General features: G+C 68.1%; 43 protein-coding genes. 26 read left to right on the top strand and 17 right to left on the bottom strand.

Annotation, left to right across the window (positions count from 1 at the left end):
• Positions 1-82 precede the first annotated feature (82 nt).
• On the top strand, positions 83-1,060 hold the full coding sequence (locus N8I71_RS16245) for a 2-dehydropantoate 2-reductase (protein WP_262879061.1): 978 nt from the start codon (positions 83-85) through the stop codon (positions 1,058-1,060).
• Positions 1,061-1,064: 4 nt separating this feature from the next.
• Entirely contained in the window at positions 1,065-1,988 is a 924-nt protein-coding gene (locus tag N8I71_RS16240) for an aminotransferase class IV (protein ID WP_262879060.1), read from the top strand.
• 6 nt (positions 1,989-1,994) lie between these two features.
• Here the strand turns inward: N8I71_RS16240 and N8I71_RS16235 are convergent, their stop codons facing one another.
• The gene (locus N8I71_RS16235; protein WP_262879059.1) at positions 1,995-2,849 is read right to left on the bottom strand and encodes an MBL fold metallo-hydrolase; all 855 of its coding nucleotides are present in this window, start codon (positions 2,847-2,849) and stop codon (positions 1,995-1,997) included.
• 606 nt (positions 2,850-3,455) lie between these two features.
• On the opposite strand from N8I71_RS16235, the gene N8I71_RS16230 reads away from it, so the two are divergent.
• The 4 genes from N8I71_RS16230 (at position 3,456) to N8I71_RS16215 (ending at position 7,755) form a co-directional block, all read left to right on the top strand.
• Positions 3,456-4,469 (top strand): glycosyltransferase family 2 protein, encoded by a 1,014-nt coding sequence (locus tag N8I71_RS16230; RefSeq protein ID WP_262879058.1) that lies wholly within the window; start codon positions 3,456-3,458, stop codon positions 4,467-4,469.
• Between the two features lie 13 nt (positions 4,470-4,482).
• Positions 4,483-5,412, top strand: coding sequence for a glycosyltransferase family 2 protein (locus tag N8I71_RS16225; RefSeq protein ID WP_262879057.1), 930 nt, complete (start codon positions 4,483-4,485; stop codon positions 5,410-5,412).
• Positions 5,409-7,421: a Wzz/FepE/Etk N-terminal domain-containing protein gene (locus tag N8I71_RS16220; RefSeq protein WP_262879056.1), complete on the top strand. Its 2,013-nt coding sequence runs from the start codon at positions 5,409-5,411 to the stop codon at positions 7,419-7,421. The genes N8I71_RS16225 and N8I71_RS16220 overlap by 4 nt, the downstream gene beginning before the upstream one ends.
• Before the next feature lie 73 nt (positions 7,422-7,494).
• The gene (locus tag N8I71_RS16215; protein ID WP_262879055.1) at positions 7,495-7,755 is read left to right on the top strand and encodes a hypothetical protein; all 261 of its coding nucleotides are present in this window, start codon (positions 7,495-7,497) and stop codon (positions 7,753-7,755) included.
• Between the two features lie 57 nt (positions 7,756-7,812).
• On the opposite strand, the gene N8I71_RS16210 is transcribed toward N8I71_RS16215, so the two are convergent.
• On the bottom strand, positions 7,813-9,057 hold the full coding sequence (locus N8I71_RS16210; protein WP_262879054.1) for a glycosyltransferase family 2 protein: 1,245 nt from the start codon (positions 9,055-9,057) through the stop codon (positions 7,813-7,815).
• A 244-nt stretch (positions 9,058-9,301) separates the two neighbouring features.
• Here N8I71_RS16210 and N8I71_RS16205 point away from each other — a divergent pair, with 244 nt between their 5' ends.
• Both N8I71_RS16205 and N8I71_RS16200 read left to right on the top strand, forming a co-directional pair.
• Positions 9,302-10,066, top strand: a complete 765-nt coding sequence (locus N8I71_RS16205) for a family 16 glycosylhydrolase (RefSeq protein WP_262879053.1) — start codon at positions 9,302-9,304, stop codon at positions 10,064-10,066.
• Positions 10,063-11,280 carry an O-antigen ligase family protein gene (locus N8I71_RS16200; protein WP_262879052.1) on the top strand — a complete coding sequence of 406 codons (1,218 nt, stop codon included), beginning with the start codon at positions 10,063-10,065 and terminating at the stop codon, positions 11,278-11,280. The genes N8I71_RS16205 and N8I71_RS16200 overlap by 4 nt, the downstream gene beginning before the upstream one ends.
• On the opposite strand, the gene N8I71_RS16195 is transcribed toward N8I71_RS16200, so the two are convergent.
• Positions 11,244-12,215 (bottom strand): glycosyltransferase family 2 protein, encoded by a 972-nt coding sequence (locus tag N8I71_RS16195; protein WP_262879051.1) that lies wholly within the window; start codon positions 12,213-12,215, stop codon positions 11,244-11,246. The genes N8I71_RS16200 and N8I71_RS16195 overlap by 37 nt on opposite strands.
• 313 nt (positions 12,216-12,528) lie before the next feature.
• Here N8I71_RS16195 and N8I71_RS16190 point away from each other — a divergent pair, with 313 nt between their 5' ends.
• Positions 12,529-13,671, top strand: a complete 1,143-nt coding sequence (locus N8I71_RS16190) for a glycosyltransferase (RefSeq protein ID WP_262879050.1) — start codon at positions 12,529-12,531, stop codon at positions 13,669-13,671.
• Positions 13,668-14,699: a glycosyltransferase family 2 protein gene (locus tag N8I71_RS16185; RefSeq protein ID WP_262879049.1), complete on the top strand. Its 1,032-nt coding sequence runs from the start codon at positions 13,668-13,670 to the stop codon at positions 14,697-14,699. The genes N8I71_RS16190 and N8I71_RS16185 overlap by 4 nt, the downstream gene beginning before the upstream one ends.
• On the opposite strand, the gene N8I71_RS16180 is transcribed toward N8I71_RS16185, so the two are convergent.
• Genes N8I71_RS16180 through N8I71_RS16170 form a run of 3 tightly spaced genes read right to left on the bottom strand, consistent with a single transcriptional unit; the run spans position 14,696 to position 17,806 of the window.
• Positions 14,696-15,595, bottom strand: a complete 900-nt coding sequence (locus N8I71_RS16180) for a polysaccharide pyruvyl transferase family protein (protein ID WP_262879048.1) — start codon at positions 15,593-15,595, stop codon at positions 14,696-14,698. The two genes, N8I71_RS16185 and N8I71_RS16180, sit on opposite strands and share 4 nt — an antisense overlap.
• Positions 15,592-17,079 (bottom strand): oligosaccharide flippase family protein, encoded by a 1,488-nt coding sequence (locus tag N8I71_RS16175; RefSeq protein WP_262879047.1) that lies wholly within the window; start codon positions 17,077-17,079, stop codon positions 15,592-15,594. Before N8I71_RS16175 ends, N8I71_RS16180 begins: the two co-directional genes overlap by 4 nt.
• A 10-nt stretch (positions 17,080-17,089) precedes the next feature.
• Entirely contained in the window at positions 17,090-17,806 is a 717-nt protein-coding gene (locus tag N8I71_RS16170) for a sugar transferase (RefSeq protein WP_262879046.1), read from the bottom strand.
• Here N8I71_RS16170 and N8I71_RS16165 point away from each other — a divergent pair.
• The gene (locus N8I71_RS16165; protein WP_262879045.1) at positions 17,805-18,104 is read left to right on the top strand and encodes a hypothetical protein; all 300 of its coding nucleotides are present in this window, start codon (positions 17,805-17,807) and stop codon (positions 18,102-18,104) included. The genes N8I71_RS16170 and N8I71_RS16165 overlap by 2 nt on opposite strands.
• Before the next feature lie 35 nt (positions 18,105-18,139).
• Here N8I71_RS16165 and N8I71_RS16160 read toward each other — a convergent pair whose 3' ends face one another.
• A complete protein-coding gene (locus tag N8I71_RS16160; RefSeq protein ID WP_262879044.1) occupies positions 18,140-19,306 on the bottom strand; it encodes a glycosyltransferase family protein in 1,167 nt (388 codons plus the stop codon).
• Positions 19,307-19,439: 133 nt separating this feature from the next.
• Positions 19,440-20,474 carry a LacI family DNA-binding transcriptional regulator gene (locus tag N8I71_RS16155; RefSeq protein WP_262879043.1) on the bottom strand — a complete coding sequence of 345 codons (1,035 nt, stop codon included), beginning with the start codon at positions 20,472-20,474 and terminating at the stop codon, positions 19,440-19,442.
• An 88-nt stretch (positions 20,475-20,562) separates the two neighbouring features.
• Here N8I71_RS16155 and N8I71_RS16150 point away from each other — a divergent pair, with 88 nt between their 5' ends.
• Complete coding sequence (locus N8I71_RS16150; protein ID WP_262879042.1) at positions 20,563-21,735, top strand: phytanoyl-CoA dioxygenase family protein; 1,173 nt, start codon at positions 20,563-20,565, stop codon at positions 21,733-21,735.
• A gap of 69 nt (positions 21,736-21,804) precedes the next feature.
• On the top strand, positions 21,805-21,999 hold the full coding sequence (locus N8I71_RS16145) for a hypothetical protein (protein ID WP_262879041.1): 195 nt from the start codon (positions 21,805-21,807) through the stop codon (positions 21,997-21,999).
• Here the strand turns inward: N8I71_RS16145 and iolG are convergent.
• From iolG to iolD, 5 genes are read right to left on the bottom strand one after another with little or no spacing between them, the layout of a single operon-like run.
• Positions 21,996-22,991, bottom strand: coding sequence for an inositol 2-dehydrogenase (gene iolG / locus N8I71_RS16140; protein WP_262879040.1), 996 nt, complete (start codon positions 22,989-22,991; stop codon positions 21,996-21,998). The two genes, N8I71_RS16145 and iolG, sit on opposite strands and share 4 nt — an antisense overlap.
• A gap of 1 nt (position 22,992) precedes the next feature.
• Positions 22,993-23,832 carry a class II fructose-bisphosphate aldolase gene (locus N8I71_RS16135; RefSeq protein WP_262879039.1) on the bottom strand — a complete coding sequence of 280 codons (840 nt, stop codon included), beginning with the start codon at positions 23,830-23,832 and terminating at the stop codon, positions 22,993-22,995.
• Positions 23,829-24,668: a 5-deoxy-glucuronate isomerase gene (locus N8I71_RS16130; RefSeq protein ID WP_262879038.1), complete on the bottom strand. Its 840-nt coding sequence runs from the start codon at positions 24,666-24,668 to the stop codon at positions 23,829-23,831. The genes N8I71_RS16135 and N8I71_RS16130 overlap by 4 nt, the downstream gene beginning before the upstream one ends.
• 11 nt (positions 24,669-24,679) lie before the next feature.
• Entirely contained in the window at positions 24,680-25,648 is a 969-nt protein-coding gene (gene iolC / locus N8I71_RS16125; RefSeq protein WP_262879037.1) for a 5-dehydro-2-deoxygluconokinase, read from the bottom strand.
• 1 nt (position 25,649) lies between these two features.
• The gene (gene iolD, locus N8I71_RS16120) at positions 25,650-27,521 is read right to left on the bottom strand and encodes a 3D-(3,5/4)-trihydroxycyclohexane-1,2-dione acylhydrolase (decyclizing) (RefSeq protein WP_262879036.1); all 1,872 of its coding nucleotides are present in this window, start codon (positions 27,519-27,521) and stop codon (positions 25,650-25,652) included.
• 123 nt (positions 27,522-27,644) lie between these two features.
• On the opposite strand from iolD, the gene N8I71_RS16115 reads away from it, so the two are divergent.
• Genes N8I71_RS16115 through N8I71_RS16105 form a run of 3 tightly spaced genes read left to right on the top strand, consistent with a single transcriptional unit; the run spans position 27,645 to position 30,809 of the window.
• Entirely contained in the window at positions 27,645-28,760 is a 1,116-nt protein-coding gene (locus N8I71_RS16115) for a Gfo/Idh/MocA family protein (protein WP_262879035.1), read from the top strand.
• A 15-nt stretch (positions 28,761-28,775) separates the two neighbouring features.
• Positions 28,776-29,666, top strand: a complete 891-nt coding sequence (locus N8I71_RS16110; RefSeq protein WP_262879034.1) for a sugar phosphate isomerase/epimerase — start codon at positions 28,776-28,778, stop codon at positions 29,664-29,666.
• A gap of 12 nt (positions 29,667-29,678) precedes the next feature.
• On the top strand, positions 29,679-30,809 hold the full coding sequence (locus N8I71_RS16105; RefSeq protein ID WP_262879033.1) for a Gfo/Idh/MocA family protein: 1,131 nt from the start codon (positions 29,679-29,681) through the stop codon (positions 30,807-30,809).
• Positions 30,810-30,818: 9 nt separating this feature from the next.
• On the opposite strand, the gene N8I71_RS16100 is transcribed toward N8I71_RS16105, so the two are convergent.
• On the bottom strand, positions 30,819-31,817 hold the full coding sequence (locus tag N8I71_RS16100) for a LacI family DNA-binding transcriptional regulator (protein ID WP_262879032.1): 999 nt from the start codon (positions 31,815-31,817) through the stop codon (positions 30,819-30,821).
• A 176-nt stretch (positions 31,818-31,993) separates the two neighbouring features.
• On the opposite strand from N8I71_RS16100, the gene N8I71_RS16095 reads away from it, so the two are divergent.
• The 4 genes from N8I71_RS16095 to iolB all read left to right on the top strand — a co-directional run bounded on the left by N8I71_RS16095 (position 31,994) and on the right by iolB (position 35,732).
• Positions 31,994-32,941: a sugar ABC transporter substrate-binding protein gene (locus N8I71_RS16095; RefSeq protein ID WP_262879031.1), complete on the top strand. Its 948-nt coding sequence runs from the start codon at positions 31,994-31,996 to the stop codon at positions 32,939-32,941.
• 67 nt (positions 32,942-33,008) lie between these two features.
• On the top strand, positions 33,009-34,142 hold the full coding sequence (locus tag N8I71_RS16090; protein ID WP_262879030.1) for an ABC transporter permease: 1,134 nt from the start codon (positions 33,009-33,011) through the stop codon (positions 34,140-34,142).
• A 1-nt stretch (position 34,143) separates the two neighbouring features.
• On the top strand, positions 34,144-34,935 hold the full coding sequence (locus N8I71_RS16085; RefSeq protein ID WP_262879029.1) for an ATP-binding cassette domain-containing protein: 792 nt from the start codon (positions 34,144-34,146) through the stop codon (positions 34,933-34,935).
• Positions 34,935-35,732: a 5-deoxy-glucuronate isomerase gene (gene iolB / locus N8I71_RS16080; protein WP_262879028.1), complete on the top strand. Its 798-nt coding sequence runs from the start codon at positions 34,935-34,937 to the stop codon at positions 35,730-35,732. The genes N8I71_RS16085 and iolB overlap by 1 nt, the downstream gene beginning before the upstream one ends.
• A gap of 276 nt (positions 35,733-36,008) precedes the next feature.
• Here the strand turns inward: iolB and N8I71_RS16075 are convergent, their stop codons facing one another.
• Entirely contained in the window at positions 36,009-36,230 is a 222-nt protein-coding gene (locus N8I71_RS16075; RefSeq protein WP_262879027.1) for a helix-turn-helix domain-containing protein, read from the bottom strand.
• Positions 36,230-36,775 carry a hypothetical protein gene (locus N8I71_RS16070; RefSeq protein ID WP_262879026.1) on the bottom strand — a complete coding sequence of 182 codons (546 nt, stop codon included), beginning with the start codon at positions 36,773-36,775 and terminating at the stop codon, positions 36,230-36,232. Before N8I71_RS16070 ends, N8I71_RS16075 begins: the two co-directional genes overlap by 1 nt.
• A gap of 204 nt (positions 36,776-36,979) precedes the next feature.
• On the opposite strand from N8I71_RS16070, the gene N8I71_RS16065 reads away from it, so the two are divergent.
• Positions 36,980-38,062, top strand: a complete 1,083-nt coding sequence (locus N8I71_RS16065) for a serine hydrolase domain-containing protein (RefSeq protein ID WP_262879025.1) — start codon at positions 36,980-36,982, stop codon at positions 38,060-38,062.
• A gap of 46 nt (positions 38,063-38,108) precedes the next feature.
• Positions 38,109-38,492, top strand: a complete 384-nt coding sequence (locus tag N8I71_RS16060) for a DUF6326 family protein (protein WP_262879024.1) — start codon at positions 38,109-38,111, stop codon at positions 38,490-38,492.
• 28 nt (positions 38,493-38,520) lie between these two features.
• Here the strand turns inward: N8I71_RS16060 and N8I71_RS16055 are convergent, their stop codons facing one another.
• Positions 38,521-38,733, bottom strand: a complete 213-nt coding sequence (locus N8I71_RS16055) for a helix-turn-helix domain-containing protein (protein ID WP_262879023.1) — start codon at positions 38,731-38,733, stop codon at positions 38,521-38,523.
• Positions 38,734-38,856: 123 nt separating this feature from the next.
• On the opposite strand from N8I71_RS16055, the gene N8I71_RS16050 reads away from it, so the two are divergent.
• The 4 genes from N8I71_RS16050 (at position 38,857) to N8I71_RS16035 (ending at position 41,730) form a co-directional block, all read left to right on the top strand.
• Positions 38,857-39,435, top strand: a complete 579-nt coding sequence (locus tag N8I71_RS16050) for a hypothetical protein (RefSeq protein ID WP_262879022.1) — start codon at positions 38,857-38,859, stop codon at positions 39,433-39,435.
• Between the two features lie 941 nt (positions 39,436-40,376).
• A complete protein-coding gene (locus N8I71_RS16045) occupies positions 40,377-40,739 on the top strand; it encodes a hypothetical protein (RefSeq protein ID WP_262879021.1) in 363 nt (120 codons plus the stop codon).
• Positions 40,740-41,042: 303 nt separating this feature from the next.
• Positions 41,043-41,210: a hypothetical protein gene (locus tag N8I71_RS16040; protein ID WP_262879020.1), complete on the top strand. Its 168-nt coding sequence runs from the start codon at positions 41,043-41,045 to the stop codon at positions 41,208-41,210.
• 70 nt (positions 41,211-41,280) lie between these two features.
• Positions 41,281-41,730, top strand: coding sequence for a hypothetical protein (locus tag N8I71_RS16035; protein ID WP_262879019.1), 450 nt, complete (start codon positions 41,281-41,283; stop codon positions 41,728-41,730).
• Positions 41,731-41,856 lie beyond the last annotated feature (126 nt).

Here is a 41,856-nt window from a genome sequence, read left to right as displayed (position 1 = left end):
GGGGGGCGCCGCCCCCCGCACCCCCCGGGCGTATTTGGGGAAAGATGAAGGGGAGGACGCCCCTGGGGCGTAGGGACGGGACATGAAGATCTGCATTTTCGGCGCGGGCGCCATTGGCGGCTACATGGGCGTGAAGCTGGCGCAGGCGGGGGCCGACGTGAGCCTCGTGGCGCGGGGGCCGCACCTTGCGGCGATGAAGGAGAAGGGCCTGACGCTGATCGAGGAGGAGGGCACGGTGACCGTGCCCGTCACGGCGTCGGAGGATCCCGCGGACCTGGGCGTGCAGGATTATGTCATCGTCACGCTGAAGGCCCATTCGGTGCCGCCCGTGGTCGGGCGGATGCAGCCGCTGATCGGGCCGCAGACGACCATCGTCTCGGGCGTGAACGGCGTTCCCTGGTGGTACTTCCACAAGATCGGTGGCCCGCTGGAGGGCACGCGGCTGGAAAGTGTCGATCCCGGCAATGCGCAATGGGACGGTTTCGGCCCCGAACGCGTGCTCGGCTGCGTGGTCTACCCGGCGGCGGAGGTGATCGAGCCGGGCGTCGTCAAGCATATCGAGGGCAACCGGTTCAGCCTCGGCGAGCCCGACGGCTCGAAGTCGGAGCGCGCGGTGCGGCTGTCGGAGGCGCTGGCGCGCGCGGGGCTGAAGGCGCCGGTGCGCCCGCGGCTGCGCGACGAGATCTGGGTGAAGCTCTGGGGGAACCTGTCGTTCAACCCGATCTCGGCGCTGACGCATGCCACGCTCGACGTGCTGTGCACCGATCCCGGCACGCGGGCGGTTGCACGGGACATGATGTTGGAGGCGCAGGAGATCGCCGAAAAACTCGGCGTGAAGTTCCCCATCGACGTCGACCGCCGCATCGACGGCGGTGCGGCGGTCGGGGCGCACCGGACCTCGATGCTGCAGGACCTCGACGCGGGGCGGCCGATGGAGATCGACGCGCTTCTCGGCTCGGTCCAGGAGCTTGGACGGGTGACCGAGACCAAGACCCCCACCATCGACACTGTCCTCGGCCTTGTGCGGCTTCGTGCCCGCGTCGCGGGGCTTTACGGGTGAGGACATGACGACCACCCACGATGCGCTGGAGGATCCGCGCAACGCCGATATCCTGATCTACGTGAACGGCGAGCTGAAGCCGCGCGACGAGGCCAAGGTCTCGGTCTACGACAGCGGCTTCATGCTGGGCGACGGGATGTGGGAGGGGATGCGCCTCTACGACGGCGTATGGGCGTTCCTCGACGAGCACATGGATCGCTTCTTCGAGGCCTGCAAGGCGGTCTCTCTCGATCCCGGGATGGATCGGCAGGGCATCTTCGATGCGCTCGAAAAGACCAGGCTTGCCAATGGGATGGAGACCGATGTTCACGTGCGGCTGATGCTGACGCGCGGGGTGAAGGTGCGCCCCTTCCAGCATCCCTCGCTCAGCCGTTCGGGGCCGACCCTCGTCATCATCATGGAGCATTCGAAGCCCGTGGACCGGATGGCCGGTCCGGGTATCCGGCTTGCCACCGTTCCGCAGGTGCGCGGGCTGCCGATGAGCCAGGATGCGAAATACAACAGCCATTCCAAGCTCAACTGCGTGATCGCCTGTCTGCAGGCGGAACAGGCGGGCGCGGACGAGGCGCTGATGCTGGATCCGCATGGGTTCGTGAACACGACGAATGCCTGCAATTTCTTCATCGTCCGGAAGGGGGAGCTTTGGACCTCGACCGGCGATTATTGCATGAACGGGGTCACGCGCGCGAAGGTGATCGAACTGGCGCGGGCGGACGGGATACCCGTGTTCGAGAAAAACTATTCTCTTGTAGACACTTATGGCGCGGATGAAGCCTTTCTCACCGGCACGTTCGGGGCGCAGACCCCGGTCGCGTCGATTGATGGCAAGCCGGTCGGAGACGGCTCGAGGCCCGTGACGCGACGTATCCGCGAGCTTTATGCAGCCCATGTGCGGGCCCACGTGGCGCAGGTGAAGTCCGCCAGCTGAGGCGGATCAAAGCTCGATCCGGATACCGTCGCGCCCCAGGACGAGCGGGCCGTGCCACGTCTTCCGCACCGCGGCCTCCCAGTCGGCCTCGGCAAAGCCGGGAAGGCCGTCGGGGACGAAATGGTTGAGGGCAAGGCGCGCCACCCCGGCGTCGCGCGCGATACGGCCAACGTCCTCGGCGGCCGTGTGACTGCGCAGGATATGGGTGCGAAGCCGATCGTCCCCGTTCGGCACCTTCGCGACGAGCGCGTCGACACCATCGGTGAGCAAGGCCTCGTGCACCAGGAGGTCGGCCCCTTTGGCGAAGTGCTCCATTTCTGGCATGTAAGCCGTATCCCCCGAAAGAACCACGCTTTTTCCGCCGGCTTCGAGGCGCAAGGCATAGCTTGGCTCGACCGGAGGATGGACGTTTTCCATGGCGCGGAGGCAGACGCCGCCAATCTCGGCGATGCCCGTCGGGTCGATCGGACGCAGGTCCACCAGCCCGGCGAGGTCGGGGCGCCCTTCGTCGGCGATCCGCAACTCGATGTCGTCCTTCATCGATGCGAGAAAACCCGACCAATAGGACGACAGGCGGGGCGGGCCGTAGACCGGGAGAGGACGGTTCAGCCCCGCGGTCCAGGCGGTATGCAGCAGGGGGCCGAGTTCGAGGTAGTGGTCCGAATGCAGGTGCGTGACGAGGATCGCGTCCAGAGCGGTCAGCGCGATGCCCTGGTCGCAGACACCCTTCGCCGCGCCGAGCCCGGCATCGACAAGGATCGTGCGGCCGCCGAGACTGACGAGGATCGACGTGGGCATGTTCGATCCGGGTCGTATCGCCGGTCCACCCTTGACGCCCAGAAGGGCGACGAAATCGGTCATTGAGGGACCTCCCTGCCACGCGGTTGCGCTGCGTGTGCCTGTCATGCCCCGGTGGCCCCGAACGGGCAAGTCATGGCACGTCCGGCAGCGCCGTGGCGCGCCATCACCGCGTGATTTCCGGTGTCGGTGCGGTGAACACTTAGTTTTGGGTATGAAGGTATGAAATATGAAAATAGTAGAAGCCGAATGAAGGCCAAGGCAAAAATGAGGTTGAATAAAGACATCCTTCTGGTGGATGGATTGATCGGTCGGAGGCCCCGATCAAGGCCGATGGGCGCGAATTCGGCCACCCGAAGCACGGGTCCTTCCGAGTCGTTCAGATCAGTGAACGTTGGTGCCGTTCTTCCGCGGCGGGCCGTCGAACGGTCCGTGGATCAGCGGTGATTCCCCGGCCAAAGCGGTGAGACTTCGCCGGCTGCCCGGTTTTTCGGCATGACGGGGCCTACATCCGGTGCGGCTGGGCAGGTAACCGCCTGTTTCCTTCGCCAGGTATGATGGGATTTGTCGGCGCCGGCACTTCCCGGCAAGGATGCAGTCGGTGGGGGCGATGTCCGCGGCGGGTCGTCAAGCGATCCTGGCCACGGCGTTGCCGAGGATGATGTCGTCGTGACGATCCAAGTCCAGCCCGCGACCCCTGCGTCGCGGCCCGCTCACGTGCCCCTGATCGTGATCCCGAGCCTCAACGAGGCGCGCCATATCGAGCGCGTGGCCCTGCAGATGCTTTCCGTGGCCCGGCGTCTCGGCGGGAATGTCGTGATCGCCGATGGCGGAAGCACGGACGGTTCCCGGGACATCGCCGCCCGTCTGGCATCGCGCCACAACCGCCTGCACCTGCTCGACAATCCCGCGCGGCGGCAGGCCAGCGGCATCAACGCCGCGGTGGCCGCATTCGGGTCGGGGCACACGCACCTGATCCGGGTCGATGCCCACAGCCTCTACTCGGAGGATTTCGTCGATGCGCTTCTTTCGGAGGCGACGGAGACTGGCGCGTCCGCGGTCGTGGTGGGCATGATCGCGGCGGGCGAGGGGTTCCTGCAGCGGCTGAACGCGTCGACGCAGAACGCCCGGATCGGCAATGGCGGCTCCGGCCATCGCGGGCGGGGGCGCGGCGAATGGGTCGATCACGGCCATCACGCGCTGATGGAGATCGCGGCCTTCCGCGCGGTCGGCGGATACGATCCCGACTTCGCCCACAACGAGGACGCCGAACTTGACCACAGGTTGCGGAAGGCGGGCCACCGGATCTGGCTGACGGGGGAAACCGCGATCACCTATTTCCCCAGAAGCGGACTGGCCCCGCTGGCGCGGCAATACTTCAACTTCGGTCGCGGGCGTGCGGCGAACCTGCTCAAGCACCGCGCGCGCCCAAGGCTGCGGCAGGCGGCGGTGATCGCGGTCTGGCCGATGCTGGTTGCGGCCTGGGCGGCACCACTGGCCTTCGCGCTGTCATTGCCGGCCCTTGCCTGGGGGTGCGCGGCGCTTTCGGGCGGACTGGCGCTGGCGCTCGTTCGGCGGTCGGCGCCGCTCGCGCTGTCGGGGCCGGTGGCGATGCTGATGCATCTGTGCTGGTCCATGGGGTTCTGGAGCCGCGTGCTCGCCCCGCCGCGGCCCTGGGCCTGAGGGGGTGGTGGGCATGGTCGGGATCGACATCTGCATCTGTACCTTCCGGCGGCCCGAAGTGGCCGCGGCGCTGGCCTCGGTGCTGGCACAGGATATCCCGGACGGTGTCGCGCCGCGCGTGCTCGTCGTGGACAACGATGATGTCCCCGGCGCGCGCGCGGCCGTCGAAGCCCTGGCAACTCGGGCGGTGGTTCCAGTGGTCTACCGCCACGCGCCGGGGCGCAACATCTCGATCGCTCGGAACGCGGCGCTGGATGAGGCGACCGCGCGGTTCACGGCGTTCATCGACGATGACGAAGTGGCGCGTCCGGGCTGGCTCGCGGCGCTCTGGGCGGCGCGGCAGGCCAGCGGCGCCGAGGTCGTGCTGGGCCCGGTCGAGGCCATCTACCCCGAGGGTGCGCCTGCCTGGATGGCAGCGGCGGCGATCCACTCGACGCAACCGGTGCGCCAGCGGGGCGAGATCCGCTCCGGCTACTCCGCCAACGTGCTCATCGATCGTGCCCGGCCCGAGATCCGGACCCTGCGTTTCGATCCCGGGCTCGGCCGCAGCGGCGGCGAGGACACCGACTATTTCGCGCGCGTTGCGCTGATGGGCGGGCGTTTCGTGCTGGCGCCGGATGCCATCGTGCAGGAGGCCGTCGCGCCGGATCGGCTCGGGTTCCGCTGGCTCGCCGTGCGGCGGTTCCGCATGGGCATGACCCATGCGCGCGTCCTCGTGCGCCGCCACGGCGTCCGACCGTGGCGCGCGCTTCCCCTTGCGATGGCCAAGGCTCTGGCCTGCGGTCTGATGGCGCTGGCCGGGGCGTGGGACGCGGGCCACCGGAACGCGGCGGTTCTGCGGGGGCTCCTGCATGTGGGCGTGGTGGCGGGGCTGGCGGGCCTGAGCGCGCCCGTGGTCTACGGCGGCGGGCCGGCCGCCCCGGAGGAGGGGGCGCAGCCATGAACCGGAGCCTGCATCCAAGGCCGGGGTTCGGTGCGGATTTCCACGCCGCCACACCTGCCTCGCCGCCGGCGGAGGACGCGCTGGCAGAGCTGCTTCTGGCGGTGCGCCGCCAGGTCTGGACGCTGGCGCTTGGGGCCTGTGTCGGGCTTTTCCTTGGGCTGTTCCACTACGCCACAAGCCCCCGGACCTACGAGGCGGGCGCGGCCCTCCTGATCGAGGAGAAGCAGAGCGAGCTCGAACAGGAAATCTCCGCCGTGCTGCCCACGGCGCGCAGCGACACGAGCATGCTCAACGAGATGCAGATCCTGCGCTCGCTCGAGGTGGCGACCGAGGTGGTGGCGGCGCTCGATCTCACGGAAAACAGCGATTTCCTTGCCCCGCCCTCCAGCCTCCTTTCGCAGTGGATACGGGGCACCAAGGACGCGATCCGCGGCTTGATCCCCGTGCCGGAGGCCCCGGTCGTCACGCCGTCCGCGGGCTCGGAGGCTGCCGCGGCCGAGCGAAGGTTGATGGAAGCCGCCGAGCGCCTGAGAAACCGAACCGTCTTTCATCGCGTGGGCCGCAGCTTCGTGGTGGAGATCTGGTTCGCCTCGCACGACCCCCAACTGGCGGCCGATATCGTGAACGCCTACGCCGAAGCCTACATCGCCGATGGTGTGCGTGCGAATATCGAGGCCTCGGACCGTACGGCCGCGTGGATGGAGGCCCGATTGCAGGAGCTTCGCGCCGAGGCGCTCGCGGCGGCGCAGGAGGCCGAGGACTTCCGCCTTCAGACCGGCGCCACCGACCAGCAGGGCCTGCGCGACCGGGAGCAACGGGCCGAGGCGCTGAACGACCTCGTCCTGCGCTTCCAGAGCCGCTACCGCGAGCTTGCGCTCGAAAGCTCATTCCCCGTGGCGGAGGGGCGTATCCTGTCCCGTGCCCTGCCGCCGCGCGACGCATCCGCGCCGCGGGCGTGGCAGGTCCTGGCCGCGGGCCTTTTCCTCGGTCTGATGCTGGGCCTTGGCGCGGCGGTCTGGCGCGAGGCGCGCGAGACCGGGTTCCGCACGGCGGGCGATGTGACGGAGCGGCTTGGGGTGCCGTTTCTCGGCTATGTACCGCGCCTGGGGCGCGCCGGGGCGATGGGGCGAAACGTGCCCGGCATGTCACCGGTGGCCGGCGCCCTGACCCTCGCACGGCGCAAGCGGACCCAGCGGCGCGGATTGCCGCCGCGCCATCTCGCCGAACCCGGAGGCGGCGAAGTCGTGGATCGGGACCTGCCCCCCTTGCCGGGTCTGTCGGGCGGCCTGGCCGCCGATCCCGAGGGGCTGCGCGCGCTCCGCAGCATCTTCGCCGGTCTCGATGCGGGGCAGGCGGGGCCGCTCGGGCGCTTTGTCACCATCGGCGCGCTGACCGGGGCCGAGGACGCGGGCGCGGTTGCCGCCGGTCTCGCCCATGTCGCCGCGCAGGCCGGGCGGCGCGTGCTTCTTCTCGACGCCGATCTCGAGGCCGCCGAACTTTCGCGGAGCCTCGGGCTCGGCGCGGGGCAGGGCGCGCTCGGTGTCCTGACGGGCGAGACCGATCTCGCCGGCGCGGTCGTCTCCCTTCCGGAGGGCGAAATCGACATCCTGCCGGCGGGGATGGTCCCCGGCCCGGGCGCGGTCGAGGCGCCCCTGTCCTTCCTGGGCGAGCTTGGCGAGCTTTCCGCCGATCTCCGGGAAGCCTACGATTTCGTCTTCGCTGTCCTTCCGCCGCTTGCCGAGGCGCCCGAGAGCAAGGCGATGCTGCGCCATTGCGACGGGCTGATCCTTGCCGTCGCCTGGGGGCGCATGCCGCGCAAACTCGTGCAATCCCACCTCGAGCATGAGCCGGAAACCTCGGACCGCGTGCTCGGCGTGGCGCTGACGGGCGTCGTGCTTCAACGCCTGCGCCGCTACGGCGTGGCGCGTCCCGCGCGGATCCGTCCCTGGCGCTTCGCAAGGCGAACGCGGCGCCCCGTATCGGGCAGGGGCGGGGCGCAAACTCCATAAGCTCGGCTTACTTTCGCCCAATCTGCTTGTATCATGTCGGCAACGGGTCCTTGGGACCACGCTCGGGGTCGGCATGCATCTTGCTCTGTTTTTCCTGATCAATCTCGCGGTGGCCGCCGGAATCGGCGCGATGGCCTACCTGCAGGGATTTGGCGGCTGGGGCATCGCGCTTCGGGTTCTGGGCACGCTCGTGATCCTGCAGGCCGTTTACGCACTCTGGGTCCTCGCGGTTTCCGTCCTGTCGCGCCGTCGTGACGATGCCAAGGCCGCGCCGCGCGATGGCTCCGGCCTCGGACGGCCGGTGCAGAAAAAGGCGCCGCACTCGGTCCAATAGCGGCTTCCGGACGTCTCTCGCCCGGCAGCGTTCAGCCCCTCTCCCCGATCGAAACGCCTATCCCGACCGGACCACCGGCCAGGGCAGCGCCGCGATGAGCGCGCTCTCAGGCGCGCTCCAGCCATCGGGCGGCGGGCACAGGTCGGCGCTGAGCCAGCCCGGAACATATCCGAGCGCGGTCAGCGCGGGCCGGCCGATCGCCGTCAGTCGGACGTCGCCTTCGCCGGTCAATGCCGCCAGCCGTGCCGCGCGGGGGGCGTCCCAGCCTTCGGGCGAAGACGGCACCTCGAACACCGCCTCGCGCGGCGTCGAGGCCGCGATGTCCGCCGCTGTCGCCAGAACCAGCCTGTGCGGCCCCGAGCGCGCAGGCGGCCGCGCGATCCGCCGTGCCATCCCCTCGCGCGCTGCGCGGGCAAGCGGGAGCGCGAGGGGGGGACGCGCGAGAAGCCGCCGCGCGGCGCCGAGGGGCCTGCCGGCCTTGATCTCGGTGACGAGCGCGGCGAAGGCGGAGGCGTGGTCCAATCGCCTGCGCCAGGTCCCGAGGGCCGGACCGAGCGCGGCCTCCGCCCCGGGCATCTCCGCCAGAAGGGCCTCCAGACCGCGTTCCATTCCGGCGATCGCGTCAGGCCCGAGCCGGTGCGAGGTCGAGGCGCCGTGGCGGCGGTAGAGGTACCAGGGACGGGGCAGGACCGCGATCCGCACCCCCCTGAGTGCCACCCGCATCAGCAGGTTGAGGTCTTCGCCGATCGGCATGTCCGTGCGGTATCGCAGCCCCCCGAGCGCCTCGCGTCGAAACAGCGGCTTGAGGTAGCCCACGGGCACGGCGGGCCGGCCGGTCTCGGCCGAGAGAAGCGCGCGGGCGTCGGGGCGCCATGGCGCGCTCAGGCGGAGCGGTCCGAGAAGCGTACGACCGCTTTCCCCCCCGAAAAACACGAGATCGTCGGCCACGACGTCGGCATCGAGGCGCCGGGCGGCGTTCAGCATCCCCGCGATGCGGCCGGGATGGACGAGGTCGTCGGCATCGACGACGCCGATCCAGTCGCCGCGCGCGGCCTCCAGCCCGAGGTTGCGCGCCGCGCCCGGCCCGCCGCTTGCCTGCATGTGCAGCACCCGGACCCTGCCGTCGCGCGCCGCGGCGTCGCGGGCGATCGCCGGGCTCTCGTCGGTCGAGGCATCGTCGCAGAGCAGAAGCTCCAGCGCCGCGTGGCTCTGGGCGAGCACCGACGCGATGGCGTCGGGCAGGTGCCGCGCCCCGCCGTGGAACGCCATGATGATGGATACGAGGGGCTGTGCGGGCGGCATCGGCTGTCTGCGTCGCTCCAACGGCACCGGACGCCGGGCGACCGCGCCCCGCGCCGGACTACGCCGCCACCCGGGGGCGAGCCTAGGCCGCCCTGCCATTGCCACGCGAGTCTTTTCTGCGCTGCGGCAGCGCCGGCGGCAAAGTCCCGCCAAGTCGTCCACGCGGGGGCGCCGTGCCTCGCAATTGCCGCATTCGCGCGGGCAGGGTCGGGCGGTGTGCGACCGCAGCAAGAGGTCATAGACCATGCTCCATCCCGGGCTGCGCCTGGCCCTTGCCGCCCTGTTCGCGCTGTCGTGCCCGGCAGCGGCGGGCGAGGCCTTTTTCGAGGATTTCGCACGCCTCGACGAAGGGCGCTGGATGGTCTCGGACGGATGGACCAATGGCGACTGGATGAATTGCGGCTGGTCTCGGGAGGCGGTCGCGGTCGCGGACGGCATCCTGACTTTGCGGATCGAGCAGTCACACGATACGGCGGGAGCGATCCTCTGCGGCGAGATCCAGAGCCTCGGGCAATTCGGCCATGGCACCTACGAGGTGCGCATGCGAAGCCCGGCGGGTTCGGGCCTCAACGCCGCCTTTTTCACCTATATCGGCCCCGTGCACGGGCGCGCCCATCACGAGGTCGACGTCGAGATCCTGCTGCGCGACCCGTCGCGCGCGACCTTCAACACCTTCGTGGAGGGGCGCGAGCTCAATGGTGGCCGCGCCGCGCTGGCGGGACCGGGCGACGAGGGTTTTCACACCTACGCCTTCACCTGGACGCCGGAGGGGATCACCTGGTTCGTGGACGGGGTCGCGGCGCACCGGACGGCGCCGGGAACCGCGCTGCCCGAGGCCCCGCAGAAGATCTACGCAAGCCTCTGGAGCAGCGACAGTTTCCCCGACTGGATGGGGCCCTTCGATGCCTCGGCGCTGCCCGCGGTCCTCGACATCGACTGGATCGCGTTCACGCCGCTCGGTCAGTCTTGCGCCTTCCCGGCCTCGATCCTTTGCGGGGCCGGGCGATGACGGTGCGGACCGAAGCCTTCGGCCGTTTCAGCGGGCGCTTGCCCGATGCCGACCGGTTCCTCGCCAGCGCGGCGCTTGCCGCGATCGTGGCCGAGCCGCTGGTCGGCACGCTTGCGGCGCTGGCTTTCCTCGCGGCGGGCATGGCCATGATGGCGCTGCGCCCGGCGGCCTCGTTGGTCGACCTCGCCGACTACCGGTTGCTTCTGTTGCTGCCTGCCTTCTGCCTTGCCAGCACCATCTGGTCCGAGGTCCCCGGTCTGACGCTTCGGGCGGCGATCCAGCTTGCCGCGACCTTCATCGTCGCGATCCTTCTGGCGCGTCGCCTGCCGCCTGGGCGCTTCCTTGCGGTTCTTGGCTGCGTCCTCGGCGTCATTGTCGCGCTCAGCGTCACCACGGGAAACTATCGGGCCGATACTGGCGCCTTGACGGGCTACTACGCGAGCAAGAACGCGATGGCGGCGGCGGCGGCGCTGTTGGCCGTGGTGGCGGCGGGGTTCGCCGGCCGGGCCGGGGCCTCGATGGCGTTCCGGGCGGGCGCGCTTGGGCTGGCCGTTGCCGGGGCGGGCACGGTCGTGCTGGCCCAGTCGATGGGGGCGCTCTTCGCCATGTTCATTGGCCTTGGTGCTTATCCCGCGCTCTGGGCGCTGCGTCGCGTCGGATTGCGCCTGCAGGTCGCGGCGAGCGTCTTTCTCGCCCTGGCGCTGGCCTATGTCAGTGTCGTGCTCGCGGCGAACATCGATGCGGTCTCGGCCTTCGTGCTCGATCTCACGGGCAAGGACATCACCCTGACCGGTCGCACCGACCTGTGGCGCGTCGCGATGGAGGAAATCGCGGAACGGCCGCTTCTGGGCAGCGGGTTCCAGGCCTTCTGGCATCAGGGGAACCCGGTCGCCATCCAGCTTTGGGCGATGTTCGGCATCGAAAGCCGGTCGGGCTTCCACTTCCACAACACCTATCTCTCGAACGCGGTCGAGATCGGTATCCTGGGCGTGGCGATCCAGTCGGCGATCCTGCTGTCCATCGGCCTTTCCACACTGCGCCTTGCGCTTTCGACGCGCGAGCACCTGTCGGCGATCCTGTTCGCCTGCGCCATCATGATCCTGTCGGTCACCCCGCTCGAGGTGCCGGTCTTCTTCCAGTTCAACCTGCACACGCTGCTGATGGTGGCGGCTCTGGTCTATGCGCGCGACGGGCTCTGGGCCGGCAGGAGGTAGCGCGGCGCGGGCGGCGGAGCGGGGCGACGCAAGGCAAGCTTGTCGCGCAGGACACCGCGCGCGATGGGGCCAAGGTTCGAGGGCGGAGCAATCGCAAGGGCCAGCGCCGCGCCGAGGCCGGCCTCGGCCTTGCGGTCGAGGAACTGCCGCAGCACGAGCCGCGCGCGCACCTGCGCTGCGAGCCGCTCCAGCGCGGGGCGCGCCGCGTGATGGCCGGAGACCAATCCCACGTGCTTCGAGGCGGCGGCGGCCAGCGCCTCGAGATCCGCCGTCGCGTGCCGCCCGCTGAGCGAGCCCTCGCGGACCCGCGCCGCATAGCCCGGCCGGTGGGAGACGAGAAACCTTGCGCCATGAACGAGTGCGCGCACGTAGAGGTCGTAGTCTTCCCCCAGCCGCATCCCCGCGTCGTAATGAAGGCCGTGTTTTTTGAGGAACTCCCGCCGGATCAGGGGTTTGAGAAAACCCAGCTCACCGCGCGCCTGTCCTTTTCCTTGCAGGTTTCCGGCCACGAAACCCGCGAGGTCGAGCGCGCTGAGCCCGTCGAGATCGGCGGATGCCGCATCGGCGGCCAACTCGAAACTGTCTTCGGGCAGAAACAGGATGTTGTCCGCGATGAGGTCCCAGCCATCGCGCGCCATGAGCCGCGACAGCCGCCCCGGCAGGAACACGTCATCGGCATCGAGAACCGCGATCACGGGTGCGCGTGTCGCCCCGAGCGCGAGGTTCCGCGCCGCCGCGGGGCCGAGGTTCCGGTCGGGCCGTAATACCTTCAGCCGCGTATCGCCCCGTGCGGCGAGTTCCGCAGCGGCCCCGGTCTGGTCGTGCGAAGCGTCATCGACCACGATGACCTCCGCTGCCTGGGGCTCGGCCAGGGCCGAGGCGACGGCGTCGCCGATTGTCGTGGCGGCATCCCGCGCGGCGATGAGGACGGCCACGGGGCGTAGTGCGAAGTCTGTTTCTCTTTCGTGACCAATCATGGCGCTTCCACCCTGTTCACCCGGTTTTGGAAACCGGGCGATTCGCGCCCCCGTTGATATTGCGGAATTCCCGCCCTGCCGCGCATATTATTCGCAGGGAGCTCCTTGTAATTCCGAGAAATGACCAACCTTTGCGCACCCGGTGGGCAGCCATCGGCGGTAAATGGCCAATTCCGGAAACCAGCGCCCGTAATTTCCGTTGGCATATGAGAAACCGTTGGCGCGCCGGGCCGGAATCCCGGAGAATGGGACCGGGGGCGGAAAGGACGCCATGAACATCAGCGCGGGTCTTTCGACGCCTGCGCGATCCAGCGATGGGGAGGTCTCCGACCGGCCTCTTCGGATCGCATTCGCCGGTGGAAACGGCTACCCGCCCGAGGATAGCGGCGGGGTTCAGAGCAGCACGGATGACCTTGCCCGGCGTCTCGTGGCGGCGGGGCACACGCCCCTCGTTCTGGTGCCGCTTTACGGCAAGGGCGCCTTCGGGATGCGCGCGCGGATGAAGCTCAGGATGACGGGTGGCCCACTCGTCACCGACATGCGCGCGGGATACCGCGTGTTCCGCGCGTGGTCGCCGGAGGATGCCGTGTCCGCCTTCGCCGCGCGCACCCGCCCGGACATCGCGGTCGTGCAGTGCCACGGCAGCGTACCGCTCGCCCGGACCTTTCGCGCGGCGGGCGTTCCCGTGGTGCTCTACCTGCGCAATGTCGAATTCGACGAGCTTGGCGGCGACCCCGCGACGGCTGGCGCCAGTGCCTTCATCGCGAATTCCCGTTTCACGGCAGGGGTCTACCGGGACCGTTTCGGCATCGAGGCGCAGGTGATCCCGCCGACGATCGACCCCGCCCGCCTTGCCGTGGACCCCGATCACGGCGCCGTGGTGTTCATCAATCCCGTGGCCGACAAGGGGCTCGACCTGGCGCTTGCCATCGCCGCGCTCTGTCCCGAGATCCCGTTTCTCTTCGTCGAAAGCTGGCGGCTGTCGCAGGACGCGCTCGAGGCGCTGTGCGCCCGGATCGCGCTTTTGCCGAACGTGACCTTCGAACGGCGCAAGTCCGATGTGCGCGAGGTGTATGGCCGCGCGCGCGTGGTGCTTGCGCCGAGCCAATGGGCCGAGGCATGGGGGCGCGTCGCCTCGGAGGCACAGGTGAGCGGTCTGCCGGTGCTGGGATCGGATCGCGGCGGCCTGCCCGAGGCGATCGGGCCGGGCGGCGTGGTCCTGCCCGCCGATGCGCCGGCCGAGATCTGGGCCGACGCGCTTCGGCGGATCTGGTCCGATCCTGTCCATCGCGCGACGCTGTCGGCGGCGGCGCGGTCGCATGCCGCCAGTCCCGGCATGGATGCGGGTCGCCAGTTCGCGACCTTTCTCGGCATCCTGCGGACTGCCCTTGCCGGGAAGGATGCCGCTCGATGACCGCGCCCTTGCATCGTGTGGCCGTGGTAATCCCGTATTTCCAGAGGGATAGCGGCATCCTTTGCCGCGCGCTCGACGGCGTGGCCGCGCAGGAATTGCCGCCCGGCGTCACGCTCCGCGTCATCGTCGTGGACGATGCCTCGCCCCGGCCGGCCGCTTCGGAACTGGCGTCGCGGGCCAATGGCGCCCCCCTCGACATCGTGCTGATCGAACAGGAGAACGGCGGACCCGGCGGGGCGCGGAACGCCGCGCTCGACCGGATCGTGGCGGAAGGCGCCGCGGATGTCGTGGCCTTCCTCGATTCCGATGACATCTGGGGTCCACGCCACGTCGCCGATGCGCTCACGGCACTCGAAAAAGGCTATGACTTCTACTGCTGCGACAACACGAGGCCGGGCGACTACCCGCTTTTTTCCGAGCATGTGCAGGTGCTTGCCCGGGGTGGTGCCGGTCTTGCCGCGCGCTCCGTGCTGATCGACCACGAGGGGCCGGTACGTGGATTTCCGCCGCAGGAGCTTTGCGACGACATCGCGGTTAGCTACCTCAGCCATACCTCCACCGTGGTCGTCCGCGCGGCTGCCATCGGTGGGATCCGTTTCGATCCCGACCTCAGGACCGCGGGCGAGGACCGGATGTTCTGGCTTATGCTCGCGCTGTCGGGGGTGCGGATCGCGGTGTCCTGGCGCTGCAATGTGACCTGTGGCGAAGGGGTGAACCTGTTCTTTTCGGCACATGACTGGAATTCCCCCGAGACGGTCGAACGTTTCGGATGTGAATTGCTGTTCGCCGAGAAACTCATTCGTCAACAGGACCTGTCGCAAGCGCGCCGGGAATATGCCCTGGCGCGCGCCACGAGATCCCGCCGCGCCTATGCGTTTCTTTTCCTCAGGATGCTGCTGAAACGGCGCAAGCCACCGCTTGGCATGTTCCGCAGCCTTCTGTCCTTCGACCCGCTTCTGCCGTTGCGGATGCCGCCCCTTTTCCTGCGCGTCCTGCTCGACCGGCGCCCGGCCGGGGACAAGCTCTAGGCGCTCTGGCGCGCGCCGCGCGTCCGGACGAACCGGTCGAGCGCGGCACGGCTGCGTTCGGTCGCCTCGGCGATCGCCGCGTCATCGCTCAGGTGCCTGGGGGCATCCGCCACAAGCTGCCTCAGCCGCCGCGCGGCCCCGGCCCTGAGCGCGCGGTTCACCGGACCGAGAAGCGGGGCCTGCGCCAGCCGGGCCGAGCGCGCGCCTTTCCCGTCGAGGCCGGTGGCAAGCACGTAGGCCTCGCGCAGGTTCGAGGGCGGCAGCGCGCCGCGCCTGAGCGTGATCCCGAGCGACGCGGCCCAGTCCTCCCACTTCATGCGGTGGCTGGCGTGCAATGGCAGGACCGGCACCCAGGGCGTGCGCAGGGTATCGGCGACGATGGCCGCATGCATCGCCTCGGCGATGACGAGATCGGCCCCCCGGATCGCGGCGAGGATGGCGGCAACGGGGCCGCGCGGATCGAGGTAGGTGATCCCGGCCCGCGCACAGACCGCCGCCCAGTCACCGCGAACGGCGCTCTCGAAATGGGGCATGAAGGCGACGCCGATCCCGGTTGCCGGTGGGGGCAGCGGCACCTCGCGCAGGAGGATCGCGGCGTCGCAGATCGCCAGCCGCGCATCGAGCCCCAGTTTCCCGGCGGTCAGCGGCCCGCGCAGCCACAGGACGTTCCACGTTCCGTCCGCCATGTCCGGGGCCGCCGAATAGCCGCCATAGCCCGAGCCCGCGACGTGTTTCATCCCGCTTCCCGGATACCGCCGCAGGATCGAGCCCGCGCCGAGGAAAAGCTCGGTCTCGTCCTCGTCGAGGAACCCCACCGGCAAGAGGTGGTCCCAGAGGATCGCGTTGACCTCGTCGCCGAAATTGGGCGGGTCGTGGCGGAAATACGTAAGCTTCACGGGGCATCCTTCCGGTGGCGGATGAGGGACAGGGCCTCGCGGATCTCCCCGCGGGCGAGCAGCGCGAGGACCGTCCCATAGGCGGCCGCACCCGAGGCGACCTGTAGCGCGAGGCATGCGCCGTCCGGCAGGTCCGCCGTCCCCGCCAGAAGCACGGCGGGCACCATGGCGAGCGTCGCCAGCGCCGGCGCCCGCAGGCTGTGGAAGTAGTCGCCCCATCCCAGCCCGAGCATGGCGCGGGCCTTCGCCGCCGAGAACGGCCACAAGAGATAGGCGCGCACCGCCAGCGCCGCCATGATCCAGTGGAGGCCGAATGGATGAAGCGCCACGATGATGAGCAGCGTCGAAAGCTGCACAACGGCCTGGTACCAGAACCACCAGTCGGGGCGCCCGGCGTTCCGGATCAGCGCCGACTGCACGATGCCGATGCCGGCCAGAAGCCCCATGACGGCGAAGCACTGGAGGGGAAAGACGGCCCCGGCCCATTGCGGCCCGAAGACCAGCGGGACGGCATCCGGCGCGACCAGCGCGAGCCCGGAAAACAGCGGAAAGGCGAGACCCGCCGAGGCGAGGCTCGCCATGTGAAAGGCCTGCCGGCGCTTGGCGGGCTCCGCCTGAAGGCTCGCCATCAGGACGTTGGCCACGGGACCGAAGGCACCGGCGGTCAGATCGGTCAGCATCGCGAAGAGGCGCCGGGCGAAGAAAAACAGGCCGAGGACCGGCGCGCCGAGAAAGAGGCCGAGCGCGAACTGGTCGAGCCGCGCCTGGTTCAGGACCCGGCTGCCCATCGCGTAGAGGCCGAAGAACCGAAGCTCGGCCAGCGCGCCCGTCCGGACCCGCAGCCCCGGACGCCAGCGGGCGGCCCATGCGGTGACGACAAGCGCCACGACGGCATTGACGAGTTGCGACACGACAAGCGCCCAGAGCGCATAGCCTTCGAGCACGAGCCAGATGCACACGACCGCGCCGACGCCGTTGGCCAGCGCCGAGCGAAGGGCGGTATACCGGAACTGCATCCGTCGTGCGACCAGCGCCGTGGGCACGGCGGCGGCGGCATCGAGCGGGATGCGCAGCGCCAGAACGGGCAGGATGTCCGACAGGATCGCCGTGCCGGTCCAGTCCGCGATTGCGGGGGCCGCGAAGGCGAGCGCGGCGAAAAGCGCCACGCCGACCGCCATTACCGTCCAGAAGACGCTGTCGAGGTGGTCTGGCCGCAGCTCCGCGCGCTGTATGACCGCCTCGCCGAAGGCCACGGGCACCAGCATCGAGACCATGGCGACGATCGCGACGGCGAGGGCCACGGCGCCGAAATCGGCCGGCGTCAGCAGGCGCGAGGTCACGAGGAACACGCCGAGCGCAAGCGCCGAGGCGACCGCGACGGTGGCGAGGTTCCACGCCACACCGGTGACCGACGCGCGGGTGCGCTTCGTCGTCAGATGCGCGAGGCCGCCGGCCTCGGGCGCGGGATGAAGGGCGGAGGACATGCGCGCGGGCTCAGCAGGAGCCGCGCGCCCCGAGGACGGCCGGCACCGTGCGCGCAAGGATCGCCGCGTCCCCGGCAAGGCTCCAGTCCGTGACGTAGCGGCTGTCGAGGTCGACGCGCGCCTCGTAGGTCGTGTCGCTGCGCCCGCTGATCTGCCAAAGGCCGGTGATCCCGGGACGGGCCGACAGGTAGAGCGCCGAGGCCGACCCGTAGCGCGCCAGTTCGGCCGCGACGACGGGGCGGGGGCCGACGAGGCTCATCTCCCCGCGGATCACGTTCAGAAGCTGGGGAAGCTCGTCGATGCTGTATTCCCGCAGGACGCGCCCGATCCGGGTGATCCGGGGATCGTGGCGCAGCTTGCGCGTCGCCGCCCATTCGGCGGCAAGCGCCGGGTCGCCCGCGAGAACCTCGCGCAGGACCGTGTCGGCGTCGGTCCGCATCGTGCGGAACTTCAGACAACGGAATGTGCGCCCGCCCAGCCCGATACGCTCGTGTCCGTAGAAGACCGGCCCTGAACCCGAGGCGCGGATCATCAACGCGACGAACAGCATGAGAGGAGCAAGCGCCGCCAGCGCGATGCCGGCGAGCACGATGTCGGAGATGCGCTTGGCGATCCCTCCGACGGCTTCGGTCTCGTCGATGACGACCGGTGTCTTGCCCGCCTGGGGCCCGGACACGGCGAGCGGTTCTCTGTTCTTGACGAAACCGCCCTGTTCTAGAAGCGACATGGCCCAATCCTCCGATGGGCCCCCACCGCTGACAGTATTGGCGAATGGCGTTTCGCATTTGCAGCGAAATTTCCGTGACAGAGGTTGCCGCGGCGTGGTTTCGCCGGTCGCGGTGTCCGGTTCGGCGGCTTTTGCCCATCATCATGGCGGCGGCTTTGGTGCGAGGAATCAGCATATGGCGGTGTCGGCGCATGAAGCCCCTAGATGTGGGAATTTCGACGAGTGCGGCGGCATTCCGCCTGCCCGCAGGCTTGGCCACGGAAACGGGCGCCATGCCCGTTTTTTGGGAGATTTCTGAACGGATCTGGCGGTCTCTTTCGGGTCCGCCGCGACTCACTGGGCGGGAATCGCCTCGGCTTCGGACGGCATGGGCAGCACCGGGGAAAGGTGGCCGGCAAGCTCCTCCGGGGTCAGGCGGAAGTCCGAGGCGGGCCTGCCGAGAAGCGCGGCAGAGGCCATCGCCAGCGCGTCCGCGTCGAGCCGCATCAGCAGGTCCGCCAGCGCTTCGGCCGTCGGGGCCTCGACCGCGAAGCCGAGCCCGCCTTCCGTGATCCGCCGCCCCGTCTCGGTTCCGGCCAGCGCGATCGAGGGGCAGCCGAAGTAGCTCGCCTCGTAGATCCGGTTGGGCAGGAGCCAGTCGCTGTTGGCGCCGGCCTGCCAGAGGTCCTGCGCCCAGACGGCGTCGCACCCCGCATAGACCGTCGCCAGATCGCCCGGATAACGATAGGGCCCGGCGTGGCGCATGTTCGGCCGTGCGGCCAGCGCTTCGGCGAAACCGGGCACGGCGTGGTCGTGCACGATGCCGTGGCAGACGATCTCGACCCGGTCTCCGAGCCTGTCGGCCACACCCGCGAGGATCTCCAGGCTTCGCGCGCAGCGAAGCGTTCCCACCCAGCCAAGGCGTATCGGCGCGCCTGGCGCACGGCGACGAGGGGATTGCGGACGGGGCAGGGCGGTGGCCGCGACCCAGAGCTTGTTCTCGATCAGGGCGACCGGGGTCGAATTGCCCTGCACCGGGTCGAAGTAGGCGCGCAGGAAGCCGGGCGAGGACACGATCAGGAGGGCGCACCGCTTCAGCACGAAACGCTCGACCCATCGCATCGCCGCCCCGAGCGCGTCGCCGCGCGTGAAGAGACCGTGGATGTCGAGGCATTCGTAGACGAGGCGCACCTCGCGCGCGCCCGTCAGCCGCCGCATCGCCACGGCGAGAAGCGCCATGTCGATGTTGCGCGCGATCCAGACGTCGCTTGCCGTCAGCCGGGACCGGTGCCGCCAGAGCGTCCCGAGCGCGCGCGCCATCCGCCCCAATCGCAGCAGGTAGCGCCGGTTGCTCGATCGGCCGAGCGGCAGATCGGGCCAGTCGGGCGCGAAGCCGCTGTTCATGTTCTCGCGCCGGAACGAGACGGACGAGACCTCGTGGCCGAGCGCGCGAAGGCTCTCGATCCGGCGGATCTGCGCCGCTTCGGCGATATCGAAGGCGAAGAAAACGACCCGGGACATGCGCAAGTACCTCGCGATGCCCCCAACCCGACCCCATGAGGCGCAGAGGCCCCGGAAGGGTGCAAGCCCTTTCGCGCCGGGGCGCGCCCGGCGGTGGCCCTCCGCTCACCGGCGGGTCGCGACCGCGCTGCCCTCAGCCCGCGTCGCGGCGCATCGACAGGTTGTAGGGCGTGAAGATCTGCACGTCGCTCGATCCATCGACGCCCGGAACGTCCTGTGCGCCATCGCCCGTCAACATGGCCGCGTAGAGGGTGCGCATGTCGGCCTCGAGGTCGTGGTGCAGCACGAAGGTGATGGCCCCCTCCGCGAGGAGCCTGCGGTTTTCGCGGTCCAGATCATGGGCGATGAACACGACAGGCCCGTGACCCTGACGCGCCAGCGCCCCGAGGATCGCCGCGTTACCGCCGCCCATGGAGTAGACCGCCGAGATCGGCCCCGCCCCCGAAAGCGCACCCGCCAACTCGCGAGTCGTTGTCGCCGCGACGCCTGCGCCGCCCGCCATGTCGATCGTCGCGAGGTCGGGCCTGAGCCGCGCGAGGACTTCGCGGAACGCGCGGTGCCGATCGGCCTCGCCGGTGAAACTGTCCTGGCTCCGGGAGGTCAGGACCGCGCCGGCCCCGCGCGGCAGGGCATGGGCCAGCAGGAACGCGGCCGTGCGCCCGGCCTGCGCATTGTCGAGGCCGAAATATCCCCGGCGGTCCGTCCCCGGCAGGTCGGTCACGAGGGTGAAGACGGGGATGCGCGCCTGCACCAGACGCGCCACCGCCTCACGCACCGCCGGAGTATCGCGCGCCTTCAGGCAGACGCCGTGACTGCCGCGTTTGCGGATCCGGTCGAGGATGGCGACGATCTCCGCTTCGCCCATGATCTCGCGGAAGGTGAAGCGCAGGCGGATCACGGCGCCTGCGACCGCCCCGAGCGCGGCCTCGGCGGCCCGCCGGATCTCGTCGGTGAACCGGGCCGGGGCCTCGGCCACGACGTCTAGAAACACGCGCCGCCCCCGGGCGGCGAGCTGCGCCTCCTGCGCCTCCAGCTCTCCGATCGCCGCGGCCACGCGGTTGCGTGTCTGGGGGCTGACATGGGGGCGGCCGTTCAGGACCCGGTCCACGGTCGCCGTGCCGAGGCCCGCCTGCCGGGCGATTTCCTTGATCGGGAAGCGATGCGTCATTGATGTATTCTTGATGTGTTTGTGCGGCCCGGGCAAGGCCGAGGCCGGTTAACGTTCGAGCAACATGGGACAAGGGAGGACACGTGCCATGACCCTCGATTTCACCCCGCCGCCCTCGGGCTTCTACGACGAGGCCGATTGCGACCTCGCGGAATTCGCGGCCCTGACCGGCCGGACGGTCGACCGCGCCGACATCCCGCAGGCCGAGGATGCGCCTGGCAACGTGCCGGTCTACGACATGGCCAAGCTCGCCCCACGGCTGGACGAGGGCGCCACCCGGCGCGCGCTGATGGCCGAATGGGCGCGCATCCTGCGCGAGGGCGCGGGGGTCTTCGTGCTGAAGCGCGCCTGCTCGGATCTCGACGCCATCGATGACGCCACCGCCGCCTACGAGGCCATCATCGCCGCGGAACGCGCCGCCGGCGGGACGGGCGCCGACCACTTCGCGGCGGCGGGCAGCAACGACCGCATCTGGAACTCGCTCCAGAAACTGGCCCTGACGGCGCCCGCCACCTTCGTGCGCTATTTCGCCTGTCCGGCCGTCGATGCGGCCTGCGAGGCATGGCTCGGGCCCAACTACCAGATGACGGCGCAGGTCAACCTCGTCCATCCCGGCGGACAGGCGCAGGAGGCGCATCGAGACTATCACCTCGGTTTCCAGACCGCCGCGATCAGCGCGACCTACCCGGCCCATGTCCACGACCTGTCGCCGCTGATGACGCTTCAGGGCGGCATCGCCCATTGCGACATGCCGGTGGAGGCGGGGCCGACGAAACTCCTGCCGTTCTCGCAGCTCTACCGTCCGGGCTACGCGGCGTGGCGGCGCCCCGATTTCCGCGCGCATTTCGAGGCGCATTTCGTGCAGCTGCCGCTCCGCAAGGGAGACGCGATCTTCTTCAACCCGGCGCTCTTCCATGCCGCCGGCGCGAACTCGAGCGCGGACATACACCGCATGGTCAACCTGCTGCAGGTCTCCTCCGCCTTCGGGCGCGCGATGGAAAGCGTGGATCGCGGCGCGATGTGCCGGGCCGTGTTTCCGGCGCTGCTGGAGGCGGGCTTGCCTGCGGCGGGGCTGGAGGCCGTCCTCGGTGCGACCGCCGAAGGGTATTCCTTCCCGACCAATCTCGACAGCGATCCCCCGGTGGGAGGACTGGCCCCGAAGACGCAGAAGGCGCTCTTGCGTGAGGCCGTGACCGAAGGCTGGGTCCCAGAACATCTCGACAGGGAACTCGCCGCGATGGCTGCGCGGCAAAGGCCTTGAGGGCCGCCGGGCGCTTGCCCGCACCGCGTCGATCTGCAAGGTGGGGGTGCCCGCAGCCGGAAGCCTGACATGCGCCTGATCGACCCCTCCCACCCCTTCTTCCGCCCCGCGTGGCGCCGCTACCTTCTGGTCGCGGCGCCCTTCGCATGGGCCGGGGTCGAGCTGAGCGCCGGCAACACCATCTGGGCCTATCTGTTCGCCGCGATCGGAGGTTATCTCGCCTGGCACCTCGTCATCACGTGGCGCCAGGAAGGGGAGGACTAGGCGCCGGGCAGGTCGATCGGTCGGCCCGTCTCGCGCGAGAGCGTCGCGGCATCGGCGAGGATCTGGGCGCGCAGGCCGTCCTCGATGCCGGGATCGGGCGCGGTGCCGCTCGTCACCGCCTCGACGAAGGCGCGCATCTCGGCGAGATAGGCCGCCCCGTAGCGTTCGAGGAAGAAATGCTGTGCGGGGTCGCGGGCGAACCCCGTTTCGGTCGCAATCTCGACGGTCGTCTCCAGCTGGTTCTCGGCGCGCAGCATGCCCTTCTGCCCATGAACCTCGATCCGCTGGTCATAGCCGTAGGCAGCCCGGCGCGAGTTCGAGATCTGGCAGATCCGCCCCGAGGCGGTGGTCAGGATCACGGCGGCCGTGTCCACGTCGCCGGCTTCCCCGATGGCGGGATCGACGAGCGCCGAGCCCACGGCGTGAAGCCGGATGAATTCCTCGCCCATCAGGAAACGCGCCATGTCGAAATCATGGATCATCATGTCCCGGAACAGGCCGCCCGAGCGCGCGATGTAGGACACCGGCGGCGGCGCGGGATCGCGCGACGTGATGGCCGCGAGCTCCACCGCGCCGATATCGCCCGCCCGGATGCGGGCACGAAGCCGCGCGAAGTTCGGATCGAACCGGCGGTTGAACCCGGTCAGGAACGGCACGCCGGCCTCGCCAACGGCGTCCATGCAGGCGCGGATATTGTCGACCGACATGTCGACGGGCTTCTCGCAGAAGATCGCCTTGCCGGCCTTCGCGGCGCCCATGATCTGGTCGAAATGGCTGTCGGTCGGTGTGCCGATCACGACCGCGTCAATGTCGTCGGCCTGCAGGATCGTGGCCACGTCCCGCACCTCGGCCCCGGTGTCGGCGGCCAGCGCCTCGGCGGCGGCGGGCATCGCGTCGGCGACGGCGGCGACCGTCGCGCCCTCCAGCGCCCTGATCGAACGCGCGTGAACCTGCCCGATCCGCCCGCATCCCAGAAGTCCGATCCTCAGCATCTCATGCCTTTCCGCTAGCGCCGAGCCCACGGATGACCGCCCTTGCGGCCTCCATCACGGGCTGATGTGTCTCTTTCAGGATCGCCACCCGGTCGAAGCGCGCGGGGTCGGCGTTGACGGCCTCGCGCAGCGCGGCCCCGAAGGCCATGCGCAGTTCCGTCCCGATGTTGAACTTGGCGATGCGCGAGCCGGCCGCCAGCGCCGCGCGCTGGGCATAGGGCACGCCCGAGCCGCCGTGAATGACAAGCGGCACCGTTGTCAGCGCTTCGATGGCGCGAATGCGCGCCTCGTCCAGCCCGCCTTCATGATCCGTCTGCAGGTGGACGTTGCCGACACTGATCGCCATGGCGTCCACGCCGCTTTCGCGGGCGAAGATCGCGGCTTCCTCGGGGTCGGTCCCGGCCGAGCCTTCGCCGCCCGAGTAGCCCACGAAGCCGATCTCGCCCTCGCAGGATATGCCCGCCGCGTGCGCCATGTCGGCCACCTGAGCCGTTTCCTCGATGTTCTGGGCAAGCGGCTTGCGCGAGCCGTCGAACATCAGCGACGTGAAGCCGGCGTCGAGCGCCTCGCGGCACTCGTCGAGCGTGTAGCCATGGTCGAGATGCGCCACGACCGGAACATCGACGCTTTCGGCCAGGTGCCGGAACATCTTGCCCAGGATCGGCAGCGGCGTGTGCGCCCGGCATGACGGGCCAGCCTGCAGGATCACCGGCGCGCGCTCGGCCTCGGCCGCCATCGCGTAAGCGCGCATGTCCTCCCACCCCAGGCATACGAGGCCGGGCACGGCATATCCGTCCCGCAGCGCGGGTTGGAGAACCTCCGAAAGGGTCGCAAGCGTCATTTGAACTTGGCCACCATGTCCATGATCCCGGGGATCGTGTGCAACTGTTCGGCATGGGTGGGCTGGAAATACTGCTTCAGGCTGCGCTGGCTGAGGCCGCCGAGGATGGTGAAGTAGTACATCTCGTAGCCCGGCAGAACGCAGCAGGGGTGATAGCCCTTGTCGATCAGCACGGTGGAGCCGTTGACGACGTGGTAGGCGTCACCCGGCTCGTTATCGACCCGCTGGAGCATCTGCAGGCCGGACCCGTAGTCGGGCCGGAAGCGGAAGTTGTAGCATTCGTCGTGCCGCGTCTCGTCCGGGAGGCGGTCGGTATCATGCTTGTGCGACGGGAACCCCGACCAGCCGCCGGCGCCGACCGTGAACAGCTCGGACACCAGAAGGCGGCCCACCCGGTCGTGATGGGCGGCGCCGAGGATATGCTTGATCTTGCGGTGGGTCTTGGTGTCGTCCGATCCGTACTGCACGAGGTCGAGCTCGTTTGACCGAACCGCGAAGGGCTTGAGCGTCTCGGCGTATTTCGCGCCGGCGATGAAGGTTTCGGTATCGGTCAGCGCGGTGATGCGGCACCCCGTATCGGTCGGCACGTAGACGCCCTCGGGCTCGCCGTCCCAGACATCGACGCCGCGGTTGCCGATGCCGGCGAAGGTTTCGCCGCCCGTCTCGACGGTCACGGTGCCGGTCGCGGGCACGACGCAGGTCTCGTAGCCCGGAACACGGTAGTCGAAATGCTCGCCCGCCTTCAGCTTGACGATGTTGAAATAGGTCAGGGGCACCAGCGGGTCGTTCGTATCGACGATGGGCTGATTGTCGTTGTCGTAGGGGGCGATGTGCATCTTTCGTCCTTTCAGGCCGCGCTCGGGCCGGCATGCGCCCGCAGGAAGGTGTCGAGTTCGGCCCGCGTGGGCATGGCGGGGGCGCAGCCCACCCGTGCCACCACCATCGCGGCGGCGGCCGAGCCCTGCAGGACCGCCTCGCGCACGGGCAGGCCATCGGCCAGTCCCGACACGAAGCCACCCATGAAACTGTCGCCGGCGCCTGTGGGCTTGAGCGCGTCGGTCCGGTAGATGCCGGTCGCGACCTCGCCTTCGGGGGTGATCGTGATCGCGCCCTTCTCGCCCATCTTGTAGACGGCGATCTTCGCGCCTTTGGCCACCAGGTCGCGCGCCTTGTCGAGACCGCGCTCGTAGTCGCCCGCCATGAAGCCGAATTCCACGTCGTTGCCCACGATCACGTCGCACATGGCGCCCGCGCGGGAATAGACCTCGGCCGCGACCTCCGCCGATGGCCAGGAATAGGGGCGGTAGTCGATGTCGAAGATCAGCGGCAAGCCTGCGGCGCGGGCCAGCTCGAAGCCGCGGAAGGCGGCGCTGCGCGAGGGCTCGGCGGCGAAGACGGTGCCGGTGGTGATAAGCGCGTCATAGGCGCCGTAGTCCACCGCCTCGACATCGTCGGTCGTCATCTCGAAATCGGCGGCGCCGTTGCGGTAGATGACCGACTGGTGATCCTCGATCGTGGTTTCGACCACGGCCAGAGAGTTGCGTGCCTCGCCGCCGACGCTGCGCACATGCGCGCGGCCCACGCCGTACTTGTCGAGCTCGTTCAGCGCGAAGCGCCCGATGGCATCGTCCGAGACGCAGGTGACGAGGTCCGCGCTGCCGCCGAGCTTCGTGATCGCCACGCCGATATTGGCCGAGGAGCCGCCGAGACAGGCGAAGAACTGCGTCGCGTGCTCGGTCTTGGTGCCGGGCGGGTCGGGATAGAAGTCCATCCCCGCACGGCCGATGATGATGAAGCGATTGCCCTTCAGTCGCATGTCAGACCCCCTGACGCTGGCGGGCGCGGGTGGCCTCGATCTCGGCGTGCTTCTCGCGCACGCCCGCGCTGTCCGACACCTGCGCCGTGCCGACCTCCCACCATGCGTGGCCTTGGGTCGTCCAGCCCTCGTAGGGGTCGACCTGCATCACGATCACCGTGGTCTTGTCGGCGGCCTTGGCGCGCTTGAACGCCTCGCCGAGTTCCGCGGGGTTGGCGACGGTCACGGCATCGCAGCCCATCGACCGCGCGTGGGCCTCGAAATCCACGGCGAAGGGTTCCGGCACGGTCGGGCAATCCTTGATTAGGTTGTTGAAGCTTTCCTGCCCGGTGTTGTTCTGCAGCTTGTTGATGACTGCGAAGCCGCCGTTGTCGAGCACCAGCACGATCAGCTTCTTTCGCGTCAGGACCGACGAATAGAGGTCGGAGTTCATCATGAGGTAGGACCCGTCGCCGACGAAGACGATGGTGTCCTTGTCGGGTTCCGATTCGCTTTGCGCGATCCGCGCGCCCCAGCCGCCCGCGATCTCGTAGCCCATGCAGGAAAAGCCGAACTCGACGTCGACCGTGCCGATATCCAGTGTTCGCCAGTTGGCGGTAACCTCCGCCGGTAACCCGCCTGCCGCCGTGACGACCCGGTCGCGCTTGTCGCACAGCGCGTTCACCACGCCGATGGCCTGCGCGTAGGAGTTGGGGCGGTTCCCGTGGGCGACGTTGTCGGCGACATAAGCGTCCCACGCCTTGCGCTCGGTCTGCGCGCGGGCCGTCCAGTCGGCCGGCGCCGTGTAGCCGCCCATCGCGGCCCCGAGCGCGGGCAGTGCCAGTTTCGCGTCGCCAACCACCGGCAGCGAAAGGTGCTTCATCGCGTCATGGCGTCCGACGTTCAGGCCGATGAACCGCGCGTCCTTCGCGAAGGCCGTCCATGACCCCGTCGTGAAGTCCTGCAGACGCGTGCCGACGGCGAGGATCACGTCGGCCGCCTCTGCGATGGCGTTGGCGCTATCCGAGCCGGTCACGCCGATCGGGCCGATATTCAGGGCGTGATCCGCCAGCAGGTTCGCCCGCCCCGCGATGGTCTCGACCACGGGGATGGCGTGGGCCTCGGCGAATGCGGTCAGTTCGGCCACCGCGCCGGAATACTGCACCCCGCCGCCTGCAATGATCATCGGGCGTTTCGCCACCGTCAGAAGCGCCGCCGCGTCGGCGATCTCGGCGGCATCGGGGGCCTGCCGCCGGATGCGATGGACGCGGCGGGCGAAGAACTCCTCCGGGTAGTCATATGCCCAGCCCTGCACGTCCTGCGGCAGGCCGAGGAAGGCCGGGCCGCAGTCGGCGGGGTCGAGCATGGTGGCGAGTGCCGCCGGCAGCGACTGGATCACCTGCGCGGGATGGGTGATCCTGTCCCAGTAGCGGGTCACGGCCTTGAAGGCGTCGTTCACGCCGAGCGTGGGGTTCCCGAAATGCTCCAGCTGTTGCAGCACCGGGTCGGGCAGCCGCGTCAGGAACGTGTCGCCACAGAGCATCAGGACCGGCAGGCGGTTCGCATGAGCGAGGGCCGATGCCGTCAGAAGGTTCGCCGTGCCGGGCCCCGCGCTCGCCGTGCAGAACATGAAGCGGCGGCGGAGATGGTATTTCGCGTAGGCCGCGGCGGCGAGGCCCATGCTCTGCTCGTTCTGCCCGCGGTAGAGGGGCAGGGCGTCCTGCACCGGGTAGAGCGCCTCGCCCAGGCAGGGCACGTTGCCATGGCCGAAGATGCCGAAGCCGCCGCCGCAGATGCGCGTCTCGACCCCGTCGATCTCGATGAACTGGTTCACGAGATAGCGCACGATGGCCTGCGCCGTCGTCAGCCGGATGGTTCTGCCAGCAGCCGTCATCTGATCCTCCCCTCGCGCCTCAGACCCTGCCCGGAAATCTTTGCCGGTTGCGAAGCGCCGAGACTCAGGATACGAATTTTGCAACCGGTTGCAACCGGCGTCGTGCGAAGGGGAGGAGCAAGCATGCCCGGCATAGGCATCGGCCTTGTGGGCGGTGGCTACATGGGCAAGGCCCATGCGGTCGCCCTGTCCGCCATCGGCGCGGTTTTCGACACCGCGCTCAGGCCGCGGCTCGAGGTCGTCGCGGCCTCGTCGCCCGCCTCGGCCGAGCGGTATCGCGCGGCCTACGGCTTTGCCCGCGCGGCCGACGACTGGCAGGCGCTGGTGGCCGATCCGTCCGTCGAGGCGGTGGTGATCGCCGCGCCGCAGGTCACGCATCGCGCCATCGCCGAGGCGGCCTTCGCGGCCGGCAAACCCGTTTTCTGCGAAAAGCCGCTGGGCGCCTCGCTCGAGGATGCGCAGGCGATGGTCGCCGCCGCCGAGGCCAGCGGTCTGCCGAACATGATCGGGTTCAACTACGTCCGCACACCGGCTACGCAGTTCGTGCGTCAACTGCTGGCGGAAGGGGCCATCGGGCAGGTCACCTGGTTCCGGGGCGAGCATACCGAGGACTTCCTCGGCGATCCGGACGAGCCCGCCAACTGGCGCTGCCACGGACGGCCCAACGGCTGCATGGGCGATCTCTCGCCGCACATGGTCAACTGCGCGCTGGCCCTGCTGGGGCCGATCGCCGAGGTTTCGGCGCGGGTCGAGACGATCCACCCGACACGGCCCGGGCCGGAGGGGCCCGTCGCGGTCGACAATGACGACCACGGACAGATGATGGTCCGCTTCGCCTCCGGCGTCATGGGGCACCTCTATTTCAGCCGCGCGGCCACGGGCCGCAAGATGGGCTATGCCTACGAGATCCATGGCACGAAGGGCGCGATCCGCTTCGACCAGGAGGATCAGAACGCCGTCTGGCTCTACCGCGCCGAGGGGCCGGAGGCGACACGCGGCTTCACGAAGATCCTGACCGGTCCGGCGCATCCCGACTACCTGCCGTTCTGCCAGGGGCCGGGGCACGGCACCGGCTACCAGGATCAGATCATCATCGAGGCCCGCGATTTTCTGCGCGCCATCGAAACCGGCGAGGCCGTCTGGCCGACGTTCCGCGATGGCCTGGCCGTCGCCCATGTCATCGATACCGCTTTCGCCTCGGCCGAGGATGGCCGCTGGCATCCCGTTACCCAAGTCTGAAAGGGCTCCTTCTCCATGACGATCCGCATCGGCAATGCCCCCTGTTCCTGGGGCGTCGAGTTCGCAAACGATCCGCGCAACCCGCCCTGGCGGCAGGTGCTGAAGCAATGCGCCGAGGCCGGCTATTCCGGCATCGAGCTTGGCCCCGTGGGCTTCATGCCCGAGGACCCCGCGATCCTGGCCGAGGCGCTGGAGGAAAACGGGCTGGAACTGATCGGCGGCGTCGTCTTCCGCGCTTTCCATGACCCCGAGCAGTGGGACGACGTGCTCGATGGCGCGGTCCGGACCTGCAAGGCGCTGACGGCACATGGCGCGCAGCATCTCGTCCTGATCGACTCGATCTCGCCGCGTCGCGCGCCCACCGCCGGGCGCCCGGACGATGCCGAGCAGATGGACGCGGCCGAATGGTCCGCCTTCCGCGACCGGATCGCCCATGTCGCGAAGATGGGGGCCGAGGAGTATGGCCTGACTGTCGGCATCCACGCCCATGCGGCGGGCTTCATGGACTTCGAGCCCGAGCTCGAGCGTCTGCTCGACCAGGTCGACGAGGATATCCTGAAGATCTGCTTCGACACCGGCCACCATTCCTACGCGGGATTCGACCCCGTCGCCTTCATGCGGCGGCACATCGGCCGCATCTCCTACATGCATTTCAAGGATATCGACCCTGCGGTGAAGGCCGACGCGGTCGCAAAGGGCACGGGTTTCTACGACGCCTGCGGCCAGGGCATCTTCTGCAATCTCGGACAGGGCGATGTCGATTTCCCCGCGGTCCGGCAGATCCTTCTCGATCACGGGTTCGAGGGGTGGTGCACGGTCGAGCAGGATTGCGACCCGACGCTGGATGTCTCGCCCGTCGACGACGCGCGGGCGAACCGCGAATACCTGCAAAGCATCGGTTTCTGAAAGGGTTACGCCATGAGGCTCAATTGGGGCATGATCGGTGGCGGCGAAGGCAGCCAGATCGGGCCGGCGCATCGGCTGGGCGCGCAGGCGGACGGCAACTTCGTGCTGGCCGCGGGGGCGCTCGACGTCGATCCCGCGAAGGGCCGCGCCTATGCCGAGCTTCTGGGCGTCGCGCCGGACCGCGCCTACGGCGACTGGCGCGAGATGCTTGAGGGCGAGAAGGGGCGCGCGGACCGCGTGGACCTCGTGACCGTCGCCACGCCGAATTCCACGCATTTCGAGATCACCAGGGCGTTCCTGGAAGCCGGCTTTCACGTTCTTTGCGAAAAGCCGATGACCATGACCGTCGAGGAGGGCGAGGAGATCGTCCGCGTGGCGAAGGCCTCGGGCCGGATCTGCGCGGTGAACTACTGCTATTCCGCCTATCCGATGGTGCGCGAGATGCGCCAGATGGTGCGCACGGGCCAGATCGGCAAGGTTCGGCTCGTGGTCACGAACTTCAGCCACGGGCACCACGGCGACGCGACCGATGCCGACAATCCGCGTGTGCGCTGGCGCTATGACCCGGCGATGGCTGGCATCTCGGGCCAGTTCGCCGATTGCGGCATCCACGCGCTTCACATGGCGAGCTTCATCGTGGGCGACGAGGTCGAGAAGGTCTCGGCCGATTTCGCCTCGACGATCCCGAGCCGGGTGCTGGAGGACGACGCCATGGTCAACTTCCGCATGTCGGGCGGCACGGTCGGCCGGCTCTGGACGTCGTCGGTCGCCATCGGGCGGCAGCACGGGTTCGACATCCAGGTTTTTGGCGAGACCGGCGGCATGCGCTGGGCCTCGGAACAGCCCAACCAGGTGTTCTACACGCCCGTGGGCGGACGCACGCAGATCATGGAGAAGGGCGAGGCGGGCCTGTCGGACGAGGCCGCGCGCCTCAGCCGCGTCGCCATCGCGCATCCCGAGGGCTTCCCGCTGGCGGTCGCCAACATCTACGTCGACCTGGCAGCCGCGATCCGGGGCGATGCGCGCGACGGGTTGCCCACGGCGGAGGACGGTCTGCGCTCGATGGCGGCTGTCCATGCCAGCGTCGCCTCCGCGAAGGCGGATGGCGCCTGGACGGACGCGCGGCCGCCGATGTTCCGCTGAGCCCCGGCGTCAGGGAACCGGGCGCAGCGTCCCGCGCTCGATCACCCGGCAGGGGAAGAGCCGTGTCTCGGGGTGCCGGTCGGGCCGCTCGATCGTGGCGACCACGAGGTCGATGGATGCGCCGATGATCTCGGCGATGGGCTGGCGGATCGTCGTGAGATCGATGTTCTGCCAGCGCGCCATGTCCATGTCGTTGAGCCCGATGATCCCGATATCCTCGGGGCAACGCAGTCCGGCCTCTTCGATCGCCGAGAGCGCGCCGATCGACAGGACGTCGTCGCCACAGAAATAGGCCTCGGCGGGATCGGCCATCAGCAGCTTCGTCATCTCGACACGGCCCGCATCGAAGGAATAGGTCGAGGCATAGCTCATCGACGCCTCGATCTCGGGGTGTTCCCGGAGCGCGGCGAAAAATCCCAGCGCACGGTCCTGGGTGGAGGTCGCCGTCTCGGGGCCGCCCAGAAACGCCACCCGTGTATAGCCGCGTGCGATCAGCGCCTCGGCCGCCATGCGCCCGCAGGCCACGTTGTCGATGCCGACGACATGGACATTCGGCGAGGTCGAGAAGCGGCCGAAGGAATGCACCACCGGCACGCCCGCCTCCTTGAAGGCCTCCGCGAAGCTGGGGGGCAGGGTGGAGGAGGCGACGATCACGCCGTCGACCGAATACTGACGCAGCATTCGGACCGAGTTCGCGGGATCGGTTTCATTGCTTAGATTGACGAGGAGCGGCCGCAGCCCGCGGTCCTGCAGTCCGCGCGTGAACAGGTCGAACACCTCGAGAAACAGCGGGTTGTGGAAGTTGTTGGATACGAGGCCGATGAGCTTCGTGCGGCCCGTGGTGAGCGAGGAGGCCAGCGCGTTCGGACTGTAACCCAGTTCGATCGCCGCCTTTTCCACCTTGGCGCGGGTCTTGGCCGAGACCGAGGCCCCCTCGGTGAAGGTGCGTGAGACCGCCGAGCGGGACACACCCGCACGCTTTGCCACGTCCCTCAACGTAACTGCCATCCGTCGTCCGCCATCGCTTCCACTCGCCCGTTTTATACACGCAAAGCGCGAGCGCGATAGCCCTTGGGGCGGGCAAATTTGCAACCGGTTGCAAAACGTTCGATTCGCGGCTAGGGTTTCGCAAGGGCGTGGCGGACATCGACCGGATGCGCCCATGACATGTTTGGGAGGACATCATGAACGCATTCCTGAAGACGATGGCGGTCACGGCGGTGGCGGCCACGGCGCTGCTCGGCGCGACCTCGGCCCAGGCCGATGGCGAGCGCTACGTGCTCGTCAGCCACGCACCCGACAGCGACAGCTGGTGGAACACCATCAAGAACGGCCTCGCGCTCGCCGGCGAGCAGATGGGCGTGACGGTTGAATACCGCAATCCGCCGACGGGCGACCTTGCCGACATGGCGCGCATCATCGAGCAGGCCGCGGCCTCGGGCCCGGATGGCATCATCACCACGCTGGCCGATCCCGACGTCCTGTCCGGCCCGATCCGTGCCGCCGTCGACAGCGGCATCGACGTGATCATCATCAACTCCGGCACGCCCGAACAGGCGCGCGAGGTGGGTGCCCTGATGTACGTGGGTCAGCCCGAATACGACGCGGGCTACGCCGCGGGTCTGCGCGCGGCCGGTGACGGCGTCTCGAGCTTCCTGTGCGTGAACCACTACATCTCCTCCCCGTCCTCGACGGAGCGCTGCCAGGGCTTCGCCGACGGCCTCGGCGTCGATCTGGGCAACCAGATGATCGACAGCGGTCAGGACCCGAGCGAGATCCAGAACCGTGTCATGGCCTACCTGAACGCCAACCCCGACACCGATGCGGTGCTGACGCTGGGCCCGACCTCGGCCGACCCGACGATCCTGGCGCTGGAGCAGATGGGTCTCGCCGGCGACATCTACTTCGGCACCTTCGACCTGGGCGACAACATCGTGCAGGCGATCCGCGACGGCGTCATCCAGTGGGGCATCGACCAGCAGCCCTACCTGCAGGCCTACCTGCCGGTCGTGGTGATGACCAACTACCACCGTTTCGGCGTCCTGCCGGGCAACAACATCAACTCCGGCCCCGGCTTCGTGACCGCCGACGGCCTCGAGATGGTCGAGCAGTTCGCGGGCGAGTACCGCTGAGCCGACAAGGGCGGGCGCCCAGGGCGCCCGCCCGCTTCCGTCGCACATTCATGGGGAGGGGAGAGCCATGTCCGATGCAGGGCAGGGAGCGGGCGCCGTCCCGGCGAAGGACGAGCGCGTCAAGGAAATCTCGGGTCTGAGAAAGGCGCTGATCCGGCCAGAGCTGGGCGCCATCGTCGGGACCATCGCCGTATTCATATTCTTCTTCGCCTTCGCGGCCGACAGCGGCATGTTCAACGCGCAGGGCATCCTGAACTGGTCGACCGTTTCGGCGCAGTTCATGATCATCGCGGTCGGCGCCTGCATGCTGATGATCGCGGGCGAGTTCGACCTCAGCGTGGGTTCAATGATCGGCTTTGCCGGCATGTCGATCGCGCTCGTCTCGGTCACGCTGCAATGGCCGGTCTGGATCGCGATCCTGCTGACCTTCGCCCTGTGCATCGCAATCGGCGCGCTCAACGGCTTCATCGTGGTGCGCACCGGGCTGCCGAGCTTCATCGTGACGCTCGCGTTCCTCTTCATCCTTCGCGGCTTCACCATCTTCTTCCCGCAACTCATCGAGCGTCAGACGATCATCGGCGGCATCGACGACGCGGCCGAAGGCGACTGGCTTGCGCCCGTGTTCGGCGGCAAGGTGGGCGGCTGGATCTTCGACTGGCTTGGCTCCATCGGCGCGATCGGCGTGTTCGAGCGCGGCACGCGGGCGGGCGAGCCGATCGTCGATGGCATCCCCATGCTGATCATCTGGGCGCTTGCCCTCGTGGCGGTGGCCCACGTGATCCTCACACGCACTCAATTCGGCAACTGGGTATTCGCAGCAGGCGGTGACGCACAGGCCGCGCGCTACGTCGGCGTGCCCGTGAATCGCGTCAAGATCCTGATGTTCATGTTCACCGCCTTCTGCGCCTGCGTCTTCGCGACCTGCCAGGTGATGGAGTTCGGCTCGGCCGGCGCCGACCGGGGTCTTCTGAAGGAATTCGAGGCCATCATCGCGGTGGTGATCGGGGGCGCGCTCCTGACCGGGGGATACGGATCGGTCATCGGTGCGGCGCTCGGGGCGCTGATCTTCGGGGTCGTGCAGCAGGGGCTGTTCTTCGCCGGGGTGGAATCGAGCCTCTTCCGGGTGTTCCTCGGGGTGATCCTGCTCTTCGCGGTGATCCTGAATACCTACATCCGTCGCATCATCACGGGGGAGAGGTGAGATGACCGCATTCGACCACGATCCCATCGTCGAGATGAAGGACATCGAGAAGCACTTCGGCCCGGTCATCGCGCTGAATGGCGTCAGCTTCGATGTCCGTCCCGGCGAATGCCACTGCCTTCTGGGCGACAACGGCGCGGGCAAGTCGACCTTCATCAAGACGATGTCGGGGGTGCACAAGCCCACCAAGGGGGAAATCCTGTTCGAGGGGAAGCGAATGGATTTCGCCAGCCCCCGCGATGCGATGGAGGCCGGGATCGCCACGGTCTACCAGGACCTCGCCATGATCCCTCTGATGAGCGTGACCCGGAACTTCTGGATGGGGCGCGAGCCCGTCCGCCGTGTCGGCCCGATCAAGTTCATGGACTTCAAGACCGCCAACGAGGTGACGATGGAGGAGATGCGCAAGATGGGCATCAACCTCCGCTCGCCCGACCAGGCGGTCGGCACGCTTTCGGGCGGTGAGCGTCAGACGGTGGCCATCGCGCGGGCGGTCTATTTCGGGGCCAAGGTGCTGATCCTGGACGAGCCGACCTCGGCGCTGGGCGTCCGGCAGACGGCGAACGTGCTGGCGACGATCGACAAGGTGCGCAAGACCGGGATCGGGATTGTCTTCATCACCCACAACGTGCGTCACGCGCTGGCGGTCGGGGACCGGTTCACGGTTCTCAACCGCGGCAAGACCCTTGGCACCGCGCAGCGCGGGCAGATCACGCCCGAGGAACTGCAGGACCTGATGGCCGGCGGGCAGGAACTCGTGGCGCTCGAGGGTTCGCTCGGCGGGACTGTGTGATGGCGCGCCTTCTGCGCAAACCGTCGGGCGTGTCGGGGCATGTCCACGCCCTTACGCCGGAGGCGGCGGGATGGGGCTACGTCGGCTTCGACCTCTGGCGGCTTGCGCCCGGCGAAACGGCGCAGGGGCGGCTGGAAGGCCGCGAGGCGATCCTCGTCCTGGTAGAGGGCCGCGCCGAGGTGACCGCCGGCGGCGAGCGCATCGGCGAGATGGGCGACCGTCTCGACGTCTTCGACAGGACGCCGCCCCATTGCCTCTACGTTCCGCCCGGCGCGGACTGGCGGGCCGATGCGACGACGCCCTGCACGCTCGCGCTTTGCACCGCGCCCAGTCCCGGCGGGCGGCCGGTGCAGCGGCTCGGCCCCGAAGGGATCGCGCTGGAGGAACGGGGCGCGGGCACCAACACCCGCTACATCAACAACATCGCGATGGAAGGCCGCGACGTGGCCGACAGTCTCCTCGTGACCGAGGTCTTCACGCCGGCGGGTCATTGGTCCTCCTACCCGCCGCATCGCCACGACGAGGACGACTTTCCGCGCATCACCTATCTCGAGGAGACCTATTATCACCGCCTGAATCCGGGCGACGGGTTCGGCGTGCAGCGGGTCTTCACGGACGATCTCGACCTCGATGAAACGATGGCGGTGGCCGATCACGACCTCGTTCTCGTGCCGCGCGGCCATCATCCCTGCGCCGCGCCCTACGGGGTAGAGATGTACTATCTCAACGTCATGGCGGGCCCGCGCCGCGCCTGGCGTTTCCAGACCCATCCCGCCTACGAACGCCTGCTGGCCTGAGGCCGCGGCTCTGCGCATATCGGTCGACCACCTCCCCGGTCGATCCTCGCCCCATGTTTCAAGGCGGCCACCGGGGCCTGCCCATGGCCGAGGTGGCCGGTATCGACCGCGGAAGAGGGGATCAACCTCGGGAGGCGGCGATGCCGCGCTGCCGGCGGATGAAGCGGGCAGGCAAGTAGGGCATGGAGTTTTCGAACATCTGCCATAGCTAGGAGCAGGAGGCCGCAATCCTGTTCGGGGCACCTGCGCCGCGTGCGGGCGACCCGCCGGGTCGTCCTACCGGTCCCCGGGCCCGTCGTCCTCGTATTCGAGCAGATCGCCCGGCTGGCAGTCGAGTTCGCGGCAGATCCTGGCAAGCGTCTCGAACCTCACGCCCTTCACGTGACCGCGCTTCAGCAGCGAGAGGTTCGCCTCGGTGATGCCCACGCGGGCGGCCAGATCCTTGGAACTGACCTTGCGCCGCGCGAGCATCACATCGAGCCGGACGACGATCCGCATCAGACGAACTGGGCGTTTTCGGCGGCGATATTGCGGGCCACGGTCCACAGCCGACCGAGGGCCCACAGAAGCGTGCCGAAGAGCAGGGCCAGGATGCCGTTGCTCGACAAGGTGATCGCCAGGACCCGCGCGCCGGGCTCCGCGTTCAACGTCAGGGCGAGGCCCAGCAACGTCGGTACGACGAGGGCCAGGATACCGGAGATGACCAGCCAGCGCCCGGCGATGGCGAGCGCCAGCGGCTGCGCTGCGCCGAACCAGTCGGCCAGGGCGAACCCGTCGAAACATGCCGCGACCCCGAAGAGCGACCGGGAAAGGGCGAGGGCCGGAACGACGCTCAGGGCGGCGCCGATGATCCACTGGGCCGGAGTCAGCCCGTGATCGGCCGGCAGGCCCAGACCGGTCAGCGCGGCGGACGGCGCCTCTCCCACGGCCCATGACGCGAGGATGAGGACCGGGATGGCGAGCGCGGCGACGCGGCAGGCCCTCGCCGCAAGTCCGGCATGGCGTTGAAGGCGGTCGGTCTCGGCGGATCTGATCATGGACATTGGGAACCTCTTGTATCTCGATTTGTTTCTAGGCAAGAAATTTCTGTAAGGCAATAATGATTCGTGAGATGACGAAAATAATCTGAGCTTCGGCAGCGGTCCCGGCCCGCAACGCCGCAGCATGACGGCCGATCCGGGGCCTGCCGCAAGGACGCCCGCCCAAGCATTGCGCCCGGTTCGAAGAGGGCTCCGAAAGGGACAGGAATGTCAGTCGCTTCCATGGTTTCAACCGGTATCGCGGCCACGCTCGTGGCGACCCTCGCGGCCTGCGCGCCGCCACCGCCCCCCGCGCCGCCGCTGATCGACCGTCTCGGCCTCGACGGACTCGTGCGCGCCGTTGAGGACGGGGACCATGGCGAAATTGCCGCGATCCTCGTGTCGCGGGACGGGCGGATCGTCTTCGAGGATTACTTCGGACGGAACGGCCCGGACAGCATCGTGGACATGCGGTCGGCCGGAAAGTCGCTGACCGCGATTGCCGTGGGCGTCGCCATCGATGACGGCGTGATCGACGGGGTGGAAAGCCCGGTCCTGCCCTTCTTCGAGGATCTCGCCCCGTTCCGGAACGACGGGCCGGAAAAGCGCGCGATCGTCCTGCGCGATCTCCTGACGATGGGATCCGCGCTCGATTGCAACGATTGGGACGACCGTAGCCCAGGGCAAGAGGAGCGCATGTATCGCAGCCGCAACTGGACGTCCTTCGCGCTTGGCCTGCCGGTCGATCCGGACTTTTCCCGGTCGCGGACGGGGCAGGGACGCTTCAGCTATTGCACCGCTGGGGTCTTCCTTGCCGGGCAGACGCTGGAGCGCGCCACGGGCGAACGGTTCGACACCTTCGTCGGCCATCGGATTCTCGCCCCGCTCGGCATCCGCAACGTGCGATGGCGACGGTCGCCCGATGGCGAAGTCCAGAGCGGCGGACAACTGGGGCTGCGGGCACGCGACGCCGAGCGGATCGGACGGCTGGTGCTGAACGGCGGAACTTGGGAGGGGCGGCGGATCGTCTCCGAGGCATGGATTGCCGAGATGCTGCCTCCGGTCGCCCGGCCGGGCGCCGGGCTTGGCTATGGCTACCTGTGGTGGCAGGCCGAAATCCGGGCCGGTGCCTCCGGCGAGACCGTGGCCGCCGCCATGATGATCGGCAACGGCGGAAACATCGTGGCCGTCGTGCCAGAGCGTGACGCCGTCATCGTCGTGCAGGCGACCAACTACAACGTCCCGGGCGACTTCGACATGTCACGCGCGCTGCTGCAGCGGTTCATCGTGCCTGCCCTTGCGGAAAACTGACGCCCCGCGTTCGCCCTCAGCCCCCACCCAAAACCAGGAGCCCGCCATGCAATCCACCATATCGAACCCCACGCTGATTTCGCTGCTCTGGGCCTTCGTTTCGTTCAACATCGTCTTCGCGGATGTGCTCTCGCTCTATGTGCCGGGGGTCCTGCCGCAGGTCATGGAGGGCGTCGTGGAGGGGGTCGCGCTCTCTGAAGGGCTCATGCTCGCGGCGGCCGTCTTCATCCAGATCCCGGTCGCCATGATTGTCCTGACGCATGTCCTGCCGCCGCGCATCTTCCGGTCGGTCACTACACTTGCGGTAGTCGTGACGAGCGTCTTCGTGGTCGGCGGCGGGTCGCTCAAGATGCACTACATCTTCGTGGCGCTCTGCGAGCTTCTCGCGCTCTTCACCATTCTGCGGCTTTCATGGGCTCGCCGGGTGTGATCCGGGGCGCGTGCCGGACGATGTGGCATCAGTCCCCGTCCGGGACGAACTCCAGAAGGTCGCCGGGCTGACAGTCCAGCTCGGCGCAGATCGCCTCGAGTGTGCGGAACCGCACGCCGCGCACCTTGCCGGATTTCAGAAGCGACAGGTTCTGCTCCGAGATACCGATCCGCGCGGCCAGTTCGCGCGACGTCATCTTGCGCCGTGCGAGCATCACGTCGAGCCGAACGATCAGGGGCATGTCACAGTCTCCGCCGCGGCGCGCAGGGCTTCGGCCAGCGGCCGCCCCGGACCCAATTCTGTTTTCAAAACTTAATGTTTTACATTAAAACTTAAAAAAGAATCATTACGCAAGAGGTTTGTCATGTCTCGCACCTTCGCCCGCCTGACCATCGGTTTCGGTCTGCTCGCCCTGTCCGCCTGCGCCTCGATCTCGCCGGCGGGACTGATTGCGGCGAGCCGCCTCGACCCCCTCGGCACGCCGCCCGACGAGATCGGGGTCGCCGTGGGCGTTCCCGACACCGTGCGTCTTTCCTCGGGCGACGCGGTCATGCGCATATCCCTTCGCGGCGGATCCAGCGCCTCGACGGTCCTGGTAAGCGAGGAGGTGCCGCTGCAACTCGTGCGCGACGAGGGCGGCACGATCCCGGCCAATGCGCCGGACGAAGCGGTCTATGTCGCAAGCCTGCTGCCCGAAGACGCGGCGCGTTTCGCCGCCGCCCAGGCCGAGATTCGGCGCGCGCGCGAGAGCGGCGTCGAGGGGATCGGCACGCTGAATGTCGAGGTGGTCGGCGGCTGCTTCGTCGGCCCTGTCCCCGAGGGCCTTCCGGCCAGCACATGGCTGCGGACGGACCCGGCAGGGCCCTTCGTCCCGCTGACGCGCCGCGTGGATGCGTTCCAGGCGACCGGCGGCGCCGTGCTCGACATCCTGTCGCCCTGCTGAAACGCGGCTCCGGCCGGGAAGGCTGGGCAGCGCTCGCGCGAGACCGCTGCCCGTCACGTCCCGGTTCCCCTCCCGAACCCATCCTTTCGACGCCACCCGACAGATCGCCAGGACGACCCTACGGGACGCATGTCGGCCGTTGGCGTAGAGCGGCGGTCATATGGGGGGAGTGGCAGCCCGTAGGGGGCTGCTACTTTCTAATTATTACAGTGGTATAAGTTGTCCAACCGTCGGAAATGACGCCGTTGAAAAGGCTGGCGGAAATAAGCGGATGTCCAACCGCTTTGAACGTCGAGAGTTGGCTGGCGGGTATTCGAGCGCAGACGCAAGCCTGTCCACGATAGTTTGTGCCACCAAGCGCCGCATCGCCATCACATCTTTTTTGCAGTCGCCCAGCTTCGGTGATGTGGAGCGGCCTTGGTTCGCTCCAGGCTCTGTCCGCACCGCGATGGGCATGAGGCGCCTGTGCGCCGGCTTCAATCGAGTGTGCAAGCCTCACGCGACTGGCGCGCTGCATCCACTGACCAGTGTCATCGGGCTTGCGAGAGCGGAGGTGTGACGATCGAGCGACCCCGCGCGCTCTGATCGCGGGGCCTCGGCAGCGGACGGTATCAAGACGGTGGCGCTGCAAGAGGTTCGCTCACCACGGGGCGGGACCACAGGCAAGGGCAGTCCGAAAGGTAGAAGCCCGGTCCCCGGCGCAGCGTTCACGGCGTCGAAAGTAGCTACCGACTAACCGGCAGGACCGCATGACCGGTTAGGCCCAAAGCGACGGGGCGGCTCCGGCCGGAACGACACGCAGAGGGCATGGGGACCGACCTCAGCAAATCGCTGGGGCTGGTCGTCCTATGCCCTTCGCTCAAGGGCTCACCAACCGGAACAGACACTTGGTGGAATTTAGGAACCTACGCAGAGGCATAGCTGAACAAAGGAGCAACAAAATGCTGGAAATTACGGAAATCCGCACCGATGGTGGAACACAGTCGAGGGTGGCGCTGTGCGAAGAGACAGTCTCGCAGTACGCCGAGGCTATGGAGGACCCCAACACGGTTTTCCCTCCAGTTATTGTCTATTTTGACGGGGTGGATCACTGGCTTGCCGATGGCTTCCATAGGTTTGCGGCTTGGGAGCGCATCGGACGGACGGACATTCCCGCTGACGTGCGCAAAGGTGATCGCCGGCAAGCAATATTGCATTCAGTTGCCGCAAACACTCGCCATGGGCTTCGGCGAACAAATGATGACAAGCGTCGGGCGGTGTTGATGCTGCTTAAAGATGCAGAATGGACCCAGTGGTCGGACTAAGAGATCGCGCGCAGATGTGCAGTGTCACAGCCATTCGTGTCTAAGCTCCGAGGCTCCCTCACCTATAACGTTTTGGGTGACACACGCACCTACATCACCAAGCATGGAACTCAGGCATTAATGGACGTCTCAAGCGCACGAAAAACTAAGACCGCGAAAACAAGTCCGGAGCCAAAGTCAGAATGTGCTCCATCTCAACAGAGAGGTGAAGATGGCCGCGCAAGTGCCGCCGCGTCGGCAATCTTCACCACGGGAAATGGGGACGCACAACCTTCGAATAGGCTGCGCTCCGCATTCAGGTCCATGAAACGCGACGAACGAGAAGAGGCATGGATCAGTCTGAACTTGGAGGTGGAGGATTTACGCGCACGGGCCCAACAGCAGACACAGCAAATCGAGGCGCTTCAGACTGAAAACATCAGATTGGTGCACCTTTTGGACGTATCGACACAAAGCGATACCGCCCGATGACTCAAGCACGGGTCTTTTAAGATCATCGGACGATCTCGCACAGATGGTGACCCTACAGCGTCGGTGATGGGTGGCGAGGCTGGTGATTGTGGTCTTGCAACCCCAGATCTCTTCAACAGGGAGGTTGGCCGAGCAAGCACGAAAGTTTATCAAGGGGAAATCAAGTTCTATGGCAAAGAGCTCAAATAACTGGGGCGGGCGCAGAAAAGGCGCCGGTCGGAAACCGGGTAGCTGCAATCGAGCAACGAGGGATCAGAAACGGAATTTGTCGGAAATGGCGCGCGAACACACTGAAATTGCACTCGCGACACTGGCGGAGGTTGCTGTCAGAGGTTCTACCGACAGCGCCCGGGTGGCTGCGGCGGTGGCCATTCTTGATCGCGGATACGGGCGCCCGACCCCGGCAAGGGAAACCGACAACTCGCCGTGGAATATTCAAGAGATGCTCTTGGAGATAGGCAGGGAGGTTGGCAGGCGCGCCTACATTCAACAAGCGCCGGTCAAATCGGCAGATCGGTGACTTAGGGGGGCTTGCGCACTCATTTGAACCTTGGAGGATCCCTGAGGAACATACCCGCCACCATCCCCCAGGCTTCCTCCCTCGTCAGCCCCGGAATTTCCAGCATCAGAGGCTCCATCTCCCCTT

Source organism: Roseicyclus sediminis (assembly GCF_025515305.1).
Taxonomy (GTDB): domain Bacteria; phylum Pseudomonadota; class Alphaproteobacteria; order Rhodobacterales; family Rhodobacteraceae; genus Roseibacterium; species Roseibacterium sediminis.
This window is presented reverse-complemented; position numbering and strand designations above follow the sequence as displayed.

Bases quoted from the DNA above. Each gene is read 5' to 3' on its own strand.
- N8I71_RS16090 (WP_262879030.1), top strand. From the start codon at position 33,009: ATGTCCGATGCAGGGCAGGGAGCGGGCGCCGTCCCGGCGAAGGACGAG.
- N8I71_RS16165 (WP_262879045.1), top strand. From the start codon at position 17,805: ATGGCCCAATCCTCCGATGGGCCCCCACCGCTGACAGTATTGGCGAAT.
- N8I71_RS16065 (WP_262879025.1), top strand. From the start codon at position 36,980: ATGTCAGTCGCTTCCATGGTTTCAACCGGTATCGCGGCCACGCTCGTG.
- N8I71_RS16205 (WP_262879053.1), top strand. From the start codon at position 9,302: ATGCTCCATCCCGGGCTGCGCCTGGCCCTTGCCGCCCTGTTCGCGCTG.
- N8I71_RS16170 (WP_262879046.1), bottom strand. From the start codon at position 17,806: ATGTCGCTTCTAGAACAGGGCGGTTTCGTCAAGAACAGAGAACCGCTC.
- N8I71_RS16060 (WP_262879024.1), top strand. From the start codon at position 38,109: ATGCAATCCACCATATCGAACCCCACGCTGATTTCGCTGCTCTGGGCC.
- N8I71_RS16130 (WP_262879038.1), bottom strand. From the start codon at position 24,668: ATGCACATCGCCCCCTACGACAACGACAATCAGCCCATCGTCGATACG.
- N8I71_RS16055 (WP_262879023.1), bottom strand. From the start codon at position 38,733: ATGCCCCTGATCGTTCGGCTCGACGTGATGCTCGCACGGCGCAAGATG.
- N8I71_RS16085 (WP_262879029.1), top strand. From the start codon at position 34,144: ATGACCGCATTCGACCACGATCCCATCGTCGAGATGAAGGACATCGAG.
- N8I71_RS16115 (WP_262879035.1), top strand. From the start codon at position 27,645: ATGCCCGGCATAGGCATCGGCCTTGTGGGCGGTGGCTACATGGGCAAG.
- N8I71_RS16100 (WP_262879032.1), bottom strand. From the start codon at position 31,817: ATGGCAGTTACGTTGAGGGACGTGGCAAAGCGTGCGGGTGTGTCCCGC.
- N8I71_RS16185 (WP_262879049.1), top strand. From the start codon at position 13,668: ATGACCGCGCCCTTGCATCGTGTGGCCGTGGTAATCCCGTATTTCCAG.
- iolD (WP_262879036.1), bottom strand. From the start codon at position 27,521: ATGACGGCTGCTGGCAGAACCATCCGGCTGACGACGGCGCAGGCCATC.
- N8I71_RS16150 (WP_262879042.1), top strand. From the start codon at position 20,563: ATGACCCTCGATTTCACCCCGCCGCCCTCGGGCTTCTACGACGAGGCC.
- N8I71_RS16045 (WP_262879021.1), top strand. From the start codon at position 40,377: ATGCTGGAAATTACGGAAATCCGCACCGATGGTGGAACACAGTCGAGG.
- N8I71_RS16050 (WP_262879022.1), top strand. From the start codon at position 38,857: ATGTCTCGCACCTTCGCCCGCCTGACCATCGGTTTCGGTCTGCTCGCC.
- N8I71_RS16075 (WP_262879027.1), bottom strand. From the start codon at position 36,230: ATGCGGATCGTCGTCCGGCTCGATGTGATGCTCGCGCGGCGCAAGGTC.
- N8I71_RS16220 (WP_262879056.1), top strand. From the start codon at position 5,409: ATGAACCGGAGCCTGCATCCAAGGCCGGGGTTCGGTGCGGATTTCCAC.
- N8I71_RS16190 (WP_262879050.1), top strand. From the start codon at position 12,529: ATGAACATCAGCGCGGGTCTTTCGACGCCTGCGCGATCCAGCGATGGG.
- N8I71_RS16155 (WP_262879043.1), bottom strand. From the start codon at position 20,474: ATGACGCATCGCTTCCCGATCAAGGAAATCGCCCGGCAGGCGGGCCTC.
- N8I71_RS16095 (WP_262879031.1), top strand. From the start codon at position 31,994: ATGAACGCATTCCTGAAGACGATGGCGGTCACGGCGGTGGCGGCCACG.
- iolG (WP_262879040.1), bottom strand. From the start codon at position 22,991: ATGCTGAGGATCGGACTTCTGGGATGCGGGCGGATCGGGCAGGTTCAC.
- N8I71_RS16105 (WP_262879033.1), top strand. From the start codon at position 29,679: ATGAGGCTCAATTGGGGCATGATCGGTGGCGGCGAAGGCAGCCAGATC.
- N8I71_RS16145 (WP_262879041.1), top strand. From the start codon at position 21,805: ATGCGCCTGATCGACCCCTCCCACCCCTTCTTCCGCCCCGCGTGGCGC.
- N8I71_RS16040 (WP_262879020.1), top strand. From the start codon at position 41,043: ATGAAACGCGACGAACGAGAAGAGGCATGGATCAGTCTGAACTTGGAG.
- iolC (WP_262879037.1), bottom strand. From the start codon at position 25,648: ATGCGACTGAAGGGCAATCGCTTCATCATCATCGGCCGTGCGGGGATG.
- N8I71_RS16225 (WP_262879057.1), top strand. From the start codon at position 4,483: ATGGTCGGGATCGACATCTGCATCTGTACCTTCCGGCGGCCCGAAGTG.
- N8I71_RS16245 (WP_262879061.1), top strand. From the start codon at position 83: ATGAAGATCTGCATTTTCGGCGCGGGCGCCATTGGCGGCTACATGGGC.
- N8I71_RS16135 (WP_262879039.1), bottom strand. From the start codon at position 23,832: ATGACGCTTGCGACCCTTTCGGAGGTTCTCCAACCCGCGCTGCGGGAC.
- N8I71_RS16160 (WP_262879044.1), bottom strand. From the start codon at position 19,306: ATGTCCCGGGTCGTTTTCTTCGCCTTCGATATCGCCGAAGCGGCGCAG.
- N8I71_RS16175 (WP_262879047.1), bottom strand. From the start codon at position 17,079: ATGTCCTCCGCCCTTCATCCCGCGCCCGAGGCCGGCGGCCTCGCGCAT.
- N8I71_RS16210 (WP_262879054.1), bottom strand. From the start codon at position 9,057: ATGCCGCCCGCACAGCCCCTCGTATCCATCATCATGGCGTTCCACGGC.
- N8I71_RS16215 (WP_262879055.1), top strand. From the start codon at position 7,495: ATGCATCTTGCTCTGTTTTTCCTGATCAATCTCGCGGTGGCCGCCGGA.
- N8I71_RS16240 (WP_262879060.1), top strand. From the start codon at position 1,065: ATGACGACCACCCACGATGCGCTGGAGGATCCGCGCAACGCCGATATC.
- N8I71_RS16070 (WP_262879026.1), bottom strand. From the start codon at position 36,775: ATGTCCATGATCAGATCCGCCGAGACCGACCGCCTTCAACGCCATGCC.
- N8I71_RS16110 (WP_262879034.1), top strand. From the start codon at position 28,776: ATGACGATCCGCATCGGCAATGCCCCCTGTTCCTGGGGCGTCGAGTTC.
- N8I71_RS16235 (WP_262879059.1), bottom strand. From the start codon at position 2,849: ATGACCGATTTCGTCGCCCTTCTGGGCGTCAAGGGTGGACCGGCGATA.
- N8I71_RS16200 (WP_262879052.1), top strand. From the start codon at position 10,063: ATGACGGTGCGGACCGAAGCCTTCGGCCGTTTCAGCGGGCGCTTGCCC.
- iolB (WP_262879028.1), top strand. From the start codon at position 34,935: ATGGCGCGCCTTCTGCGCAAACCGTCGGGCGTGTCGGGGCATGTCCAC.